Raw genomic sequence first — 50,677 nt, 5'->3', positions numbered from 1 at the left:
ACTTCCTCACGAAGCTCCGCGACCTCTCGCTCGAGCCGCTTGCAGTTCGGGCAGTCCGTCTCGGGTCCGCGGGCGTCCATGCACCCAAGCTAGACCCACTCAAACAAGGGCGCAATAGCGCGAGGGCGGTAAACAAGTACTGCCCACCTAAAGAAGCAAATCGAGGCATTTCGCCCGAAGGCTACCACCGTCAAGGAAGGCACTCAGATCATGATCGGCGCCCCCGCGAAGGTCCCCGAGGGATTGGTCGGGGCCCTCCGAGAAACGCTCAAGCGGAACGGCGAAGTGACATCCGCCCGCTTGGGGCAGGTCTACATCGCCGCCAAAGGAGAAGTCCCGCACATGGCGCTGGTTGTGCAGACTTCTGGTATTTCCGACACAGTGAAGCAGGCCATGATCAAGGATTTGTCAACTGCCTGCCGTGGCAAGCTCGCTGAGGGGGAGCACATCGACATTCTCGTAGATGAGCCAGGCCAGATTTCGGAAGGCGTCATCAGCGAAGTCGAGCCGTTCCACACCAAAAAATAATGCGAACAAGGCGTCGTACCTAACGCCTGACCCGCCGCGGGTTCAAGCCGTCATGACCATTCGACCATCACACTGCGATCGAGGCCGCGCCCCGGTCAGGCGTAGGTGGACTTCGACGTTCTGAAACCGCAGGCCGGGCGCCATGCCCACCTCCGGAGGAGATGGGCATGCGAGTTACATTCGGGCATCGCGTGCCGCGCGCTTCGCGCGTGGGCATTGCAACTGTCAATCGGTTATCGACTCGGCGCCTCGCGGAGCCTCATCGCAAAGTCAACCGCTTCGTCCAGAGCCTCGGCGTGCTCTGACATGCAGCCGATAATCTGTTGATTGCCGGTGGGCCGTTTGACACACGGCTCGTTCGCCAGCTTGCTCCGCAGGTAATCATCGACCGACAACCCCGCTGCCGACGCAGCCGCGGTCAGCAGCGTCGCCGTTTCGTCGTTGAGCGTGATTTGGGTCATACCCGCATTCTACCTCGCGCTAAATGCCATGAGAAATCTCCTTGGCGACCTTCGCGCTCTTGGCGTCTTGGCGGTTAAAAGAACCACAGCTCAACCCTCCCCCGCCGGCACGAACGCCAGCGACGCCGAGTTCACGCAGTACCGCTTGCCCGTCGGCGGCGGGCCGTCCGGAAACACGTGGCCCAGGTGGGCGCCGCACTTCTCGCACACGATCTCTTCGCGGACTATGCCGTGGCTCGTGTCTTGTTTGACGCCGACGGCGGTTTCTTTGAGGGCGTCGTAGAAGCTCGGCCAGCCGGTCCCCGACTCGAATTTCGTGCCCGAGTCGAACAGCGGCTCCGCGCAGACCACGCAGTGGTACGCGCCGGGCGCCTTGTGGTTCCAGTACTCGCCGGTGAACGGCGGCTCGGTGCCGCACTGCTGGGTAACGCGGTACTGCTCGTCGGACAGCCGGGCGCGGAGGTCGTCGGGGTCGGCCATGGAAGAAGGCTCGCGGGGGACGATGGGTACAGAGCGGGTCGACGCTTAGTATAGGGGGCTGCGCCGCCGCCGGCAGCGCACGCCCCAGCCGCTACCCCGCTTGCACCCGACATGCCCGCCGACGCCGAGTTCGCCTACTGTGTCTGCCAGCCCGGCGCCGAGCCGGCGCTGAAGCAGGAGGTCGCCGCGCGGGCGCCCGCTTGGCGGTTCGCGTTTTCGCGGCCCGGGTTCGTGACGTTCAAGCTGCCCGAGCCGACCCCGCCGGATCGCTTCGACCCGATGCGGCTCACGTTCGCGCGGGCGATCGGCCTGTCGTTCGGCCGGCTCGACGCGGACGAAGCGGACGGGGCCGCCTTCGCCGCGCGGGTGTGGGCGATGCCCGCCGTCGCGGAGCTCATCGCCGCCGGGCCGGTGCGTCTGCAGGTGTGGCGGCGCGAGAGCCAGTTGCCGGGCGACGACGGGCACGAGCCGGGCCCCACCGCCGAGTCGCTCGCCGCGATGGAGGCGCTCCGCGCGGCCGCGCCAGAGGGGGCGGTGACAAGCGATTCCCGCATGTCGCTCGACGTGGCGCTGGTGGAGCCGAACCAGTGGTGGGCCGGCGCGCACGCCATCCGCAGCCGCACCGACCGCTGGGCCGGCGGAACGCCACGCGTCGAGGCGCCCGAGCACGCCGTGTCGCGGGCGTACCTGAAGCTCAAGGAGGGCCTGCTCTGGTCCGGGCTGCCCGCCGCGCCGGGCGACTACTGGCTCGAGCTCGGCTGCGCGCCGGGCGGCGCGAGCCAGGCGCTGCTCGACGCGGGCATGCGGGTCGTGGGCGTCGACCCGGCGGAGGTCGATCCGATCGTCACGGCGCACCCCGACTTCGAGCACCTGAGGGCGCGGGCCAACGAGATCGGCGTCGACGAGGTGACCGACATCGCCTGGATCACGTCGGACATCAACGCCGCGCCCGACTACACGCTCGACGCGGTGGAGCGTCTGGTCACGCACCCGTCGACGCACGTGCGCGGGCTGTTATTGACGCTCAAGCTGCTCGGGCCGAACCTGGCGCGGCCGGAGGTCGTCGCGGCGACGATCGGGCGGGTCCGGTCGTGGGGCTACGGCGAAGTGCGGACGCGCCAGCTCGCCCACAACCGGCGCGAGTACTGCTTGGCCGCGGTGCGGAGCCGGGGTCAACGCCGCCTGGCGCGCGGCCGAAAACGCCAGGCGGACCCGCGGAAGGGCACGCGGCGGTGACCGGCGGGAACGGCGCGCCTTCCTCTTCTGACTAGTGAACGAGCGATCGATGAAGAAAGTCCGAACCGGCGGCGGTTGGCCCGCGGTTTTCTACACGCTCCGCAAGTCCCGCGAGGCGGGCGGGCTGCTGCGGTTTTGGAAGGCGATGCGGTCGCGCAACGCTTGCAAGACCTGCGCGCTCGGCATGGGCGGACAGAAGGGGGGGATGGTCAACGAGGCGGGCCACTTCCCGGAGGTCTGCAAGAAGTCGATGCAGGCGATGGCAGCCGACATGCAGCCGGGGATACCGGCCGCGTTCTGGGACCGCTACGGCGAGCGCGAGCTGCGCGCGATGTCGCCCCGCCAGCTCGAGCACTGCGGGCGGCTGGTGGAGCCGGTGCGGTACACGCGCGGCGAGGGCCGCTACCGGCCGATCGGTTGGGACGCGGCGCTCGACCGGGTCGCCGACCAACTGGCCGCTCAGCAGCCGGAGCAAACCTTCTGGTACTTCAGCGGCCGCAGCAGCAACGAGGCGGGCTTTCTGCTGCAGCTCTTCGCGCGGCTGTACGGCACGAACAACGTCAACAACTGCAGCTACTACTGCCACCAAGCGTCGGGCGTTGGGCTCACGAGCGTGACCGGCAGCGGCACCGCGACGGTCCAATTGGAGGACCTCGATGAGGCCGACCTGGTGTTCGTGATCGGCGGCAACCCGGCGTCGAACCACCCGCGGCTGATGACCACGCTCAAGGCGGTCCGGCGCCGCGGCGGGGAGGTCGTCGTCATCAACCCGTTGGTTGAAACGGGCCTGGTGAACTTCAGCGTGCCGAGCGACCCGTGGAGCCTGCTGTTCGGCACAAAGATCGCCAGCCACTACGTTCAGCCCCACATCGGCGGCGACCTGGCGCTGCTGATCGCGCTGCAGAAGCGGGTCGTCGAGCTCGGCGCTCACGACGAGGCGTATCTCGATGAGCACTGTGCCGGCTGGGACGAACTTCGAGATTCGCTCGCGACGGCCGACTGGGACGAGCTGGTCGAGAAGTCGGGCGTGGAGCGGTTGGCTATCGACCGGATCGCGGAGGTTTACTCCGAGTCGAAGGCGACCGTCTTCTCGTGGACGATGGGCATCACGCACCACGCGCACGGCGTGGAGAACGTGCAGGCGATCGCCAACCTCGCGCTGCTGCGCGGCATGGTCGGCCGGCCCGGCGCGGGGCTGATGCCGATCCGCGGCCATTCGAACGTGCAGGGGATCGGCTCGGTCGGCGTGACGCCGCAGCTCAAGCAAGCGATCTTCGACGGGCTGCAGAACCACTTCGGCGTGAAGCTGCCGACCGCCACGGGCCGCGACACGATGGGCTGCATGGAAGGTGCGGCCGCGGGTGAACTGACAACGGCCGTCTGCCTAGGGGGGAACTTGTATGGCTCCAACCCCGACTCGAAGTACGCCGCTGCGGCGCTCGGCTCGCTCCAGCAGATCACCTACCTGAGCACCACGCTCAACACGGGCCACGCGCACGGCCTCGCCGCGGAGACCATCATCCTTCCCGTCCTCGCCCGCGACGAGGAACCGCAAGCGACCACGCAGGAGTCGATGTTCAATTACGTGCGGCTGTCGGACGGTGGCCCGCGGCGGCACGAGGGGCCGCGCAGCGAGGTCGAGGTCATCGCCGACCTGGCGACGCGCGTCGCCGAGCGGCTGGCCGACCCGGGCGGCGACCGCCCGGACCTCCGAGCGATCGACTGGCCCTCGATGCGCGACACGGGCCTGATCCGAGACGCGATCAGCAAGGTCGTGCCGGGCTGGGAGAAGGTCGGCAAGATCGATCAGACGAAGCAGGAGTTCCAGATCGAGGGCCGCACGTTCCACACGCCGCGGTTCGCCACCGACGACGGCCGCGCCCGGCTACACACGCACCAGCCGCCGGAGCTGCGGGGCCTGGGCGAGGGCGAGCTGCGTGTGATGACGATCCGCAGCGAGGGGCAGTTCAACACGGTGGTGTACGAGGACCACGACCTGTACCGCGGCGTCGAGGGCCGCTACGTGATCCTCGTCCACCCGGAGGACCTCCGCCGCCTGGGCGTGGCGGACGGCGACCCGCTCCGCATCACGGGCCCCGCCGGCGAGATGCGCCACGTGCGGGCCGTGGCGTTCGACGCGATCCGCCCCGGCAACGCGGCGATGTACTACCCGGAGGCCAACGTGCTGGTCGGCCGCGGCGTCGACCCGAAGAGCAAAACGCCCGCGTTCAAGGGGCTGGTGATTACGCTAGAGCGGGAGGCCGCGTGAGCGGCCAAGGGTCTCACGCTAAGTCGCGAAGGCGCAAAGATGAGTAGCCGACTCGGGGAGGCTGCGGCGGCGATCTACCTCTGCGTGGCGCTAAGCGGCCTCGCTGTCGGGGAAGACCGGCACGTCGTTGAGGAGCTCACCTTCCGCGTCGCGCCCGAGGCGCGCGACGCGTTCCTTCAGAACGACGCGGCGATTTGGACCCCGGTGCTCGCGCAGCAGCCCGGCTACCTCGGCAAAGAAACCTGGCTTGCCAGCGATCCACGCGACGAGGTCAAGCTCGTCATCCGGTGGCGCCGCCGCGCCGACTGGAACGCCGTGCCGGAGGTGTTGCTCGCCGAGACCGACCGGCGCTTCCGCTTGGCGATGGGCGACGCCGACTACGAAATGACCCGGGGCCGCGCGTTCCTTCGCGTCGGAGCCGGCGGGGATACGGACGGCGTGCCGGTCGAGTCGCTGCTCACGCGCGACGCCCTGTTGCGGTGCGCCGTCGTGGCGGTGGAGAGCGATCCGGTCTATCACGGGAAGAAGAGTTACCTCGCCGTGCCACTCCGCGACGCCGTCGCCGCGCTCGTCGAGAAGAACGGCGACCCGGCGCAGCTGGACGTCGTTTTCGACTGCGTCGATGGGTACAACGCGCGGATGCCGCTCGGCCAGTTCTTGGCCGGCGGCGCGTGGCTCGCGTTCCGCGACGCCGACGCCTCACCGGGTGAAGCGTGGGTGAAGACCGCGCGCGGGCCCGCCCCCGAGAAGATGGGCCGCGCCTACGTGGTGTGGCCCGACGCCAAAGCGCCGGGCGAGCTCACTTGGCCGTACGCGGTAGAGCGGATCCGGATTGAGCCGCGGGATCGCGGGCGGCCGTGATCCGCTCGGCGACCGGGTTGATCCGGTTCTCGACGACCCACGCGACGGCCGGAACGCAGACCGCGTCGCCGAAGCCGAACAGCGCCTTGTTGAGCGGCACGGCCACGCGGTAGCCGTCGGCGCCCATCAGGCGGGCGCACTCGTCGGCGTTGAGCAGGCGGACCCGGTACTCGCCGCGGCCTGCTTCGAAGAGGATCTGCCGGCCGCTTCCCCCTTTGGGCGTGCGGAGGCAGCCGGCCAGGCCGTCGGTCCGCAGCTCGGCCATGGAGCGCTTGCCGGTGGGCGTCTGCCGCACGCGGCGGAAGACCGTGCCGTGCGACAGCCGCTTGCCAGTGATCATCCGATCGGCTTCCGCGCGGTGGCGGTCGCTCATCTGGTTCAGCAGGTACTCGGCCCGCTCGCGGCTCCACCACTGGGGATCGTCCGGCGGCGGGCGGTCGAGGATCGATTCGAGCGGCACGCTCCCGTAGGGCGGCGGCTCCGGCAGTTCGGCCACTGCCCAGTTCAGGTCGGCGCTGGCGTGGATCGCATCGACGAGCTTCGGCGGCCGAACGGTGGTGGGACAAAGGCCTTCGAGCCTCGCCGGGGCTGAGGCGCCAGCGTGCGCTTCGGCTACCCCAACGACGAACAGCCGAGGCCGACTCTGCGGCGTGAAGTGGGCCGCGTCGAGCACCAGCGCGTCGGCCGCGTAGCCGAGCGAGTTGAGCGCCTCGACGAGCGCGCGGAAGTCGGCGCCGCCGTGCGAGGAGAGCAGGCCGGTGACGTTCTCGATCAGCACGAGCGGCGGCCGCTGGCCGCCTTGCGCGCGGAGCAGCTCGATCCACCCCCAGAAGGCGGAGGACTGCCCCTCGTAGAGGCCGCGACGCCCTCCGGCGAGCGACAGGTCGGTGCAAGGGAACGACGCGTGCGCCAGCAGCGTCGCCGGGGTGTCGGCCGCCGAGAGCTTGTGCACGTCTTCGAGCACGTAGTGCGGCGAGGGGCCGAAGTGCCCCTCGTGCATGCGGAGCTTGGCGGCGTCGAGGTCGTTGGCGAACGCGACCTCCCAGCCGGCCGCCTCGAGCCCGATCCGCGCGAGCCCGACCCCGGCGAAGTACTCGGCCGCCGTCCACCCGCGACGCGGGGCGGGGCAGGGGGTGCGGTCGAAGAGGAGGTTTTGGGGGTCCATCCGAAGCGCAAGGATCCGTCTTATCTTTAGGGTTGCGGAACTAACTAAAGGTGTATTCCAAGGAACTCCTCGCAGTAGCGATTCAATCTGCGACAGTGCGCTGCCAAAGACCGCCTGAGGTGTGGTTTGTCGTAGACCTCTAAGCACGTAGTCAGGCAAGGCTGCGGTCTGGCTAATCTGGCGCGGGAATCGAAGTCGGGCCTGCTTGCGACTTTCGAGCTCCTCAACCGGGCTAGGCCGCGGGCATTGGGCCCGCGGCGACGAGACACTTGCGGGCCGGGTCGACGAGAAGATTGAGTCCTTCCAACGAGCGGGCCCCTAGCAGCAGCAAGTCGCCGGGTTCGGCGAAGACGACTTCGTCGACGGTAAAAGTGCCTCCGGCGTGAACGATGGCGAACCCGACCGACCGCGTGACCGTCTGGCCGTTGGCCATCATGAACGCCATGTCTTTCTTCTCGCGCGACACTCCGATCTGCTCGAGCAGTTTGCTCGGTGCCCAGGTGTACTCGCTACCCGTATCGACCATCATCTTGTCGAGGCGGAACGACTGCCCACGGTCTACGACATTGGCGATCGTGCATTCGGTGCTGAACGTGCCCATCAATCGATCCCCGCGAATCGGAACGGGGCCCGCTACATCGGCCCCACTGCCTTCGTCTATCCTACTCATCCGTCACACACCCCAGCGACGCGCTCTTCACGTTCTTGATGTACTTGTACAGCGTGCCGCGGGTCGCCTTGTACGGGGGGGCGGTCCATGCCTTCTTGCGTTCGGTGAGGGCCTCGGCGTCGACCTCGACGGTGATCGTGTTCGCTTCGGCGTCGAGCACGATGCGGTCGCCGTTCTGCACCAGGGCGATCGGCCCGCCGACTTGGGCCTCCGGCGTGACGTGGCCGACGATGAAGCCGTGCGAGCCGCCGGAGAAGCGGCCGTCGGTTATCAGCGCGACGTCCTTCCCAAGGCCCGCGCCCATGATCGCGCTGGTAGGGGTGAGCATTTCGGGCATGCCGGGGCCGCCTTGGGGGCCCTCGTAGCGGATGATGACGACATCGCCCTTGTTGATCTTCTTCTCCTCGAGGGCGGTGAGCATCTCCTCCTCCGAGTCGAAGCAGTTGGCCACGCCCTCGAACCGCAGGCCCTCTTTGCCGGTGATCTTGGCCACCGCGCCGTCGGGGCAGAAGTTGCCGCGCATGATGCGGAGGTGGCCCGTCGCCTTGAGCGGCTTGTCCACCGGGTGGACGATGTCTTGCCCCTCGGACAGGCCGGGCAGCGGCTCGAGGTTTTCGGCGAGCGTCTTGCCGGTGACCGTCATGCAGTCCCCCTCGATCAGGCCCTCCTCAAGAAGCATCTTCAGCACGGCCGGCGTGCCGCCCACCTTGTGAAGATCCTCCTGCACGTACTTGCCGGAGGGCTTCAGGTCCGCAAGGTAGGGGACGCGGTCGCTGGTCTTTTGGAAGTCGTCGATCGTGAGGTCCACGTCGACGCTGCGGGCCATCGCCAGCAAGTGGAGCACCGCGTTGGTGCTGCCGCCGACGGCCATGATCAGCACCATCGCGTTCTCGAACGCCTGGCGGGTCATGATGTCACGCGGCTTCAGGTCGAGCTCGAGCAGCTTGTGGATCGCCTGCCCCGCGCCCAGGCACTCCTGGATCTTGGCCGGGTCCTCGGCCGGGATGCTGCTGGAGTACGGCAGCGACATGCCCATCGCCTCGATAGCCGAGGCCATCGTGTTGGCCGTGTACATGCCGCCGCACGCGCCGGCGCCCGGGCAGCTGTTCTTGACGATTTCCTTGCGTTGTTCCTCGGTGATCCGGCCGGCGAGGAACTCTCCGTAGCACTGGAAGGCCGAGATGATGTCGCGCTTTTCGGCGTCGCCGGTTGAGCCCTTTGCCTTGGTGAAGCCCGGTTTAATCGTGCCGCCATAGATCATGATCGCTGGCCGGTTAAGGCGTCCCATCGCGATCAGGCACCCCGGCATGTTCTTATCGCAGCCCGGCAGCGCGACCAGGGCGTCGTACCACTGCGCGTGCATGACCGTCTCGATGCTGTCGGCGATCAAATCGCGCGACTGGAGCGAGTACGACATGCCGCTGGTGCCCATCGAGATGCCGTCCGACACGCCGATCGTGTTGAACCGCATGCCCACGCAGCCGGCCGCCCGCATCCCTTCTTTGACCTTCGCCGCAAGGTCCAACAGGTGCATGTTGCACGTGTTGCCCTCGTACCAGACGCTGGCGATGCCGACCTGCGGCCGCTGCATGTCCTCCTCGGACAGGCCGGTCCCGTAGAGCATCGCCTGGCTCGCGCCCTGCGATTTCGGCTGCGTTATGTGGCGGGAGTACTTGTTGAGCATAGGAGAGAAGGCTGTCGGTTCTCGGCTGTCGGCGGTTGGCGATCGACCCGGCGGTCGAACGACCGGAAGCAGTTTAGCTGGGCGGGGTTCGCGCCGGAGGGGGGCGGCGGCAGACTGCGGCGGACCCGGAAGGAGTCGAGCCGCGACCGTCGGGGAGCGACCAACGAGGCTTGCGAGCCGTCCGGACGCTCCCCGACGGCCGCGGCTCGGTCACACCGACGCACTCGATCGCCGCTTCTAGCATGCGCACGCCCGAATTCTTCTACTTCGACCTGGGCAAAGTCCTGCTCGATTTCGACCACGCCCGCATGCTGCGCCAGATGGCCGAGGCGGCTGGCGTGCCGGTCGAGGTGGTTCGGCTGGCGTTGATGCCCAGCGGCGATCCGGCCGCCGGCGACCCGCAATACCTGCTCGAGGCGGGCCACCTCAGCGAGGACGAGTACTACGCCGGGCTTTGCGATCGGCTCGGCGGCGAGCCGGTGCGGGCGGACATCGACCTGGCCGCGAGCGACATCTTTTCGCCGATGGACGACTCGCTGCGGCTGCTGGAGCGGCTCCGCGCCGCCGGGCGGCGGCTGGGGCTGCTGTCGAACACCAACCCGATCCACTGGAGGTACTTCACCGACGGCCGGTACCCGTGGCTCAACGAGTCGTTCGAGGTGCTCCTCGGCAGCTTCCAGGTGGGGGCGATGAAGCCCGACCCGGCGGTCTACGCGGCCGCCGTCGACCGGTCCGGCACGCCCGCCGAGCGGGTGTTCTTCGTCGACGACAAGCCCGAGAACGTCGAGGGAGCGCTGGCCTGCGGGCTCGACGCGGTGCTGTTCCGCGGCGCAGCGGATCTGGAGCGAGAGCTCGCGGCCCGCGGCGCCTTCTGACGAGGGCGGCCATCCGGCCCCCTCCCGGGGGCGGCAACTGGCCTTGCCGCGGCCCTCGGGGCGCTGCTAGTAACCGCCGCCATGCGGCGCTGCGCTCTCCGACGGCGCCGGCCCCGGAGCACACGCGCCGTGAAGCCGAACCGAATCTCAGTCGTCCTGAGCACGTACAACCAGCCGGAGTGGCTCGACAAGACGCTCGCCGGCTACGCGGTGCAAGACGCGCCGCCGGATGAGGTGCTCATCGCCGACGACGGCTCGGCCGACGCCACCGGCGAGGTCATCGAGCGCCACGCCGCGACGGCGCCGTTCCCCCTGCGACGCTTGTGGCAGGAGGACCGTGGCTTCCGCAAGTGCCGGGCGTTGAACGAGGCGATCCTCGCGGCCACCGGCGACTACCTGATCTTTTCCGACGGCGACTGCGTGCCGCGGCGCGACTTCGTGTCGGTGCACCGCCGCCTCGCGGCCGAGGGATGCTTCCTCTCGGGAGGGTATTACAAGCTGCAGCGGGACCTCAGCGAACTGATCTCCGACGACGACATCCGCAGCGGCCGCGCTTTCGATTACAGGTGGCTGCGGTCCGAGGGGCTGCGGCCCGACCGACACGCCCTCCGCTTGTGGGCCGGCCCGCTTGTGGCTCTCTGCTCCGACCTGATCACCACGACCCGCCCCACGTGGAACGGCAATAACGCCTCGGCGTTCCGCACAGCCTTGATCGCGGCGGGTGGCTTCGACGAGCGGATGCGCTACGGGGGCCTCGACCGAGAGTTGGGCGAGCGGCTGGTCAACGCGGGGCTCCGCGGCGTGCAGATCCGCAACCGAGCGGTTTGTCTGCACCTGGACCACCCGCGAGGCTACGCGAACGAGCAAGACTGGAAGAACAATCACGCGATCCGCGCCGAAACGCGCCTGCTTCGCCGGCGCCGCACCGACCACGGCATCCCCGCCGCCGCCTGAGCCCCGGAGGATCGCTTGAGCCTCACCATGCGCTTGCTGATTCCCGCCTGCGGGCGGGGGTCGCTGATGAAGCGGCTGTTGGACTCGCTCGCCGAAGCGGCGCTGCCGGATCCGTTGCGCCGCATCGTTGTGGTCGAGAACGGCGAGCCGTGTGGCGTTCGATCCCTCTGCCAAGCCGCTAAGAGCGTGGGCCTGCCGGTGGAGTACCGCTGGTCGCCGGAGCCGTCCAAGAGCAAGGCACTCAATCTTGGGTTCGCCGACGCGGCCGACGACGAGCTCGTCGTGATGTCCGACGACGACGTCCGCTTCGAGCCGCAAACGCTTGCCGCGTATGAGAAGGCCGCGCTCGCGCGGCCCGACGGCTGGTATTTCGGCGGGCCGTTCCACGCCGATTACGAAGAGAGGCCGCCGGCTTGGGTCGAGCCTTACCTGCCCCCTTCCGCCCGCGGGTGGAACCCGGACCCGTCCGAGTTCGACCCGGGCCGGAGTCGTTTTTTCGGCTGCAACTGGGCCGTGTTCGCCCGCGACTTGCGCGCAGTCGGCGGATTCGACGCCCGTTACGGGCCCGGCACGACGGGCATCGCGACGGGCGAAGAAACGGTTCTCCAGGCGCAGCTCCACGCTCGTGGGCTGAAATCCCAGCTCGTCCGCGACGCGGTCGTGTGGCACTTCGTGCCCGCCGAGCGCTGCGACGCCCGCTGGGCGGTGAACCGCGCCCACCGCCACGGCGCCGAGCGGGGCCTCAAGACCCACCACCGCGGCGGGGCGCGTGTCATCGCGAACCACGCGTTGAACGCGGCTCGGTTCACGGTGGGCCGTGTCGGCTGCTCGCTGGCTGGTCCGGCCGACGGCTCGGCGTCGCTCTTCTTCGCGTACGAGCGGGCACGCGCCGAAGGTTACTTCGCTGGTTACCGGGCGGCCAACGCGGGCCGCACCGCCGATCGTGTCGCCACAACTTAGCGGGCCGCCTTGAAGACCGACCGCAACCAAAACGACGACAAGCCCCGCCGAAGAATCGGGTTGGGGCCGCTGCACGACAAGGCGGTGCGGGCCGTCCGCAAGCGGCGCTGGGCCTGGGCCCTTTCGAGCGGGGCGCCGCTTCGTTGGCACTGCGGGCGGCCAAATTTCGGCGACGACATCAATCCAAGTTTCTTCCAGCGTGTGAGCGGATCAGGCGTGCGACTGGCGCGGCCAGACGAGCCGCACCTGCTTGGCGTGGGCAGCATCTGCGAGCAAGCGACGCGGCTCTCGACGCTCGCCGGGTCGGGGCTGATCAGGCCCATGGCGGCTGGCGCGAGCCTGGATGTGGCCGGCGCGGTGGCTGTTCGCGGCGAACTGACCGCCGCCTGCCTGCCGAGTCACCTGCGCCGAAAAGACGCGTTGCCGCTCGGCGACCCACTCTGCCTCATCGGCCTGCTCCAGGAGAGATCCTCCTCTCCGCGTTTCGACATCGGGATTATCCCGCACGTGTGCGCGCTCAACGAGTTCCGCGTCGCTGCGCCGGAAGGACGCCGCTTGATCGACGTGCGCAAGGGGCCCTGGGCGGTGGTGAGGGAGATCGCCAATTGCCGAATGGTCATGAGCCAATCGCTGCACGGCTTGATCGTCGCCGATTCGCTCGGGATACCCAACGTTTGGATCGCCCCGGACAGCCGGATGATCGGCGGCGACTTCAAGTTCCGGGACTACTACAGCACGACCGAACGCCCCAAACAGCCGACGCACTGGCGACCCGCGGGATCGAGCCGCACGGCTTCCACGGACGCTTTTGTGTCCCGGTACCGGCACGACGCAGCAGCCTATCTGGCGACGCTGCGAGAAGCCGTGCGTGCGTTCGCATCCGAACGATCGACGCACCGGATGGCCGCGTAGGGCCGGGCGCTCCGCCCGTTGTCTTCCAGGCCGCCGGATCCGCACGACTGGCGCCACCAGTTCTTCCTGCCTGCGGTGGAACGCCGCCGTCTGCGGGCTAGTCTTTCAGTGGAACCCACCGGTGGGGGGGCGCCCCCAGGTGGTTCCGCTGCGAAGAGACCGACACCCGACCTGTTACACAGAGCAGCCAGACACGAATCGCACCAGCCGGGGTCCTGCGGCGGCCAGCCTGCCGCCGTCAGAGCCCCCATTCGCCAACTTGCAGCAGCCAGCCAGCGAGAAGCACCGCCCATTCGTGTCATGACCGATTCGCCCGTCCTTATTGTCGACGACGACCCAACGCTGCTAGCCAGCTTGCAGCGGTGTTTGTCCAGCGAGTTCGCCGTCCGGACGGCCGCATCGGGCTTCGAGGCGCTCGGAACGATTGCTGACGGCGGGCGATTCAGCGTCGTCCTAACCGATATGCGAATGCCGGGAATCGGCGGACTCGACTTTATCAGCCGCGCCCGCCAACTGGACGACCGGCTGCAATTCGTCGTGCTAACCGGCAGCCAAGACGCGGCGAGGCTCCGCTCCGTCGGGCCCGACGACGCGATCCACAGCGTGCTGACAAAGCCGACCAACCCCGCCCGCATCGTCGAGGCGATCCGCTCGGCTCAGAGCCGGCGGCTACAGCCCGTCGACGGGCTCCCCGCACAGCCGCAGTTGCCCTAGCGGCTTAGCAGCTCGTGTGGCGGACCCGGCGGCGGGCATTCTCGCCGGCGAGCGCGTACAATCAGCGCATGCCACGCTCAGAGACCGCAGTCTTCCTGCTTTTGGCGGCCACCCTCGCGCACACCTCGAGCGCCGACGCGGCGGTCGCCGTGCTGTCCAACCGCAGCGGCGCCCCGGTCAGCATCACCGTGGTGAGCGACAGCGGCCAACGCACGTCTCACACGATCGAGCGCGGCGACTCGCTGCCCTTGTTCTCGAATTCCCCGCTCACGGTCGCCTACCAGGGAGGGGCCGGGCCGGTGAGCGAACGCCTGGTGGCCGACACGCTCTACTGGTTCGCCGGTTTCGAGCAAGCCGGACGCGAGGGGCTCGACCTCCGGCGGATCGGGCTCACCGGCGAGCGGCCGGCCGGGCCCGACGACGCCGATTGGCGGCGCGGCGCGGGCAATCAGTCGCAAACGGTTCCGGTCCTGCTCTGCGTCGACGAAGAGGAGCCGGTCCGAGAGGCCGTCTGGCGCGAGCGCCTCGCCAAGCGGCTCCGGCTCGCGTCGGACATCCTCGAAGCGCACTCGGGCGTGCGTTTCGTTCCGGCCGGCGCCGCGCAGTGGGAGTCGGACGACGCGCTGACCGAGTTCGAACGATCGCTCACCGAGTTCGAAGCCGCCGTGGAGCCTCCGCCGGCGACCCTAGCGATCGGCTTCACCAGCCAATACCGCTTGAAGACCGGCCGGCAGCGGTTGGGCGGAACGCGCGGGCCATTGCGCGATCACATCTTGCTGCGTGAATGGAACCCGACCGTGGGCGAAGCCGAGCGGCTCGAGCTGCTCGTTCACGAGTTGGGGCACTACCTCGGCGCCGCCCACAGCGTCGAACCCGACAGCGTCATGCGGCCCGTGCTCGGCAACCGTCCCGTGCGGCTGAAAGACTGGAAGATCCGCTTCGACCCGGTGAACACGCTCGCGATCGCGATGGTGGGCGAAGAGGTTCGCAAGCGGGGCGTCCACGAGATGCGGGCCGTGAGCGCCGCACGCAAGGCCCGCCTGGGCCAAGTCTACGCGACGCTCAACGGCCTGGCGCCCGAGGACCCCGCGGCCGCGCGGATGCTGGCGATCGTCGGCGGCAAGCAGCCGCCGCCGGAGCAGGCGGCCGACGTTGTCTCTCCCGCAGAGCGGCTGGCGGCGGCCGCGGCAAACGTCGTCCACGCCGTGACCCGCGCCGCAGCGGCAAACAAGAAGCAGAGCCCAGAGGCCCGGCTGAGCGGCGACGACCTGACGGACCAATTGATCCGCTCGGCCGCCGCTTCGACGAACGACCCACGCGCGTTCATCGTCGGGATCGGCGTCGCCCTGGACGACGCCGGCGGCCTGCACGCGATCCCTCGCACGAAGAAGCTGGTCGAGAAGATCGAGTCCGCACAGGACCGCAAGATGCGACTGAACGTGCTCGGCGACGCCCGGGTCCGCGGGCGGTCCGACACGCTGAAGCACTTCGTCATCTCCGCGGCGCTGGCCGGGCTCGTCGGCGAGGCCGAAACCCACGCCTGGGGCGTCGGCAAGGAGCTCGCCGACGCGGCCCGTCGCGGCGGCAGTGGCTTCAGCTTCGCCGACCTAGCGGCCGACCGCGCGGGGGTGCGGTTCGCTCGGGCGGTAATCGGGGGACAGGCGCCGCTGACGGCGCTGGCGGCGGGTTTCCGCGTGCAGAATTACGTTCCGCCGCTGGACGGGTTCGACGAGGGGATCCCGATCGACCAGCTGATCGATCAGTACGGCGGTGTCGGCGACCCGCGTTTCTCGGCCCGGGTCGACGCGATCGACGACCGCATCGATTCGCTCCCGCCGTACGCGATGCTCCGGCTCGCTATCCCGACCGGCGCCCAATGAGCGTCCGCGGTTCCACCGGGGGCGGCCCGGGTGTGGATTGACCGGGCCGCTCGGGTCGGCCTACCGTTTCGGCTAGCCCCTTTCCAAAGCAAGCATCCCCCAACCTGTCGGGAGGCTCCCCGGTGAGCGAGTTGTGCGATTTCGGCCTGATCGGCCTCGCGGTGATGGGCGAGAACCTGGCGCTCAACGTGGAGAGCCGCGGGTACCGCGTGGCGGTATACAACCGCACGACCAGCGTGATGGAGGAGTTCATCGCCGGCCGCGCGAAGGGCAAGGCCTTCGTCGGCTGCAAGTCGATCGAGGAGCTGGTCAAGAGCCTGAAGCGGCCGCGCAAGGTGATGATGCTCGTCAAGGCGGGCCCGGCGGTCGACGCGGTCATCGACTCGCTCAAGCCCCACCTGGAGCCGGGCGACATCATCATCGACGGCGGCAACACCTACTACGCCGACACCGAGCGCCGCACCAAGGAGGTCGAAGGGGCCGGCTTCCTTTACTCCGGCACCGGCGTGTCCGGCGGCGAGGAGGGCGCGCTGAAGGGCCCAAGCCTGATGCCCGGCGGCTCGCCCGACAGCTGGCCGCACCTGAAGCCGATCTTCCAATCGATCGCCGCCAAGGTGGGCCCTAACAGCGACATCCCTTGCTGCGAGTGGGTCGGCCCGCGCGGCGCGGGGCACTACGTGAAGATGGTGCACAACGGCATCGAGTACGGCGACATGCAGCTGATCTGCGAGGCCTACTCAATGCTCAAGGAAGGGCTCGGCCTCTCCAACGAAGAGCTCTACGACGTGTTCGAAGAGTGGGACTCGGGCGACCTAGACAGCTACCTGATCGAGATCACCAAGGACATTTTCAGCGTCAAAGATCCCGACAGCGGCCAGTACATGGTCGACCTCGTGCTCGACCGGGCCGGCGCGAAGGGCACCGGCAAGTGGATGAGCCAGCTCGCGCTGGACCTCGGCGTGCCCAGCACCCTGGTCACCGAGGCGGTCTACGCCCGCGGCCTCTCCGCCCGCAAGGACGAGCGCGTGCGCGCCAGCAAGGTCCTCAAGGGCCCCGAGCCAAGGTATTCGGGCGACAAGAAGGAGTTCATCGACCAGGTCCGCCAGGCGCTGTACGCGTCGAAGATCGTCAGCTACGCGCAGGGCTTCGTGCAGTTGCAGGCGGCCGCCGCGGAGCACGACTGGCCGCTGAACTACGGCGACTGCGCGCTGCTGTGGCGGGGCGGCTGCATCATCCGCGCGGTGTTCCTCGACCGCATCAAGGAAGCGTTCGACGCCGACCCGAAGCTCGAGAACCTGCTGCTCGCCCCCTACTTCACCGAGCAGGTCGACAACGCCCAGGCCGCCTGGCGGCACGTGGTCGCCAACGCGGCCACGCTGGGGATCCCTGTGCCCGCGTTCTACACGGCCCTCGCGTACTACGACGGCTACCGCCGAGAGCGCCTGCCCGCCAACCTGCTGCAAGCGCAACGCGATTACTTCGGCGCGCACACCTACGAGCGGGTCGACAAGCCGCGCGGAGAGATGTTCCACACGGAGTGGCTGGATTTGCGGAAGCCGCCGAAGTAGCGAGTGGATTCACCGCGGAGTCGCGGAGGACACGAAGTAGTTTCGGTCGAACCGGGGCCCTGCCCGAGCGCCGTGTTGGACGTTTGCCGCTGCGAGCGGCGCGCCGCCGTCCGCTGATCAACGGAGCGCGGTACCCATGAGCTCGATGACGACTATGAGAAACAACCGGATCTGTTTTGTTGTGCTCGCGCTTTGCGCGAGCCTCGTCGGTGGCGTGCCCGGCGCGGCCAGCGAGGCCCCCTACGCGGTCGAAGTCGACGGCGTCATCTACGGCGCGGTCGCCGATGAGCGTGGCCCGATTGGCGGCGGCCAGGGGTACGACGCGATTGTCACCTCGGGCGACCACACCGCCCGAACGCTCGACGAGCTGATCGACGTGCTCGCCGCGGCCGAGCCGGGCGACGTCGTGTTCGTCCCCGGCGACGCCCTCATCGACCTCACCGCGCGGATCTATATCGAAAAACTCGTGCTCGAGGTCCCGGCGGGCGTTACGCTCGCGAGCGACCGCGGCGCGGCCGTCGACGGCGGCGGCGTTTCCGAGGGCGCGCTGTTCACGAGCGACGCGCTCGACACGCCGATCATGATCCGGGCGCTCGGGCCTGGGGTGCGGATCACGGGGCTGCGGCTCCGCGGGCCGAACACGAAGCGGTACCTCGAGCACCACAAGCGGTCGCGCGACCTGCTCGGTAAGGACTACCGCGAGTACTACTACAAGTTCCCCACTTCGGATGGCATCGGCACGAGCCACGACCGCCTGGAGGTCGACAACTGCGAGATCAGCGGCTTCGCGCACGCGGGCGTGCAGCTCTCGTCGGGCGAGGGGCACCACGTGCACCACTGCTTCATCCACCACTGCCAGTACCAGGGGCTCGGCTACGGCGTTTGCCACAACCGTGCGATGAGCCACATCGAGCGGTGCTTGTTCGACTTCAACCGCCACTCGATCGCCGGCACGGGCCGCCCGCCGAGCGGCTACCTGGCGGAGCACAACGTGGAGCTGGGCGAGTCGCTCAGCCACTGCTTCGACATGCACGGCGGCCGCGACCGGGGCGACGGCACCAACACCGCCGGCACGCTGATCGAGATCCGCAACAACACGTTCCGCCCCTCCACCACGCCGATCAAGGTCCGCGGCGTGCCCGAGGAAGAATGCGTCGTCAGCCAAAACTGGTTCCTCCACGCCGACTCGCCCGCCGAGGCGGTCGTCGCCGAAGAGAAAACCGAGGTCGACAACAACGCGTACGGTTCCGACGCCCGGATCGTTGCGGCGGATGGCGGCTAGCGTCCGCGGCATCCCCGCGGCAAGATACCCGCTCCAGGCGCCCGGCGTCCCCACCGCGAACTCCGCGCCTCCGCGGCGACCCTCCATGCCAACGACGATCGTCATCTTCGGCGCCTCTGGCGACTTGACCAGCCGGAAGCTGATCCCCGCGCTGTACAACCTGAAGCGCAAGGGGCGGCTCCCCGAAGAGACCCGCATCGTCGGCTTCAGCCGCACGAAGTTCTCGCACGACCAGTGGCGCGCCGACCTCCGCGAGACGACCGTCAAGTTCACGAAGGACCACTTTAAGCCCGACGTGTGGGACGACTTCGCCGACCGGGTCTACTACCACGCGGGAGACATCGGCAACGCCGAAGACTTCCGGTCGCTCGGCAAGTTCCTCGCCGAGCTCGAGGGGGGGGCCGACGCTTCGCGGGTCTACTACCTGTCGACCGCGCCGCGGTTCTACGAGCCGGCGATCGAGCAGCTCGGCGACGCGGGCCTCGCGTGCGAGGAGGGCGACTGCGAGCGACGGGTCGTCATCGAGAAGCCCTTCGGCGTCGACCTCGCGTCCGCGAAGAAGCTGAACCTACACGTGCACAAGGCCTTCCAGGAGCACCAAGTCTACCGGATCGATCACTACCTCGGCAAAGAGACGGTCCAGAACCTGTTCGTGCTGCGGTTCGCGAACGCGATCTTCGAGCCGATCTGGACCCGCCAGTACATCGACCACGTGCAGATCACCGTGGCAGAGGAAGTCGACGTCGGCTCCCGCGCCGGCTACTACGACTCGGCGGGCGTGGTCCGGGACATGATCCAGAACCACCTGCTGCAGCTCCTCATGGTTACCGCCATGGAGCCGCCGGCCCGCTACGCGGCCGACCCGGTGCGGGACGAGAAGGTCAAGGTCCTCCTCGCGGTGCGGCCCAAGTCCCCCGAGGCGATCGTCCGCGACACGGTCCGCGGCCAGTACCGGGGCTACCTGCAGGCGGATGGCGTGCCCCCCGACAGCCGCACCGCGACGTTCGCCGCGATCAAGCTCGGCATCGACAACTGGCGTTGGCAGGGCGTGCCCTTCTACCTGCGCAGCGGCAAGGCGATGAGCTGCCGCACCACGCAGATCGTCATCCAGTTCCGCCAGCCGCCGCACATGCTCTTCAAGAGCGGCCCCCGCACGGTGCGCGACGCCAACCGACTGGTCATCCAGGTGCAGCCGGCCGAGGGCATCCAACTCCACTTCCAGACCAAGGTGCCCGACGCCGGCATGACGATGCGGCAGACCGACCTCGACTTCAACTACCAGAAGAATTTCGGCGGCAGCATCCCCGAGGCCTACGAGCGCCTGCTGCTGGACGCCATCGAGGGCGACGCCAGCCTCTTCGCCCGCGCCGACGAGGTCGAAGCCGCTTGGAGCATCTGCGACCCGATCCTGCACGCGTGGCGCGAGCAAGACCAGCCGACGCTGCACGCGTACGAGCCGGGCTACTGGGGCCCCACCGAGAGCAACGAGTGGATGCACCAGCAGGGCCGGGAGTGGTTCGACACGTGCCCCGTGTTGCACTGAACCGATGACTGCCGGCCGTTGGCCTCAGCACGCCGCACCGATAGCCGATAGCCGATAGCCGATAGCCGCCAGCCAATAGCCGACAGCCCTTGTTTACCGGCCTTGTCCAATCCCTCGCCGAAGTCGTCGCTGTCGAGCCGGAAGGCCCGGGGGTGCGGCTGATCGTCCGCGACGCGGCGTTGTCCGGCGAAGCGGGGCTCGGTGACAGCGTCTGCATCAACGGCTGCTGCCTGACGGTCGTTTCGATCGACGGCGACACGCTCTCCTTCCAGGCCGGCAGCGAGACCCTCTCGCGCACGAACCTCGGCGAGTTAGCCGCCGGATCGAAGGTCAACCTCGAACCTTCGCTAAAGGCCGGCGACCAACTCGGCGGGCACTACGTAACCGGCCACGTCGACTGCCAGGGGATCGTCGACGCGATCGAGCCCGAGGGCGACTGGGCGAAGTACTGGTTCGCCGTCCCCGCCGCCCAGGCGAAGCAGATGGCGAGCAAGGGCTCGGTCGCCGTCGACGGCGTGAGCCTCACGCTGGTCGATGTCGAGGACACGGCCAAGGGTGGCCGCTTCAGTGTCGCCCTGATTCCGCACACGCTCGGTGCGACGACCCTGGGCGCCCGCAAGGTAGGCGACCGGGTCAACATAGAGACCGACGTGCTCGCAAAGTACGTCGAGCGGCAGCTAGCCGGCCTGAAAGACGCCGTCCAAAAAGACTGAGCGCCCCCGGCAGGATTCGAACCTGCGACACACGGTTTAGGAAACCGATGCTCTATCCCCTGAGCTACGAGGGCCGACTTGGCCGCAAGATAGCGTCGCCCCGGGGGCGCAGCAATTAGGCGCCACGCGCCCGGGGCCGCACCGCCGGCTGAAGTCTCTGTGGGCGGGGTGGGAATCGGAGGGGGGAGCGTGGGTGTGGTCCGAGTGCGTGCAGCCTGGTCTTGTAGCGCGCAGCGTGACCGGTCGGCGGCCGCCGGTTGTCTCCGTGCGACGGGAGAAGTCGGGCGGCCCTAATTATGGCACGGCGGCTGCTCCCGCTGTGCGGGTTTCGAATATTCTCAACGCGTGGCCCGCCGTGCTGACCTGGCTCACCAAGTGGTGGCGTGAATTCGCCTCCGGATTCTGGCTGATGCCTGCCGCTTTGCTCTTGGCTGGCATCCTCCTTTCGGTAGTCGCGTCGGAGCTGGATCGCGAATTCGACGACTACATGCCGGAGAGGCTTCGGACCTCCGCCGCGACCGGCCGCGCGACGCTCGGCGCGCTGGCGGGTGCGATGATCACCGTCACCGGCGTGGTTTTCTCGACCACCACGGTCGCTCTGTCGATCACGTCGACCCAGCTCGGGCCGCGACTGCTGCGCAACTTTCTCGAGCAGCAGGTCACTCAAGTGACGCTAGGCGTTTGCCTCGGCACCAGTGCGTACTGCCTGATCCTGCTGCGGCGGGTCGATCGTTTCGAGGACGAGATGCTGGTCCCGCACGGGGCGATACTGCTCGCGAGCGTGCTCGGGGTCGTCACGCTGATGATGATCGTTTACTTCATCCACCGCGTCACGCACTCGCTGCAGGCGAACAACGTCGCGTCGGACGTTGCCGACGACCTCGACGCGGCGGTGCAGCGGCTGTTCCCCACGGCGCCAGGCGAGAGCGGGTCGGACGCCGCCGCCGCCGCCGACGCACCCGCCGAAGGGGGGTGGCGAGAGGCGTGGATCCAGTTCGACGAAGACGACGTCCAGTTGGTCCGTGCGATCGAGGAGGGATACGTGCAAGCGATCGACGAGTCGGCACTCTTCGCGGCGGCCCGCGGGGCCGACGTCGCGCTCCGCGTCCGCTCCCGACCGGGCGACTTCCTACGCAAAGACGACCCACTGGTCGACGCGCGGCCGGCCGGTCGCCTGGAAGGCGCCGCGCTACAGCGCGTGCAAAAGGCGTTTCTGGTGGGTAACCTGAGAACTCCGCAACAAGACGTCGAGTGCGCGGTGAACGAGCTCGTCGAGATCGCCGTGAGAGCCCTCTCGCCGGGGGTCAACGATCCGTTCACCGCGATCGTTTGCGTCGACCGCCTCAGCGGAGCGCTCTGCCGGCTTGCGCTGCGGCGGCCTCCCTCGGGACTCCGCACCGACGACAGCGGCCGGCTGCGTCTTGTCGCTCGTCCACGCTGCTTCGCCGACGCGCTCAACGCCGCTATGGATCCCCTGCGGCAACACGCACGGGGCAATCTCGCGGTGACGGCTCGGGTGATGCACGCCCTCAGGGCGATCGCGACGCGGTGCCGCCGCCGGTCCGACCGGTTGTTGGTCAAGCGGCAGGCAGACAGGATACTGAGCGCGGCCGACAAGTCGGGCCTCGCCGAAGAAGATGTCCGCGAAATCGAGGCGATCCACGCCGACGTCGTGCGTGCGCTGGCGGTTGACCAGCCCTGGCTAGACGGCCACCCGCCCCGCACCAACGCCACGTCGACTCGGAACAGCATCAGATCGACACCGGATGTGTGACACCAGCAAAACGCACGACGAGCCGACCGTCGACACCGCGGGCCGCTTCATCCCCGGGCTGCTCCCCGCGGTGATGGCGTCGTGTCGCGACGCCATCATCGCTTGCTCGATCGACGGCCGGATCGAAGCCTGGAACCTCGGCGCCGCCGAGACGTACGGCTACCGCGACAGCGAGGCCATCGGCCGCAGCATCGAGACCCTCATCCCGAAGGAGCGCCTGGACGAGCTCAAGCGCCTGCAGCGAGCCGCGCGCGAGGGGCGCACCGTGGGCCACTACGACACGGTCCGTCTCCGCCGCTCGGGCTCGGCGTTCCCGGCCGCCGTGTGCGGCTTCCCCCTGCGCGCGGAGGACGGGCAGCTCGTCGGCTTCGCGACGATCGAGCGTGACATCTCCGACCGGGTGCGTATCAACGACGCGCTCCGCACCGCTCTGCGCCGCGCCGAAGAGGCGAGCGAAGCGAAGAGCCGCTTCCTGGCGAACGCGAGCCACGAGCTGCGGACGCCGATGAACGCGATCGTCGGCATGACGGCGCTCGCCCTCGAGGAGGACCTTTCGCCGGAGCTGCGCGACTACCTCGAGACGATCCAGAGCTCGGCCGATTCGATGCTGCACCTGGTGAACGACGTGCTCGACCTCTCGAAGTTCGAGTCGGAGTCGTTCGAGCTCGAAGAGGCCGTGTTCGACCCGCGCGAGCTCGTCGAGGGGGCGGTCCGGGTGCTGAGCTCCGCCGCGCACGCGAAGGGGCTCGAGTTGGTTTGCCACGTCGCGCCGCAGACGCCCCCCGCGGTGGTCGGGGATTCGGTGCGGCTCCGCCAGGCGCTTACCAACCTGATCAGCAACGCCGTTAAGTTCACCGCGGCCGGCCAGGTCGTGGTCGACGTGACGCCGCTGTCGGTCGAGGCGCACCGCTGCAAGCTCCGCTTCGAGGTGTCGGACACGGGGATCGGCATCTCTAGCGAGGACCAGCAGCGCGTCTTCGCGCCGTTCACCCAGGTCGATGGCGCCACGTCGCGGCGCTACACCGGGACGGGACTCGGGCTGACCATCACGCAGCACCTGATCGATAGTTTCGGGGGGCAGCTAAGCCTCAAGAGCGAGCCGGGCGAGGGCAGCACGTTCGCGTTCGACCTGACGTTCCCGTTAGCGGACGAGTCGCACGACGAGGTTGAGCGGGCCACCACCCGCCGGCTGCGCGGCCTGTCGGTCCTCGTGATCGACGACAACCACGCGAGCCGCAACGCGCTGGTCGAGCAGCTGATCGACTGGGGCATGGACGCGACCGCCGTGGAGTCTGGCAGCGAAGGGTTGCGGCGCCTGGCCGAAGCCGAGGCCGAAGGGCGGCCGTTCAACCTGGCGGTCGTCGACGCCCTGATGCCCGGCGTGGATGGTTTCAGCGTTGCGGAGCAGATCGTCTCGGCCGACCACATCAAGGCCAAGCCGATCCTGATGGCCTCCACGACCGACCGACTCGAGTTCAGCCGCCGCTGCGCCGAGGCGGGCGCCGCCGCGTTCGTGCAGAAGCCAATCAGCCAGTCGCAATTGCTGTCCGCCGTGGCTCAAGCCTCAGGCGCCGCCAGCTTAGACAAGGCCGACAGGGCGGGGCTGTTCGCCCGCCCCCGGGTCGAGCCGATGCGCGTGCTGCTGGTGGAAGACACCCCCGCCAACCGCAAGGTGGTGCAGCGTGTGCTGGACAAGCGGGGGCACACCGTGGAGGTCGCCGTCAACGGGCGAGAGGCGGTCGACGCGTTCCGGCAGTCCGAGTACGACGTCGTCCTGATGGACGTGCAGATGCCGATCATGGACGGCCTCCAAGCGACCGAAGCGATCCGCGAGATCGAGCGCGGTCGGAGCAGAGAGCCGACGCCGCTGATCGCGATGACGGCCCACTCGATGCGGGGCGACCGCGAGCGGTGCCTCCGGGCCGGGATGAACGCCTACCTGGGGAAGCCTCTCGACTTGGAACGGTTGATCGAAGCGGTTGAGGCGCACGCCGGCGGGTTCGTGGAGCGTGACATCGGCGAACTGGGCGGCGCCCCCACCGCGAAAGGCGGCCTGCATGAAGGCGCGCCGGCCGACTCCGTCGGCGAGGGCCTCGACGCGACAGGCGACGCGGCCGACCTGACAGCGGCGCTGCGTCGCCTGCGTGGCGATCGGGGGCTGCTCGTTGACATGATCGCATTCTTTCTCGACGACGCGCCGGTCTTGCTCCGGACAATCGACGAGTCGATCGAGGCCGACGAACTCGAAACACTGCAGCGCGCCGCGCACAGCATGAAGGGGCTCACGGCCACCTTCGACGCACACGCCGCGCAGGCCGCCGCGAGAGACCTGGAGCACGCCGCCCGCGACGGCGAACTGGAAGCGGTCCCGAAGTTCCGGGAGCGACTCTCTGCAGAGGTCGATCGCTTAAGAACCGAACTCGAGCGGTTCCGCGACTCGTCGACAACCGCGTAGCCCCGTTTGGTTCGCGTCGCTGTCCGAGGCGGCGTTCGCCGCGCCGGCGCCTTTTGCGGCACAGCGGTCGCCGCTGGAACGCCGGCTGTCATCAGCCGACTTTGATGTCGGGGCCGATCACGATCCCGTTCGATCGGATCTTGTTCCTGAGGCTGCCGCGCGTGATTCCCAAGATCCGCGACGCCTCGCTCTGGTTGCCGCCCGCGTGAGTCAGCACCTGGGAGAGGAGCTCCTTTTCCATCTCCGCTAGGGTTTCCGCATAGAGGTCTTTCGTGCCCGCTTCGAGCTTCTCCGATATGAAGCGGTGCAGAGAAAACGCGCCGTGGTGGCCATCGGTGGCAGGTTGATCTGGGTAGTCGGCCGACGGGCCGTCGGCGAACCCGTTCGAGTCACTCTCCGTGGCGGCTGGCGCCGGCTTGGCGCGTTTCTCCTTGATAGCTGGCGAGCGGATCTCGTCCGGCAGGGCCGACGCCATCAGCACCGGCCCCGAGCAGTGCAGCATCGCCTGCTTGAGGATGCTCTGCATCTCTCTCACATTGCCGGGCCATTCGTACTCCAACAGCCGCTCCATCGCGTCGGGCGCCACGCCCTGGACGTCGCGGTGGAGGTCTTTGTTGAGTCCGGCCAAGAAGTGCTGCAGCAACACCACCCGGTCCGCGCCGCGATCCCGCAGCGGCGGTAGGGTGATCGAGTAGCCGTTCAGGCGGTAGAAGAGGTCGGAGCGGAAGTCGCCGTCCTCGCACATCTGCTCCAGGTCGCGGTTGGTGGCCGAGATGATCCGCACGTTCGCGGTGATCGTCTTGTTGCCGCCCACCCGCTCGAAGGTCTGCTGCTGAAGCAGCCGCAGCACCTTGCTCTGGACCAGTGGCGACATGTCGCCGACCTCGTCGAGGAAAATGGTGCCGCCGTCGCACTGCTCGAATTTGCCGATCCTTTGGTCGTGGGCGCCGGTGAACGAGCCCTTTTCGTGGCCAAACAACTCGCTCTCGAGGAGCGTCTCCGAAAGGGCCGCGCAGTTCACGGCCAGGAAGGGGCCGTTGCTGCGGCTGCCGTGCTGGAAGATCGCCCGTGCGACCAACTCCTTGCCCGTGCCGCTCTCGCCCCGGATCAGAACCGGCACGTCTTGAGGGGCGACACGCCCGATCGACTTGAAGACCTCCTGCATCGAGGGGCAGCGTCCGACGAACGCGTCGCCGCGGTCCTCCGGCTTGGTGAGGTGGTCCATGCCGACCGGCACGCTCGCGAGCCGGCGCGACTCGATCGCGTGGCTGACGAGCCGCTCCAGGTCGTCGACGTTGATCGGCTTAGTCAGGTAGTCGAAGGCGCCGAGCTTCATCGCCTCGATGGCCGTCTCGCTGCTGCCGGCGGCCGTGGCGATGATGACCGGCAGCCGCGGGTCGCGGTCCTGGATAAGCTTGAAGGCGTCGAGACCCGACATGTCCGGCAGCATCACGTCCAGCAGAACCACGTCTGGCTTGGCCGATTCGACCGCCTCGACGCCCGAGCCCGCCGTCAGTGCAGAGACAACCTCCACGCCCGCGTCTTCCAGCGCGCGGGTCACGAGGTGGTGGACGCTTCGGTCGTCGTCGATTGAAAGGAGCCTTGCCATCTGGTTGGGCCACGCTAGGGATTCGCATCGGCCGCCGGGCTCGAGAGAAGTTCGAGGCCGACGGGTCGGTTGCTGGATTGTCGGGTCGCAGGGGTTGGAACCTGCCGGGCTATTCAGCAATCACTGTTCCAGTCCAATAGAGGGTCGCCTCCCTATCGCACGAGCTATCGGGACGCTCCAAACCGATCGGAATTATTAGCAGGTGGCTCTCCGGCGACCAGCCTGGAGGCCGGACGACCACGAACACTTCGGTTTCCTTACCCGATGTCCAAAGCACAAGTCCTCGTAATCGGCGGCGGTTTTGCCGGGTTAGCGGCGGTCAAGCGCCTCTCAGGGCGCGGTGTCGATGTCACTCTCATTGACAAAGCCAACCACCACCTCTTCCAGCCGCTCCTTTACCAGGTGGCTACCGGCGGCCTGTCGCCGGCCAACATCGCCGCGCCGCTGCGCAGCGTGTTCCGCAGTAAGCAGGACGTGACGGTCATCAAGGACGATATTCAATCGATCGACTTGGCCGATCGGGTCGCTCACGGCCGGCGCGGGCAGTACCGCTACGACACGCTGATCCTCGCCGCGGGCGGCGAGATCTCGTACTTCGGCCACGACGAGTGGCGACAAGCAGCGCCCGGACTCAAGTCGATCGCCGACGCCACGGCGATCCGCGAGCGGGTGCTCTCCGCGTTGGAACTGGCCGAGTCGACCCGCGGCGAGCGGCTCCCCACGTTTGTCTTAGCTGGCGGGGGCCCCACCGGCGTCGAGATGGCCGGGGCGATCGCCGAGCTGACGAGGCAAACCCTTAAGGGCGAGTTCCGTCACATTGACCCCGCGGAATGCAAGATCCTCATCGCGGACCCCGGCGACCGGCTGCTAGCCGGATATCCCGAGAAGCTGTCAGATCGGGCGGCGGACCAGCTCCGGTCGATGGGTTGCGAAGTCTGCCTCGGCGCTGCGCTGCTGGACGTCGGCGAAGACTTCGCCGTCATCGGGGACGACGAGCACCAGCGCCGCATCCCTAACGCCGTCACCGTTTGGGCCGCCGGGGTTTCGGCGGTGAAGCTGACCCGCACCCTCGCCGGCCAGTTCGGCGCCGAGCTGCAACACGGCGGGCGGCTCCCTGTCGAGAAGGACCTCCGCCTGCCTGGCGTTGCGGACGCGTTCGCGGTGGGCGACCTCGCATCGTTCTACGACCAGGACGGCGACCCCCTGCCAGGCGTCGCGCCGGTGGCGATCCAGCAGGGCCGCCACGCGGCCATGAACGCCCTCCGCTTGGCCAAGGGCAAGCCGACGAAGCCCTTCAAATACCGCGACTACGGTTCGATGGCGGTGATCGGCCGCGGGGCGGCGGTCGCGGACGTTGGCGGCTGGCAGCTCGGGGGCTATCCGGCGTGGCTGGCTTGGCTGTTCATCCACCTCATCCAACTCGTAGGCTTCCAGAATCGGCTGCTCGTCGCGACGCAGTGGGCTTGGAACTATTTCACCCGAAACAGGGAAGCTCGCCTCATCACGGCGCGTCGCGATTCATAGGGACACACGCCGCGAGGCGGCTCCGGCGTCGCGCGCACTTTCCTCGCGGCGCCCGAGCGACGTCGCCCCAGCAGAGCTGCGGCTCAAAGCCCGTCGTGCGGGTGGCCGCGCCGCTCGCTTGCCGAAGCGATTCCCGCCGCGGCAAGCGACGCGTAGCTGAGCAGGAGTCCGCTGAGGGAAACCACAACGCCCACGCCGACGGCCGCCGCCTCGAACGTCGGGGGCGGCAGGATGCCGGCCCACACGACCAAGCCGACCAGCACGCCGAGCATCCCGAGAAGGGTCAGCAACAAACTCGCGGCGAGCGCCGCAACAGAGCCAACAAGGAAATGACGCGGTCGGCGAGGCCTACGATCCAACTCGTAAACGGGGCCGCTCGCGATCCGCCACGTGTCGCTTGGCGCGTCCGAGGCGTCCTCCGAATAGGCTCCTGCGATATCAACCCGCCCGATCGGTTGGGCCGTCGGGTCACCCCAGAAGTCTCGCAAACGGTTGTTCGGCGTCATGGCGTCGGTACTCAGTTGACAACGCAGGGTCCGCTCACTCCTTAGCAGGCCACGTGCCAATCTCGCGAAGTCTTGTAGGCCCGTTTGTGAGCCCGTTTCGAACGCGGATTCAACACCGGTAACTGGGAAATCGAAGCCGCTCGACGCGCCCACGCACAAAGCGCGGGGCGGGCGCGCGGTGGTCACGACGCGACCAGCCTGACCCTTGCCTGGGCAAGCGGCGCCGATGGATCCTGGTAGGAGGCGTCCCTGAGAGGGCGGAGGCCAATGGCCTCTCAATTGCATCGCGGCGTGCAGCAGATCCTCTCGATTCCCGGTCACGCACTCAGCATGGACGTCGCAACCGAACACCCGTCCGACGGCCGCCCGGTGCTGCTCATCATCATCGACGGCCTGTCGGCCCGTGTCGCTGGACCGGCGATCGATCGCGGCGAGCTTCCCTTTTTGCAACGGATCGACCGAAAGGGGGGGCGACGCCAATGCATCTCGATCTTCCCCTCGATAACTCCCGCCGCGACAGCTTCGCTCGCGACCGGCGTGGCGCCGGCCGGCCACGGCATCCAAGGCGCCTTCTGGTACGACCGGGGCCGCGATGCCTTCCTCTACTTTGGCGACTCGCCCCGGGTTGTGCTGAGGGAGGGCGTCAACGCTTATTTCGATGACTACTTGAGGACGCTCAACGACGAGCTGCTGGTCGCCGACACCCTGTTCGAGCGGGCTCAAGCCGCCGGCCTCACCGCGGCGAATCTCAACTACATGTGGCGGCGCGGCATGACGGAGCACCCGGTCGATCAGCCCCTGCTGTTCACGCTGATCCCGGGCGTCGCGTTGGCGGAAAGCGTGAAGGGGCCGGATTGGCTGTTCCTCGGCGACTTCGTCAAGCCCGACCTGCCCGGGATCGAGCGGCTGGATCAGCCGGGCGGCGCGTCGCACCGCTTCGGGTTTAACGACGCGGCGACGCTCGCGCAACTCGGGCTCCTGCAGCAGTCCGGCGTCCGCCCCGACCTGACCGTCGCCTACTTCCCCGACAACGACTTCCTCAGCCACTCCAAAGGGCCAGAAGGGGCCTTCGACGACCTGCGAGCGCTCGACCGGCAGCTATTCGATTTCTTCGAGCTCCGCGGCGGAGTCGACGCGCTGCTAGAGACGACCGAAGTGATCGTCGTCGGCGATCACGGGCACGACCGGCTGCTGGACGACCCCCACTCCGCCTTCGTCCGCCTCGACGACCTGCTCGCGGACTGGCGTCAGGCGCTGCCCGGCGGCGAGACGGGCGACGACGACCAGCTCGCTATCTGCACCAACATGCGTGCGGCGCAGATCGTCCCCCTCGGGCCGGTTGATTTGGAGAAAATCGAGAGCCGTCTGCTCTCGCACGACGGCGTCGACTTGGTGGTCCGTGCCGCCGAGGGTCACGGGCTCACGGTCGCCACCCGCAGCCGGGGGAGACTCACTTTCAGCCGCGCCTCGGACGGCGACGCCGCCGAGGGTCGAGTCGTCCGCGACGCTAACGGCGTCCGGTGGTCCGTCGACGGAGACCTTTCTGCTCTGAACGCCACGATCGACTCGGAGAACGTGCTGCGCTTCGGCGACTACCCGGACGCGCTCGGCCGGCTGGCCGATGGCTCGCCGAGCTTAGGCGACGCGATGTGGTTGTCGGCGGCGCCGGGATACGAGTTTACGACCAGCGAGATCCCCACGCATTCCGCCGGCTCGCACGGGTCTCTGCACCGAAGCGACTCGGAGACGTTGCTCGTGGCGACCGGCGGGCTGGACGGCTTCGACGACGACTCGCCCGCGTCGATCACCGACATCGCGTCGATGTGCCTGAAGATGATGGGCGTCTCGCCCTCCGAACCTGTCGCCGAGCGCCGCACCGTCGGATAAGTTCCACCCCGCCCGGTCACCCTCCCACACCGATCGCTCGCCCCGCGGCGGGCGCCTTTCGCATGAGCACGACTCCGCTGCACGACGCCCACCCCCTCCAGCACTCGGCCTCCGTCGAGCGCGAGGCCGAGCCGACACACTTCTTGCTGGTCGGTTACGCCCTCTGGATCTTCGGCTTCCTGGGCGCCCACCGCTTCTACTACGGCCGCCCCATCACCGGCACGATCTGGCTGCTGACGCTGGGGCTGTTGTTCGTGGGCTGGTTCATCGACCTCTTTCTGATGCCCAGCTTGCAGGCGAGCGTACAGCGCCGTTCCGTCCCGGGCCCGGTCAACCACACCATCGCGTGGTTGCTGCTCACCTTCCTCGGATGGCTCGGCGCCCACCGTTTCTACCAGCGGAAGTGGGTGACCGGCGCGTTGTACGCGGTCTCCGGGGGCATCTTCGGGCTCGGGATCATTTACGACTTCTGGACCCTCAACGAGCAGATCGACGAGATCAACCTTTCGTCGTACTAGCGACGAACTTCTCGAGCATGCGGGCGTTCCGACGATTGGCCTTGAAGAACAGGTCGAACGCGTCGCCGGCCAGCGGGATCGCCCCCACCGTCGCGTCGATCGCAACGTTGCCGAGCATCCGCGCAATCAGCCAACGGCTTCCGCCTAGCTTCCATGCGGTCGCCACCGGGGCGAGGGCGATGAGCGTCGTGGCGGCGTCGCCGACGCCGGGAACCAAGCCGATGATCGAATCCCAGCCGAACCGGATATTCGTCCCCGGGATGCGGAAGACATCGTCGAGAAGGTAGGCCAAGCGGCGGGCCGATTCGGTCTCGAGCTTCCCGCTACGCGTCCGCGGTCCGCGATTCATGAGCGACCAGAGACGGCTTGTAGAGGAAGCTTCCATGGGGGGTCAGCATAGGGGGGTTGGTGTCTGAACGAGCCGCGGACGAGGATCAACAGGCCCTCGCACACAGGAGCATTTACGGCGCCAGACGCGAAATTGATCGCCGCTAGATGATCCGCCGATTAATTTTTGGCTACCGTCGAGGCTGGTAGATCGGGAGTCATCGCTTCAGACATCAACGCGGTCCGCTAGACGCTCGATGTCGCTGGGCGCGAGGCCGCAGCTTCCGTGGGTTCCTCCTCAACGCCCGTCTGGGCGATCGCCTCCAGCGGCGGGGAGGCGCCGCCGCTAAGTTTCGCCACCGCCGCAGCCGCCGGGCGGCTGCCCAGCGAAACGCTGTGGGCCACCAACTCGGCGGCTATGCGTTTCGCTCTGGATCGATAGTGCCCCCCCGCTCGGTCGGCGAGGCGGGCGACCGACTGGTCCGACAGGCCGGCGCCGATACACGCGATCGCTCGGTCGCTCACGGACCCGACCCAGGTCGCGATTCGGCCCGCGCCGCTGACGCGCCGCAGCTCAGATTCCTCGAAAATGTAGCCGTCCGCTCGACCCGCGACCCCAATCCCCACCAGGGGCCAGACCACCAGCGCGACGGCAACCGCCATCCGGTCTTCTCCGTTCCCGCTGCTCGACCGCGCCTGGCTCGCGATCGCGAGGGCGGACTCCAGACGGCGGGCGAGCTCGGAGGAGGCCTTCCGGTTCACCGAGTCGATCCAGTCGTCTTCTCGCAGGAACTCGCGGGCGAGGGTCTCAATCACGTGCGAGCAGTCGGCTTGGCCTTCGGGCCCCTGCCGCGAGCCCCTGGCGATGGCCAGCAGCTGGGCGCGGGGCGGACCATCAATTCGATCGGCCACCGAAAGGCTCAACGAGGTATCGAGCACCAGGAGGTTGCGCGCAAGCGAACCTACGAAATGCGTCGCGATCCCAAAGCCTGCCTCCCCTGGGTCGCTCGCGGCGGCGCTGTCGAGATGTTGCATAGGCTAACGTGGGATCGCCTTCCAGTCGGACGTGACTCGGGTGATTGCCGGGCTCGGAGTGAGGGGGGGCGGCGAGTACCGATCTCCGGGGCTCGCGACCTCACTCCGTCGGCTCGACCTCGGACCGAACACCCGTGTCGTCGCTGGCCGCCTGGAACATGGTTTCTGCCTTCTTCAGCTGCTCCTCGTCGTCTTTCCCTTCGCGGGGCCGGAGCACAACGAGGATCGCGCCCTCGTCCAGAAGCGGCTTGAATCGCTCGACAAGGGCGTGCGCCTCGTCGGTGCTGTAGGTGCCCGAGCCGAGCAAAAACCCGATCCCGGCTCCGGCGGCCGCGCCGATCGCTACGCCGGCAGCGGCAGCTAAGCCGCCGGTTGCCAGCCCGAGCCCCCCCAGCACGCCCGCCCCGAGCGCGGCGCCGGCGCCGCTGGTTACGGCGGGTGCCGTGTTGAGCTGAGGCGCGCCACTGGGCATCAGCCTTGAGCGGAACTCCTCGCTACGCTTCTCGTCTGTGCAGAGCACGAAGAGCTGGGCTGCCTCGAAACCGTGGTTGATCAGCATCTTCACCGCGGTGCGAGCCTCTTCGGCGCGGTGGTACACCGCCACCATGTCCGGCTCCCGCGATGGGTCTTCGTTCGGCGCCCTCAGAAGGGTCGATGCCGGTTGCCCAGGCGCGTCTTGCGGGCCCTTGCGTTGTGTCTTGTTGTCTTCGCTCATCTCGGTTTTCATGCCTCTCGACTCGCGTGTGACGCCTCACCGTCCGTGGGACTCCGTCGCCGCTGCGGCGTGAGGCTAACGTCCCCCTACCGGACGCAAAGCTCATGCCGCCTGCCTGTTGGCGCACCACCGTGGACCAGCAAGCCCCAGTCGCCAGGGGCGCTGGACGCAACCGACCCAACCTGGCTGATTTATGACCGTCCGCCCCGGGCGTCCACCAGAGGATCTTCGCGCGTTCGCGCTGACGCAGACAAAAAAACCCCGGCCGCTGCGATTAGCGGACGGGGTCATTTTCGTGGCGTTGCATCCTTCTCGGCCAAGCAGCCTCGGTGCGGCCGCAGCGACACGGTTGGACGCCGACGAGGGCCGCGTCAGACTTTCTTCCGGAAGTTCGGCACGATAAGGCTGACAACAAACAGCACCAAGAACACAACAAACAAGATCCAGGCGATGTTCGTCGCGGCGCCAGCCACGCCCGAGAAGCCAAGGACCGCGGCGATCAGCGCTATCACGAGGAACGTTATGGCCCAACCTAACATGGTAGTCTCCAGTGTATGGGGGAGGTTAAAGTGGTCGGCCCCGCGAGGGGGCAGCGGTTAAATGGGGGCTGTCGGCTTCGTCCCTGATGCGGCAGTCGCTTAGCCCAAGCAGAGTGAACTTAGCGGGTAAAGATCACGTAAATCGCGTGGATGATGCCCGGGATGAACCCGAGCAGGGTGAGCAGTATGTTGATCCAGAAATGCATGCCCAGCCCGACCTCAAAGAACACTCCCACCGGGGGCAACAGGATGGCCAGGAGCACCTTGATCGGATCGCTAAGCTCGACTCCGGCTTTGGCAGACATGGCGGATTCACTCCTTGATTAACTTGTCTTGAATCCCAGGGCTCGAGGCCGCAGGGCGATGGTTGCTCGACACACTCAGGGGTCGCCAACTGGCCGAGTAGACGGCTATCGGCGTCCTCAGTTGTTCTCGCCGACGTTTACATCCACGCGGGGCGTCTCGACGCTCACGCTCGCGCCGGCGGCGTCCGCGTCGCGGTCGACATTGACGTCGCCCAGCGGCGTATCGATGTCCACTACCGGCTTCTCGAGCTGCGATGTGGTGTTGGCGTCCGCCGCGGGATCGACCGCCTCTTGCTCGGCCGGGGCGGCGGCGCCTTCCTGCGGCTGAGTGGGATCGGGCTGCGTAGCGTCGGGCTGCGTGGCCTCGTCGGCGGGCTGGTAAGCCGGGTCGGACTGCATGTCCGTCGCCGGCGCCGTATCGTCTATGGCGCCCTCGCCGGCCTCGTCCTCCATGACCGGCTTTCTAGTTTCGTACTCGCCAGCTTCCTGACACCCAACCGCACCGATGCCGATCGCAACGACGGCGGCGGAAGGAATTAGCAGCTGTGAGATCTTCGCCAACTTGTAATTGCGCATCGCGCGGCTCCCCGGATTTGGTGCTCTGTTTTGGTTAAACCGTCGCGAGAAGGCCCTGTTCGGGCCGGCTCGCTAACGGGTTGTCGGCCCAGGTTGCAAGGGGCGTGCCACGACGAAAACCGTGGCGCCTCCGGTAGAAGCTGGTCGTTCGCCGCGCAACCTGAGTGCGGTCGAGCCTGATCCGCGCAGGGACACGCCGCGGCCCGTCCCGCAAGAAGCGGTTACCCGCTCACGCGATGCGTGCACTCGAGAGTTGGCGTGGCGGGCGGGACGCCACGCCGCGAAGCGGTCAAAGAAGAGTCAGTCCAGCGCAGCGCCTTGTGTGTAGGCGGCGAGCTCTTCTGGGGTGTTGGCCTGAGAAGGCCCGCCGGCCGTCCCTTCCCAGGGGATCGAGAGCACCCGGGGGGAATCGGCTAGCTGCTGCAGCGATTCGACACCGCCCAGAGCGGCCACAATCACGCGGTCTAGCCACCGCGTGTGGGCCACCGACGGGAACGGCTGCCAAACCCCGTCGGCGAAGTAGCCGACGGCGTCGACGTCCGGATCGGCGTCGATCGCGTCGAACAGGGGCGCGAGCCACTGGCGCTCGGGGCGCACCAAGTCGCACGAAGCCAACACCAGCTCCCCGGGGCCGTACTGGGTAAGCCGGTCTCGCAGCGCCGCGATCAGCCCGCCAACGGGCCCTGGGCTTTCTGGAGCGTCGGGGATGTATCGGCAGGCGTCGAGCGTTTCGCACGGCGGCGGTGAGCCAACGAGCACCGGCTCGTGCCCCGGGGCGAGCCGGCGGCCGACGTGCAGCGCCCACGGCTCGCCATCGACATCGACCTCGGCCTTGTTGCGTCCGAAGCGGCGGCTCTCGCCACCGACCAGCACGTACACGGGTGTCACGGTCGCTCCCCTGGGTGCCTGAAGACTGGTGCTCCGGTCGCGATTGTAGCGTTTCACGCTGGCGGGTGGAGCGTCGCGGGGTCGCTCATCGCCTTCACCGCGTGGGGCAGCACGTCCGACAGCAGGCGCACCATGTCGGCGGCCCCACCGGGTGAGCCGGGGAGGTTAATGACCAGCGTCTGACGCGCGACACCGGCAATCGCCCTGGAGAGAAACGCGTGGGGCTTTCCAGGCAAGCATCGCGCCCTGGCGAGCTCGAGCAGGCCGGGGTGCAGCCGCTGGACGACAGCGGCCGTTGCTTCGGGGGTGACATCGCGCGGGCCGACGCCTGTGCCGCCCGAGGTGAAAATGATCTGCGGCGGATCGGACAATTCGATCCATTCGCGTAGCCGCGACTCGATCGCGGCGCGCTCATCGGGCACGATCGCGGCGAGTCGCACGGACGCCCCCAACCACAGCGAAACCGCTTCGGTCAATGCCGGCGTGGCGCGGTCTTCTTGCTCGCCAGCGCTGCGGCTGTCGCTGACGACGAGCAAGGCTACGGAGATGTCATGCTGGGCCACGGTCGGCGGGGGGGTCTTCCCGCCTCGCTTGTCGATGACCCGGACGTCGGTGATCTGGATTCCGGGGTTGAGGGCTTTGCCCATGTCGAACACGTTGAGCGCCGCCCCGGTCGCCGCAGCCAGGGCCTCCATCTCGACGCCCGTCGGTCCGGCTGAGCTGACCGACGCGGTGATGAGGACGGTCTGGCCCTCGAGCCGCGCGTCGACTTCGACGTGGTGCAGCGTGAGCGGGTGGCAGAGGAGCACCAGGTCGCTCGTCCGCTTGGCCGCCGCGATCCCGCCCAGCCGGGCGACCTGCAACAGGTCCCCCTTCTTTAGGGAGTTTTGGAGGATCGCTTCCGCGACTTCCCGGCCGACGAGCACCTTCGCCTGGGCGACGGCTCGGCGCTCGGTGACCGGTTTGGCGCCCACGTCGACCATCCGGGCCGCGCCCTCGCTATCGACGTGCGACAGCTGCGGATCGTTGGTTCGATCGGGGCTCACGCGTCGGTCGCCTCGCCGCGGTCAGAAAAGAATCGGTCAGATACGCCAGGAGTAGAACGGATACGGCCCGGGGCCGGAGCTTTCGGGCGGGGCTTGGATAAAGCCATCGGTCGTTGCGGCGCCGCACACATCGCCCGACCCGCGCGAGGCCGCGATTGTAGCGGCTCCCGGCGAGGTCAGGCGAACGGGCCGCCACCAAGTCAGCGGCAAGGCCTTGTCGCCCCAGTTGCTCACCGTCACGGTCGGCGCAGCCGGGTCGCACTCCGCCACCCCGGCCCGCCGCCGCAGCGCGGGGGTGAGCAGGCGTCTGCCGGTGCAGAGCACCGAGAGCGGGTTGCCGGGCAGCCCCAGGATCGGCTTTCCGTGCGCAATCGCCGCGAAGGTCGGTTGGCCCGGCCGCGCTGCGATGCGGTGGAATGCCTCCTCGGCGCCAACGCGGGCAGCCGCTTCGGGAACGAAGTCGTACGCTCCTTTGGAGACCCCGCCGGTGAGGACGACGGCGTCGGCGCCTTCGATCGCCTCGCGGAGCCTGTTCGTCAGATCGTCCAGCTTGTCCGCGGCGTGATGCAGTTGCACCGCGTGGACCCAAGGTACGGGCGACAGCAGGGCTTGGAGAGCTGGGCCGTTGGAGTCTCGCACCCGCCAAGGGGGCAATCCATCGGCGGTTGGCGGGGCGTCGCTCGTCAGCTCGTTGCCTGTCGTCATTACGGCGACGGTCAATCGCCGGTGGACCGCAACGTCCGCCGGCCCGACGGTCGCCAAAGCGGTCATCACGGCGGCGCCGAGTTCGACGCCCGCCGGCGTCAGCTGCGCGCCGGCCCGGCCGTTCTCGCCCCGGCAGCGGATGTCCGCCCCCGCCGGAGGTGAGTGGTGGCCCACGCCGAGCGCAACCCGACCGTCGACGACGCTCGCGTGCTCCAAACGCAGCACCGTGTCGGCGCCTTCGGGAATCGGGCAGCCCGTGTAGATCCGACGCGCCACGCCACGCGGGAGCGGCGCGGGCGGCTGACCGATGAGGCACTCGCCATCGATCGGCAACGGCCCCGTGGCGAGGTCGGCCGAAGCGGCGACAAAACCGTCCATCGCGCTGACATCGCAGGCCGGGCTGTCGCGATCGAGCACGACCGGCTCGGCCAGCACCCGCCCCGCGATCGGACCGCGAAGCGGCACACGCTCGGCCGCCACCGGCTCGATTTGCCTCAATAGCGACCGCAGCGCTTCGTCAGGCGGGCAGCTCATCGTGCGGTGGGATCGAGGGGTGGAGTCGTCGTCGGACTGATCGGAGGGGCCACGAACTTGGGCGCAGGTCGGCTGCGCTGGATAGGCGATCCGCCGCCTCTGCCGTTGGATCAGATGCGGCGCCGCGCCTGCTGCGCGCCGCGCGACCAACTCGGAGGCCGGGCGGCCACTGCCGGAGGGCGCCGCTGGAGGCCTTGCTGCGGTATGGTAGCTGCTCTCGGGGCGACGAAGAAAGCCGCAGCGGCCGGCCGCATAGAAAGGGAGAAAGCATCGCGTGTATCTGCAGTTGATCAGCATCCATGGACTGGTCCGCGGCTCGAACGTCGAAATGGGTCGCGACGCGGACACCGGCGGGCAGATCCGTTACGTGCTCGAGCTGGCCAAGAGCCTGGCCCGCCGTCCGGAGATCGACGCCGTCGACCTCTTCACCCGCCGGCTGAAGGACAAGCGAATCTCGGCCGACTACAGCGAACCGGTCGAGGAACTCGCCCCCGGCTGCCGCATCGTCCGCCTGCCGTGCGGCGGGGGCCGGTACATGGCGAAGGAGAAGCTGTGGCCGCACCTGGACGAGTACTCCGACGCGATGATCACTTTCACACGCAGCGAGGGGCGCACGCCGACCCTCGTGCACGCCCACTACGCCGACGCGGGTTACGTCGGCAAGGAGGTCGCGTCCGCGTTCGGTGCGCCGTTCGTCTTCACGGGCCATTCCCTCGGCAAGAGCAAGCTCGAGTACCTGCTTTCCGAGGGGTGGACCGTCGACCAAGCGAACAAGACGCTCAACATCGACCAGCGGATCTCCGTCGAGCAAGACTGCTTGGGCGTGGCGGACATGATCGTCACGAGCACCAACCACGAGCGCCGCACGCAGTGGGGGCTGTACCCCAGCCAATCCGACGCCAACTTCCAGGTCATCCCGCCCGGCACCGACCTCGACCGCTTCTTCCCCTACTACGACTACGACCTGCCCGGCGCCGAGATCGACGAGCACTACAAGCAGGCGCGGGTGCGGATGCACAACGAGCTGGCGCGGTTCCTCTTCAACGAAGAGAGGCCGATCATCCTGGCGCTCTGCCGCCCCGACCGTCGGAAGAACATCGGCGCGTTGGTCGAGGCCTACGGCCGCAGCAACGAGCTGCAGGCGATCGCGAACCTCGTCATCTTGGCCGGCATCCGCGACGACATCGAAGAGATGCCCGACAACGAGCAGCGGGTCCTCACCGACATGCTGCTGGCGATGGACCGCTACAACCTTTACGGCAAGCTCGCGATCCCGAAGAACCACGACTCCGAGTTCGACGTGCCGGAGCTGTACCGCCTGGCGGCCGCGTCGCGTGGGGTGTTCGTCAACACGGCTTTCACCGAGCTGTTCGGCCTGACGGCGATCGAGTCGTCGGCGGTCGGGCTCCCGTTCGTCGTGACCGATAACGGCGGACCCCAAGACATCGCCGCCAACTGCGACAGCGGGCTGCTGGTCGACGTCACGAACCGCGACGCGCTGACCTCCGCGCTGCTGAAGGTGCTGACCGATCGCAAAGAGTGGGAGCGGATGTCGAGCAACGGCGTGAACCGCGTCCGCGAGCACTACAGCTGGGACACCCACGCCGAGCGCTACGTCGAGTCGATCCAGCCGATCTTGCAGGACTGGCCCTCGCCCGACGACGAAGACGCCGCACGCCCCCCCGCGGTGGGTCAACGGCTGTCTCGCGTGAAGCACCTGCTGATCACCGACATCGACAACACCCTGCTCGGCCACGACGATTCGATGCGGGAGCTCTTGGACCTGATCGCAAGCAAGCGCGACGACATCGCGTTCGGAATCGCTTCGGGCAGGTCGATCGAGCTGGTGCGCGAAGCCCTGCAGTACGCGGCCATCGACCAGCTCGACGTGGCGATCTGCTCGGTGGGCGCCGAGATCTACTACGGCCCGGACATGGCCCCCGCGCGCGGCTGGGCCGCCCGGCTCCGCTCCCGTTGGCAACCAGACCGCATCCGCGAAGCCCTCGGCTCGCTGGGCTTCCTCACGCTGCAGGACCGCGACTTCGCCCAGCGAGAGTTCAAGATCAGCTACGACATCGACGCCGACTTCGACAAAACGACCGCCCTGCGCGAGGTGCGCGCCGCCCTCGCCACGACCAAGAGCGCGTACTCGCTGGTGATGTCCCACGGCGCGTTCCTGGACGTTCTGCCGCACCGCGCTTCGAAGGGGAAGGCCGTCCGCTACCTGTCGGACAAGTGGCGCCTGCCGATCGAACAGATCGCCACCGCCGGAGACTCCGGCAACGACCGCGACATGCTGCAAGGGCAGACGGCCGGCATCGTCGTCGGCAACCACGACGCGGAACTCGCCTCGCTACGCTCGGCCAAGGCGGCCCGCGTCTACTTCGCCGAGGCCCACTACGCCGGCGGCATCATCGAAGGCCTCCGCCACTACGGCTTCATCTGAGCCAGCGGTGGGGCAGCGCGCGGGGGGCCGCCGGCCAGCCCAGTCCGCGCGGGCCCTCGCCGCGGCGCCCGCCCTTCAGACCGAACCCGCCCCTCAAACCGCCTGCGTGCGGCCGGTCGCGAGGATCATCAGCTGGTACGGCGCGAGGTCGAGCTGCCGGTTCGCCATGATCACGTCGCCGGCGAACATGTCGACGAGCGTCTTGCGCAGCCCGAGGCTCCGCAGCCGCTTCGCCTCGACCGACTGCGGGTGCTCCGAGAAGTTGCCGATGACCAGCGCCGAGTGCTCGCCCTGATTGCGGAAGAACGAGAACACGTGCTCGTTGCCGAGGTTGACCAGCGAGGTCTCGGCGCGATCGAACGCGAGGTCCTGGGTCCGCACCTGCACGAGCCGCAGGATCCCTTGGTAAACGCGTCCGATCGGCGACTCGTCGTTGTAGCGATCTTGGGTGCGGCGCCAATCGAACGGCGGCCGGTGCACCCAACGGGAGTCGCCGAATTTGTTGGTGTCGCTCTCGTAGGTGTAGTCGTTGAACATGGCGATCTCATCGCCCAGGTAGATCAACGGCAGCCCGCCGATGGTGATGATCACCCCGTGCAGCAAGAGGATCCGGCGGACCGCCAGCTCGACCTCGTCCGGGTCCTCGATCTCGATCGCGTGCTCCAGGCCCGCGAGCGAGGCGGTCATGCCAGACACGCGCGCGTCGCCCGTCTTCGGGTCCTCTTGGAACACGAGGCCGCGGCTGAAGCTCCCCTCGTGGCGCCCGGTGTAGAAGTGGGTGAGGAAACGCCGGTGCGAGCGGGGGTCGAAGCCCGCGGCGGTGACGTCCTCGTCACTGAACGCCCAACCGATATCGTCGTGGCAGCGGATGTAGTTGACCCAAGCGCAGTCGTCGTCGATGTCGAACCGCTTCTCGAGGGCCAGCCGCAGCGAGGTCGTCTTGCGCGTCGCGAGTGCGTCCCAAAGCAGCGCCATCAGCTGCGGGTTGTACGACAGCTGGCACTCGTCCGCCCCGATGTACTTCCGCACCTCGTCGGGGTGGACGATGGCCTCGGACTTCAGGGCCACGGTCGGCGCAGCGATCTTCGCCGCCGCGCTCAGCGCCCGCAGCACCGAGTGCGCGTGGGGCAGGTTTTGGCAATTGGTGCCGAGCTCCTTCCAGAGGAACGCCACCGCGTCCATCCGGATCACCTCCACGCCGAGGTTCGCGAGGAACAGCATCTCCTCGGTCATCTGCCGGAGCACCGCCGGGTTCGAGTAGTTGAGGTCCCACTGGTACGTGTGGAACGTCGTCCAAACCCAGCGCCGGATCCGCGGGCGGAAGCTGAACGCGCCCTCGTGGTCGTCCGGGAAGATGTCCTGCAGGTGCGCCTCGTAGGCGTCGGGCAGGGTCCGGTCGGGGTACATCCGGTAGTAAGCCTGACGCTCCTCGGACCCCTCTAGCGCCTCCTTGGCCCAGGGGTGCTCGTCGGACGTGTGGTTGAGCACAAAGTCCAGCGCGAGCGAGATCCCGTGGCTGCGTAGCAGCGAGGCCAGGTGCTCCAGCTCCTGGATCGTGCCGAGCGACGGGTCGACGTCGCGGTAGTCGCTCACCGCGTAGCCGCCGTCGTCTTCGCCGACGGGCGTGCGGAAGACCGGCATCAGGTGGAGGTACGTGACGCCCAGCTCCTTGAGGTAGGGCAGCTTGTCCTCCAGCGCCGCGAAGCCCCCCGCGAACAGGTCCACGTAGCACGTCGCCCCCACCATCCGGTGCGACCGGAACCACGTTGGGTCCTCCTCGCGCAGCGCGTCGAGCCCCTTGAGGGTTTGCGGGCGGCTGACCCACATCTCGGCGATCGTCTGGACGATCGTCTCGACGTGGTAGAAGAAGTCGTACTCGCCGCCGTACATGCCGTACAACGGCTCGAACAACGACGCGAAGTGCCGGTCGAGCCGCCGCGTGAAAGACTCCCACGCGACCGAATCGATCCGCGAGGCGAACCGCTCCTCGAGCCGAGGCCGCAGCCGGCCCAGAGTCACGCGAGCTCGATCGGCTGTCTGAGGGCGGATGGTGCTCAAAAGACGGGTCTTAGCGGTTGCAGGGGGGCGCGTCTCGGTGGGGCTGTGCCAGTCTAGTGCGCAGCGGCCGCGTGGCGGGTTCGCCCCGGCGCCCGCCACTGGCTCACAAGCGGCTCAGGCCGCAGATGCCACCGAGCCCCGCACCGAAAGGGGCGAGGGAGCGCTCGGTCCAGACCCCCCGGGCGGGTTGGACGATTCGCCCGAGATTGTCGGCTCAGTGGACCGGATGGGCAACCGCCGATTCGCCGCAGCGGCCCGGCGGCTACTCGAACGGGAACCGGTCGTCGATTTCCGCCGCGTCGAGCTCGACCAGCAAGTCGGCTATTCGCTGGCAGACCGCTTCGGCGTACTGCTCGCCTTTCTCCGCGGTGGCGGCCCGCGGATCGCCCGCGCCTGAGTCCTTCGTGTAGCGGTCCCAAACCCGCGGCGCCCTAGCCCACCCCTCGCGCATCGCGGCCAGCCTGGGCCGGGCTGTGGCTTGATCGCTGGCGCGGTCCATGTCGACCAACTCCGGCCTCAGGCTCAGCACGAGGCTCGTCTCCATCTCGTTGGCGTGGTCGCCCCCGCCGGCGAACAGCCCCTCGGCCACCCCACGAGCGACATCGAACCAATTGACCTGCAGCACGAACACGCGGCGCTCCGCGTGCGACTCCTTGAGCCACGTGTAGAAGTCGTTTCCGCCATGGCCGTTGAGGATCACGGCCTTGCGGATCCCCGAGTTGTCGAGCGTCTGGGCGATGTCGTCGAGCACCGCGAACAGGGTCGAAGGATTCAGATTGATCGCCAGGGGATACGCCTGCTGGGTCGTTTGCACGCCGAAGGGAAGCGTGGGCAGCAGGGTCACGGCCGCCCCGCGGCGGTGGGCGATCTCGCAAGCCCGATCGCCGATAGCGTCGGTTTCGATCACGTCGGTCGCGTACGGCAGGTGCAAGCCGTGCGGCTCGGTAGCGGCCATCGGGATGACCGCCACGCGGGGCGGCGACTCTTGCAGCTGCGGCAGGGCGGCCTCGGCGAGCCGCCAAGGCTTCTCGGTAGGCATGCTGATCGTGGGGGGCGGAGGGAGTGCGTCAGGTGATGGATCCGGGGCCGTGCGGTCCGCTGCCGGGGCGCCACCGGCCGGGCGGGGTCATCGCGGCCATTGGCAAGTCGGCTCGTGTCGTGGTTGACAGCGACCCTTGCACGGGGGAGGCCCGGAAGTTCGCCACGGCCCACGACCTGCGCCGCGCGTTCGGCCAGCGGTGGGCCCACAAGGTCCCGGCAGCGACGCTCGTGGAGCTGATGCGCCACGAGAGCATCGAGACCACCAAGAAGTTCTACGTGGGCGAGAACGCCGACGCGACGGCGGCCGTGCTGTGGGCCGTCACCGGCCGCGAGCCGCTGGGTAACGCTCTGGGTAACACCCAAGAAACCGAGGCCCCGAAAGGCCTGAAAATCTAGTGGACAGGGCCGGGATCGAACCGGCGACACCGGCATTTTCAGTGCCGTGCTCTACCAACTGAGCTACCTGTCCTCGGGAGCCGCGAGTCTCGCATCTTAGCTCTCAAGATCGGGTTGTAAACGGGGCGGCTGTAGGCGCTTGGGCGGACGGCGGCTTCGGCCGCTCGGCGTCGGGCCGGATGGTCCTGTCGCGCCGTCTGTTACGTTTGTGTTAGCGGCCGTTGACCCGCGCCACCACGCCGACTACCACTGCTGGTGGTCGCGGGGCGGCGATTCGCTCGCCGCTGTCTCGCCGCGACGCCGGAACTCTAGAAGCGATCTCACCCGAGCCATGCCCGAAAGCTACCGCCGGAACTCTGCCGTTTGGTCCCTCGCCCTGGCGACCCTCCTGCCGCTGGTCGCAGGCCCCGCACCGGCCCACGCGCACGAGGGGGAGCACGACCACCCGACCGTCTACGCCCCTGCCGAGCACTACCGCCCCACGCCGCTGCCGGACCGCTTGGTTCTGACTTGGAGCGACGACCCGGCCAGTTCGGTCGATATCACCTACCGGACCCACCCCGCGACCGAGGCCACCATCTGCCAGTGGATCGAGGCCGCCGACGTGTTCGGCGACCACCGCAACGGCGACATCCCCGAGTCGGAAGAGATCGAAGGGACGAGCGAGCTGTTCGAGTCGGACCTCGGCGAGTGCCGGATGCACTCCGCCAAGCTGCGGGGCCTTGAGCCCGAGACCAGGTACGCCTACCGGGTCGGCGACGGCGTCAACTGGACCGAATGGCACCACTTCACGACCGCGAGCGACGAGGCCAAGCCGTTCGAGTTCGTCTACTTCGGCGACGCGCAAAACGCCGTTCGCGCCCTCTGGTCGCGCGTCCGCCGCGAGGCCCACGCCGAGGCCCCGCGGGCCGCTTTCGCCCTGCACGCGGGCGACCTGATCAACAACGCGAACACCGACGCCGAGTGGGGCGAGTGGCACGAGGCCGCCGGCTGGCTCAACGGCGCCATCCCGACGGTCGCGGTGCCGGGCAACCACGAGTACTTCCGGCGCGGGCTAGAGCCGACGGTCTCGGACCACTGGCGGCCTCAGTTCTCTTTCCCGATGAACGGCGCCGCGGGCCTGGAGGAGACCTGCTACTGGTTCGAGTACCAGGGCGTGCGGTTCGTCGCGCTCGATTCGAACAAGCGGCAGGCCGAGCAGGCCGAGTGGCTCGACCGGCTCCTCAGCGACCTGCCGCCCGCCCCCTGGACGATCCTGACGTTCCACCACCCGATCTTCTCCGCCGCGAAGAACCGCGACAACGCGACCCTGCGGGCGATCTGGAAGCCGATCTTCGACAAGCACAAGGTCGACCTCGCGCTGACCGGCCACGACCACGCCTACGCCCGCAGCGGCTTGGGCGGGCCGGCCGACGCGGAGAACGTGGCCGCGGGCGAGCGCCGCCAGGAGGGCCAGACGGTCTACGTGGTGAGCGTCAGCGGCCCGAAGAACTACCAGCTGGGCGAGTCGTGGGACGTCAGCCGCAGCGGGTCCGGCATCCAGCTCTACCAGACGATCCGCATCGACGGCGACCAGCTGAGCTACCGCGCGTATCGAGCCTCCGGCGACCTGTACGACGCCTTCACGATCGAGAAGGACGACGACGGCACGCCCGAACTGATCGAAGAGACGCCCCCGACCGAAGAGATCCGTCGCTGAGCGCGCTAGTCGGCGAGGACGAACTGCCCGCCGATGTCGTAGAAAGGCCCGCACGGCTGGCACCGCTTCACCTGACAGATCACTTTGATCTGTCTGGTAGAAACGTGCGTGGTGTTCCAGCAAAGGGCCAGGTACTCCGCGTTCGTGGCCCGCGTGTGCAGCAGCCGCGCGCCGCTCTCCGAGAGGTCCCTCAGCGCGAGCTTGAAGGGCTCGCCGTTCCGCACGCCCAGCCGGCTGACGGGCGCGGCGGTCACGGTCGTGTAGCAGGTGACGCGGTCCTGTCCGCGCAGCACGGAGTCTGACTCGGACGGCGAGAGCTTCTCGCCGTGGGCGACGTCGTTCTCGGCCAACCGGCGTATGAAATCGCGGACCGCTCTGGGCGGATCGGGGAGCTCTCCCGTAATGACGAACGCGTCGTCTAGCCGGTCTCCCAACAGGCTGGTCAGCTCGACGAGTGACGTCTCGATCTGCTGCAGCAGGTTGACCTTCATCAGCGCCGAGCGGCCCGGCCGCCGTGCGCTCGACGCCGGCCGGGCGGAGCGGCGTTGGTCGATTATGGAACGCACCTTCAACGCGAGCACATCGTACCGCACCGGCTTGTTGACCACTTCCTTCACGCCCCGTGCGATCAGGTCGCGAACGACCCTCGACTCGCACAGAGCGGTGCAAACGACGACCGCCGGCGCGTTGCTCATCCGGAGGATGTCGTCGCACAACGCGTACCCGTGCCGCACCGGCATGCGGAGGTCGGTGACCACCGCGTCGTAGGCGTTCGCCTCGACCAGACGCAGCCCCTGGTCGCCGTCGCACGCCGAGTCGCACTGGAAGCCTTCCGAGTCCAATGCGCGACACGCGAGCTCACGGACTTGGGGCTCGTCGTCAACGAACAGCACTCTCGGTTTCGCTTGGGCTGTCATCTCATCGCCCTCGATGGCGCCGCTGCGGAGAAACAACGCGCCCGCCGACGCCAAACCGACAGGGCTCGGTCACGGCAGCCGCCGTCGGGGCGGATGGGTCGGCCGGTCGATCTCACCGCGACAGTGCTCATCCACGTTGCCGCTCACTGAAGGATTGCGCTACCCGAATCGAACGGCACGGTCGCCGCCCAAACCGAGCAAATCTAGTCCGGTCCGGCCCCCGCAGCTCCCAGCTCAGCGGTGACCCGAACCCTGTAGCCCCATACCGAACCTGACAGACGGCGCATCCGATAACTCCGGATCCTGAGTTGGGTTGCCGCAGCGCCCCTAAGTCGCGTAGTTCCGTGCGCCGCCGCCGCACTGGCCGTTTCGCGACCTATCTTTTCGGCAATCCGAGCCTGCGACCCGGCCGACGCGCCAAGCCACTTCCTGGGGCGGCGGTCGGAGACTCTGGATCGGATCGGCTTCGCCGCCTTCCCGAGCGCGCCGCGATGAACGGAGCGAGAACCGAAACCCCACCTTCGCACTAACGATGTTAGTCATTGCCTCGAGTACCGTGCTGCTGCTGGTAAACCTCACGTTCGCAGCGACCGCGCTGGGCGTCGGATTCGCGGCGGGCGTGTGGGTCGGCGGCGGCCGCGCGAAGGGATCGGCGGACTCGGCCGAGTCCGACGAGGGGCTCGACGACGCGCGACGGATCGATCTAGAGCGGACCCTGTTGGCCAGCGATCGCTTGCGCGACCTGGCTTCGGCCGTAGCAACCGACGTGTGCGAGCACAGCGCGAGCATCGAGCAGATCGAGTCGCGCTTGTCCGGGGGCAAGGACCGCGACGCGATCACCGCCGCCTCGATCGCCGAGGCGCTGCACGCAATCGAGGCCGCTAACTCTCAATTGCAGGAAAAGCTCGCCAAGGCCGAGCAGCAGATCCAAGCCCAGGCCGACATCATCCAGACCCACGAGTCGGAGGCCCGAACCGACTCGTTGACCGGCATCGCCAACCGGCGGGCCTTCGACGCCGAGATCAGCCGGCGGCTGTGCGAGTGGGAGCGGCACGCGACGCCGTTCGCGCTGCTGATGCTCGACATCGACCACTTCAAGAGCTTCAACGACAGCCATGGCCACCAAGCCGGGGACGAGGTCCTCCGGCGGGTCGGCGCCTGTATCGCCGAGTGCGTGCGCGAGATGGACCTGCCGTGCCGGTACGGCGGTGAAGAATTCGCCGTCGTGATGCCCGCCACCGAAGCGCATGACGGGCACGCCCTAGCCGAGCGGGTACGCACAGCGATCGAGTCGCTTTCGGTCCCCTTCGAAGGGAAGCAGCTTCGGGTCACGGGCAGCCTCGGGTTGGCGGGCATCCGCCCCGGTGACGGCCGCGACGCCATCCTCAAACGAGCCGACGACGCGTTGTACGCGTCGAAAAAGGCCGGGCGGAACAACGCTCACCGGCACACCGGCGAAACCTGCGTGCCTATCACCCCGGGCCACGCTCCCGCGGCGGAGGCCGAGCCGTCCGACGCCGCGGCGGGCAGCGAGGGCGTCGATACGCTGCCCAACCGCACGCGGTTCCTCGAGATGCTCCGCGGCGAGGTCCGCCGCTCGCAGCAAGCGAACACGCCGTTGTCGCTGTTGACCGCGAACTTCGAGGCCTACGACGGGCTCGCCGCCGACTTCGGCGAGGCCGTCGCTCGCATCACGCTGGAATCGCTGGCCGGCTTCCTCAAGAGCGCCTTGCGGCCCAGCGACCTGCTGGCCCGCTTGGAGGGGGGGAGGCTCGTCGTTTTGATGCCGGGGCTCAACGCCAGGAAGGCAGAGAAGTTCGGCGAGGGTCTCAACGCCGCGCTGGCCGAATGCACCGTGCCGCTGGGGGATACGGAGTTGGTCCTTTCCACGGCCATGGCGGTCACCGAAATGTCGCCCAGCGACACCGCGACGTCGCTGATGCAGCGGGCCGAGGCGTCAGCCGCCAGCGAGGCCGTCGCCGCGCCGCTTGCTTGACGGCGAACACCGGCTCGGGTGATCGTTCCGATCGCCCAACGGCGCCCCCATCGAGTGGGGCTGACCGCCGCCAAAAGAGCCGCCAGCGAGGGCTCCGGTACTGGAGTTCCCCCCGGCCTCCGGCCGATACCCACGGAGCTGGTTCGGCCCACTCCGGAGCGCATCCGGAGCGCCGCGCCAGACGCCGAACCGGCTGGAAGGCGGCCCCCGAAAAAATTTTGGGGATCCCCCTTTGACAGCTCAGCCGGCCACGCGTATTCTCCTGTGCTCGCGACCGACGGAGTGAATCGAAGAGTCAACGGCACGGCGGCCTAAAAAACGCCCTCTGCGTGACAGTTTCGGACGCTCGGTCTGGAATGCGAGACCCCGGCAGGTTGTGGCCGGCTCCTGTCGGCGATCGCCTCGGGTCCTCGGACCCGGTAAGCGAAAGTCGGCGGGGTATCTTTGACAATTTGGCAAGAGCAAGAGTGGCATCTGAATTGGGGGCGGCTCGTCGGGCGGATTCCGCACGGTGAGTTGACTCCCAGTCGAGCACCTTCGCTTCGTGAGCCGCACGCCGTTGGTTGGTGGGTCGTCTAGCCCGCCGGCTGGTGTCGGGTGGATCGCGAAGCATTGATGCGTTACTCAGCCGCAGGCCTTCGCCGGCCTGCGGCGTCAATAGCTTGTTTTTGGATCGGCCGGTTCGACGCCCGACGCAGTCGGGTAGCTGGAGCGTTCGATTAATGTGGTCAAGCTATTAAGGGCGTATGGGGGATGTCTTGGCATCAGGTAGCGATGATGGGCGTGGAAGTCTGCGAAAAGCTCGGGGGAGTTGACAAACAAGCGATGATCCCGGGGTGCCCTAGCAAACGCGGAGAACTGAAACATCTCAGTACCCGCAGGAAGAGAAAGAAAAATCGATTCCCTCAGTAGCGGCGAGCGAAAGGGGAATAGCCCAAACCGTCGAGGTTTCCTCGGCGGGGTTGTAGGGCCCTTCACATGAGAGTCAGAAAGCCATCGGGAAGCAGAAGCCCTTGGAAAGGGGCGCCGCAGAGGGTGACAGCCCCGTACGCGAATCTCGATGGCCTCTCGAAGGGTTCCTGAGTAAGTCGGGTCACGTGAAACCCCGACCGAATCCACGGGGACCATCCCGTAAGGCTAAATACGACCTGATGACCGATAGTGAACTCAGTATGGCGACTGAAAGATGAGAAGAACCCCTGTTAGGGGAGGTACGTGAACCTGAAACCATACGCCTACAAGCGGTCGGAGCACTATTGAATGTGTGACGGCGTGCCTTTTGCATAATGATCCGGCGAGTTGCCGTCCGTGGCTTGGTTAAGGCCCTCAGGGCCGAAGCCTCAGGGAAACCGAGTCTTAACTGGGCGAATTGTCATCGGCGGCAGACGCGAAACCTGGTGAACTACCCATGAGCAGGTTGAAGCGCGGGTTGTACCGCGTGGAGGACCGAACCCACTTGGGTTGAAAACCGAGGGGATGACTTGTGGGGAGGAGTGAAAGTCTAATCAAACCAGGAGATATCTCGTTCTCTCCGAAATAGCTTTAGGGCTAGCGTCGAGCCACTACTTACCGGGGGTAGAGAGACTGATTTGGTTTGGGGCCCTTCGCGGGGTACCCTGCTGAACCAAACTCCGAATACCGGTGAGACTATCTCGGCAGTCAGTCCGCGGGGGATAAGCTCCGCGGTCGAGAGGGAAACAACCCAGACTACCTGTTAAGGTCCCGAAGTCGTGCTAAGTCACTAAGGAAGTTGAATTGCTGTGACAACCAGGATGTTGGCTTAGAAGCAGCCATCATTTAAAAAGTGCGTAACAGCTTACTGGTCGAGCAGTTCTGCGCCAATAATGAACGGGAGTAAGCACGACACCGAAGCAGTAGATTTATGGTAGGAGAGCGCCGCTGGGCAGATACAAGCCGTACCGAAAGGAGCGGTGTCGGGCCCAGCGGGTGATTATGCCGGAATGAGTAACGATAAGGCAGGTGAGAATCCTGCCCGCCGAAAGCCTAAGGTTTCCTGGGGTAGGTAATTCCGCCCAGGGTTAGCCGGTTCCTAAGTCGAGGCCGAAAGGCGTAGACGATGGACAGCGGGTTAATATTCCCGCGCCGGTTGTGTGGACCGAAGAGGGGACGGCGCTCGGATCGCGAGGGGACGGTTAGAAATGTCCCTGGCCGCAAGGCTAACCCCGCTTACGATGGGTATGTCGCGTGAGGAGCGTCCAAGAAAAGCCTCGTAGGGTTGAAGCACACCGACCGTACTAAAACTGACACAGGTAGGCGAGACGAGTAGTCTAAGGCGCTCGGGAGAACACTGGTTAAGGAACTCTGCAAAATGATCCCGTAAGTTCGCGATAAGGGATGCCCACGCGAGTGGGCCACAGTAAATCGGTTCCTCCGACTGTTTATCAAAAACACAGGTCTCTGCTAAC

The 50,677-nt window shown here is 67.7% G+C and carries 42 protein-coding genes, 2 tRNA genes and 1 rRNA gene; 24 read left to right on the top strand and 21 right to left on the bottom strand.

The genetic code is table 11. From position 1 onward, the window contains the following. Nucleotides 1–159: 159 nt before the first annotated feature. Entirely contained in the window at nt 160–528 is a 369-nt protein-coding gene (locus tag RIC11_RS07980; RefSeq protein ID WP_350210076.1) for an enhanced serine sensitivity protein SseB C-terminal domain-containing protein, read from the top strand. A 233-nt stretch (nt 529–761) separates the two neighbouring features. Here RIC11_RS07980 and RIC11_RS07975 read toward each other — a convergent pair whose 3' ends face one another. Both RIC11_RS07975 and msrB read right to left on the bottom strand, forming a co-directional pair. Next, entirely contained in the window at nt 762–989 is a 228-nt protein-coding gene (locus RIC11_RS07975; RefSeq protein ID WP_350210074.1) for a hypothetical protein, read from the bottom strand. Between the two features lie 90 nt (nt 990–1,079). Then, complete coding sequence (gene msrB / locus RIC11_RS07970) at nt 1,080–1,469, bottom strand: peptide-methionine (R)-S-oxide reductase MsrB (RefSeq protein ID WP_350210072.1); 390 nt, start codon at nt 1,467–1,469, stop codon at nt 1,080–1,082. 111 nt (nt 1,470–1,580) lie between these two features. On the opposite strand from msrB, the gene RIC11_RS07965 reads away from it, so the two are divergent. From RIC11_RS07965 to RIC11_RS07955, 3 genes are read left to right on the top strand one after another with little or no spacing between them, the layout of a single operon-like run. After that, complete coding sequence (locus tag RIC11_RS07965; protein WP_350210070.1) at nt 1,581–2,705, top strand: SAM-dependent methyltransferase; 1,125 nt, start codon at nt 1,581–1,583, stop codon at nt 2,703–2,705. 49 nt (nt 2,706–2,754) lie between these two features. Further along, the gene (locus RIC11_RS07960) at nt 2,755–4,974 is read left to right on the top strand and encodes an FdhF/YdeP family oxidoreductase (protein WP_350210068.1); all 2,220 of its coding nucleotides are present in this window, start codon (nt 2,755–2,757) and stop codon (nt 4,972–4,974) included. 39 nt (nt 4,975–5,013) lie between these two features. Continuing rightward, nucleotides 5,014–5,835, top strand: coding sequence for a TIGR03792 family protein (locus RIC11_RS07955; RefSeq protein WP_350210066.1), 822 nt, complete (start codon nt 5,014–5,016; stop codon nt 5,833–5,835). Here the strand turns inward: RIC11_RS07955 and RIC11_RS07950 are convergent. The 3 genes from RIC11_RS07950 to ilvD form a co-directional block, all read right to left on the bottom strand. Next, nucleotides 5,774–7,000 carry a DNA cytosine methyltransferase gene (locus RIC11_RS07950; RefSeq protein WP_350210064.1) on the bottom strand — a complete coding sequence of 409 codons (1,227 nt, stop codon included), beginning with the start codon at nt 6,998–7,000 and terminating at the stop codon, nt 5,774–5,776. The genes RIC11_RS07955 and RIC11_RS07950 overlap by 62 nt on opposite strands. A 232-nt stretch (nt 7,001–7,232) precedes the next feature. Then, entirely contained in the window at nt 7,233–7,601 is a 369-nt protein-coding gene (locus RIC11_RS07945) for a retroviral-like aspartic protease family protein (RefSeq protein ID WP_350210063.1), read from the bottom strand. 61 nt (nt 7,602–7,662) lie between these two features. After that, nucleotides 7,663–9,354, bottom strand: a complete 1,692-nt coding sequence (ilvD, locus tag RIC11_RS07940) for a dihydroxy-acid dehydratase (RefSeq protein WP_350210061.1) — start codon at nt 9,352–9,354, stop codon at nt 7,663–7,665. Nucleotides 9,355–9,524: 170 nt separating this feature from the next. On the opposite strand from ilvD, the gene RIC11_RS07935 reads away from it, so the two are divergent. From RIC11_RS07935 to RIC11_RS07890, 10 genes are all read left to right on the top strand, one after another. Next, nucleotides 9,525–10,229 carry an HAD family hydrolase gene (locus RIC11_RS07935; protein WP_350210060.1) on the top strand — a complete coding sequence of 235 codons (705 nt, stop codon included), beginning with the start codon at nt 9,525–9,527 and terminating at the stop codon, nt 10,227–10,229. A 129-nt stretch (nt 10,230–10,358) separates the two neighbouring features. Next, a complete protein-coding gene (locus RIC11_RS07930) occupies nt 10,359–11,183 on the top strand; it encodes a glycosyltransferase (protein WP_350210058.1) in 825 nt (274 codons plus the stop codon). Between the two features lie 15 nt (nt 11,184–11,198). Further along, nucleotides 11,199–12,143, top strand: a complete 945-nt coding sequence (locus tag RIC11_RS07925) for a glycosyltransferase family 2 protein (RefSeq protein ID WP_350210056.1) — start codon at nt 11,199–11,201, stop codon at nt 12,141–12,143. A 9-nt stretch (nt 12,144–12,152) separates the two neighbouring features. Then, entirely contained in the window at nt 12,153–13,055 is a 903-nt protein-coding gene (locus RIC11_RS07920) for a polysaccharide pyruvyl transferase family protein (RefSeq protein ID WP_350210055.1), read from the top strand. Between the two features lie 300 nt (nt 13,056–13,355). After that, nucleotides 13,356–13,769: a response regulator gene (locus RIC11_RS07915; RefSeq protein WP_350210053.1), complete on the top strand. Its 414-nt coding sequence runs from the start codon at nt 13,356–13,358 to the stop codon at nt 13,767–13,769. A 68-nt stretch (nt 13,770–13,837) separates the two neighbouring features. Further along, nucleotides 13,838–15,649: a matrixin family metalloprotease gene (locus RIC11_RS07910; RefSeq protein ID WP_350210052.1), complete on the top strand. Its 1,812-nt coding sequence runs from the start codon at nt 13,838–13,840 to the stop codon at nt 15,647–15,649. Nucleotides 15,650–15,771: 122 nt separating this feature from the next. Next, entirely contained in the window at nt 15,772–17,217 is a 1,446-nt protein-coding gene (gnd, locus tag RIC11_RS07905) for a decarboxylating NADP(+)-dependent phosphogluconate dehydrogenase (protein WP_350210050.1), read from the top strand. 145 nt (nt 17,218–17,362) lie between these two features. Further along, entirely contained in the window at nt 17,363–18,499 is a 1,137-nt protein-coding gene (locus tag RIC11_RS07900; protein WP_350210048.1) for a right-handed parallel beta-helix repeat-containing protein, read from the top strand. A gap of 85 nt (nt 18,500–18,584) precedes the next feature. Then, nucleotides 18,585–20,042 (top strand): glucose-6-phosphate dehydrogenase, encoded by a 1,458-nt coding sequence (gene zwf, locus RIC11_RS07895; RefSeq protein WP_350210046.1) that lies wholly within the window; start codon nt 18,585–18,587, stop codon nt 20,040–20,042. An 89-nt stretch (nt 20,043–20,131) separates the two neighbouring features. Continuing rightward, on the top strand, nt 20,132–20,755 hold the full coding sequence (locus RIC11_RS07890) for a riboflavin synthase (RefSeq protein ID WP_350210045.1): 624 nt from the start codon (nt 20,132–20,134) through the stop codon (nt 20,753–20,755). A 1-nt stretch (nt 20,756) separates the two neighbouring features. On the opposite strand, the gene RIC11_RS07885 is transcribed toward RIC11_RS07890, so the two are convergent. Next, nucleotides 20,757–20,829, bottom strand: a tRNA-Arg gene (locus RIC11_RS07885). A gap of 281 nt (nt 20,830–21,110) precedes the next feature. On the opposite strand from RIC11_RS07885, the gene RIC11_RS07880 reads away from it, so the two are divergent. Together RIC11_RS07880 and RIC11_RS07875 are read left to right on the top strand one after the other, a co-directional pair. Further along, the gene (locus RIC11_RS07880) at nt 21,111–22,529 is read left to right on the top strand and encodes a DUF2254 domain-containing protein (RefSeq protein WP_350210043.1); all 1,419 of its coding nucleotides are present in this window, start codon (nt 21,111–21,113) and stop codon (nt 22,527–22,529) included. After that, nucleotides 22,522–24,984 (top strand): PAS domain-containing hybrid sensor histidine kinase/response regulator, encoded by a 2,463-nt coding sequence (locus RIC11_RS07875; protein ID WP_350210041.1) that lies wholly within the window; start codon nt 22,522–22,524, stop codon nt 24,982–24,984. Before RIC11_RS07880 ends, RIC11_RS07875 begins: the two co-directional genes overlap by 8 nt. 91 nt (nt 24,985–25,075) lie before the next feature. On the opposite strand, the gene RIC11_RS07870 is transcribed toward RIC11_RS07875, so the two are convergent. Beyond that, nucleotides 25,076–26,593: a sigma-54-dependent transcriptional regulator gene (locus RIC11_RS07870; RefSeq protein ID WP_350210039.1), complete on the bottom strand. Its 1,518-nt coding sequence runs from the start codon at nt 26,591–26,593 to the stop codon at nt 25,076–25,078. Between the two features lie 264 nt (nt 26,594–26,857). On the opposite strand from RIC11_RS07870, the gene RIC11_RS07865 reads away from it, so the two are divergent. Beyond that, nucleotides 26,858–28,117: an NAD(P)/FAD-dependent oxidoreductase gene (locus RIC11_RS07865; protein WP_350210037.1), complete on the top strand. Its 1,260-nt coding sequence runs from the start codon at nt 26,858–26,860 to the stop codon at nt 28,115–28,117. 83 nt (nt 28,118–28,200) lie between these two features. On the opposite strand, the gene RIC11_RS07860 is transcribed toward RIC11_RS07865, so the two are convergent. Continuing rightward, nucleotides 28,201–28,407 (bottom strand): hypothetical protein, encoded by a 207-nt coding sequence (locus tag RIC11_RS07860; RefSeq protein WP_350210035.1) that lies wholly within the window; start codon nt 28,405–28,407, stop codon nt 28,201–28,203. Nucleotides 28,408–28,890: 483 nt separating this feature from the next. Here RIC11_RS07860 and RIC11_RS07855 point away from each other — a divergent pair, with 483 nt between their 5' ends. Both RIC11_RS07855 and RIC11_RS07850 read left to right on the top strand, forming a co-directional pair. Further along, nucleotides 28,891–30,510, top strand: coding sequence for an alkaline phosphatase family protein (locus tag RIC11_RS07855; protein ID WP_350210033.1), 1,620 nt, complete (start codon nt 28,891–28,893; stop codon nt 30,508–30,510). A 62-nt stretch (nt 30,511–30,572) separates the two neighbouring features. Beyond that, nucleotides 30,573–31,028, top strand: a complete 456-nt coding sequence (locus tag RIC11_RS07850) for an NINE protein (RefSeq protein WP_350210031.1) — start codon at nt 30,573–30,575, stop codon at nt 31,026–31,028. Here the strand turns inward: RIC11_RS07850 and RIC11_RS07845 are convergent. From RIC11_RS07845 to RIC11_RS07805, 9 genes are all read right to left on the bottom strand, one after another. Continuing rightward, nucleotides 31,009–31,377 carry a DUF4112 domain-containing protein gene (locus RIC11_RS07845; RefSeq protein ID WP_350210030.1) on the bottom strand — a complete coding sequence of 123 codons (369 nt, stop codon included), beginning with the start codon at nt 31,375–31,377 and terminating at the stop codon, nt 31,009–31,011. The two genes, RIC11_RS07850 and RIC11_RS07845, sit on opposite strands and share 20 nt — an antisense overlap. 224 nt (nt 31,378–31,601) lie before the next feature. Next, on the bottom strand, nt 31,602–32,267 hold the full coding sequence (locus tag RIC11_RS07840; RefSeq protein ID WP_350210028.1) for a hypothetical protein: 666 nt from the start codon (nt 32,265–32,267) through the stop codon (nt 31,602–31,604). Between the two features lie 223 nt (nt 32,268–32,490). Beyond that, on the bottom strand, nt 32,491–33,117 hold the full coding sequence (locus RIC11_RS07835) for a general stress protein (RefSeq protein ID WP_350210026.1): 627 nt from the start codon (nt 33,115–33,117) through the stop codon (nt 32,491–32,493). A gap of 359 nt (nt 33,118–33,476) precedes the next feature. Beyond that, nucleotides 33,477–33,644, bottom strand: a complete 168-nt coding sequence (locus tag RIC11_RS07830; protein ID WP_350210024.1) for a DUF1328 domain-containing protein — start codon at nt 33,642–33,644, stop codon at nt 33,477–33,479. A gap of 119 nt (nt 33,645–33,763) precedes the next feature. Continuing rightward, entirely contained in the window at nt 33,764–33,949 is a 186-nt protein-coding gene (locus RIC11_RS07825) for a YqaE/Pmp3 family membrane protein (protein WP_350210022.1), read from the bottom strand. Nucleotides 33,950–34,066: 117 nt separating this feature from the next. After that, entirely contained in the window at nt 34,067–34,525 is a 459-nt protein-coding gene (locus RIC11_RS07820) for a hypothetical protein (RefSeq protein ID WP_350210021.1), read from the bottom strand. A gap of 300 nt (nt 34,526–34,825) precedes the next feature. Further along, nucleotides 34,826–35,413, bottom strand: a complete 588-nt coding sequence (gene mobA / locus RIC11_RS07815; protein WP_350210019.1) for a molybdenum cofactor guanylyltransferase — start codon at nt 35,411–35,413, stop codon at nt 34,826–34,828. Between the two features lie 53 nt (nt 35,414–35,466). Next, nucleotides 35,467–36,459 carry a bifunctional molybdenum cofactor biosynthesis protein MoaC/MoaB gene (gene moaCB, locus RIC11_RS07810; RefSeq protein ID WP_350210017.1) on the bottom strand — a complete coding sequence of 331 codons (993 nt, stop codon included), beginning with the start codon at nt 36,457–36,459 and terminating at the stop codon, nt 35,467–35,469. A 36-nt stretch (nt 36,460–36,495) separates the two neighbouring features. Then, entirely contained in the window at nt 36,496–37,698 is a 1,203-nt protein-coding gene (locus RIC11_RS07805) for a molybdopterin molybdotransferase MoeA (protein WP_350210016.1), read from the bottom strand. A 274-nt stretch (nt 37,699–37,972) separates the two neighbouring features. Between RIC11_RS07805 and RIC11_RS07800 the strand changes: the two genes are divergently transcribed. Further along, a complete protein-coding gene (locus RIC11_RS07800; RefSeq protein ID WP_350210014.1) occupies nt 37,973–40,144 on the top strand; it encodes an HAD-IIB family hydrolase in 2,172 nt (723 codons plus the stop codon). A gap of 93 nt (nt 40,145–40,237) precedes the next feature. Here the strand turns inward: RIC11_RS07800 and RIC11_RS07795 are convergent, their stop codons facing one another. Both RIC11_RS07795 and RIC11_RS07790 read right to left on the bottom strand, forming a co-directional pair. Further along, the gene (locus RIC11_RS07795) at nt 40,238–42,163 is read right to left on the bottom strand and encodes an alpha-amylase family protein (protein WP_350210012.1); all 1,926 of its coding nucleotides are present in this window, start codon (nt 42,161–42,163) and stop codon (nt 40,238–40,240) included. Between the two features lie 301 nt (nt 42,164–42,464). Further along, a complete protein-coding gene (locus tag RIC11_RS07790; RefSeq protein WP_350210010.1) occupies nt 42,465–43,241 on the bottom strand; it encodes a creatininase family protein in 777 nt (258 codons plus the stop codon). A gap of 119 nt (nt 43,242–43,360) precedes the next feature. Here RIC11_RS07790 and RIC11_RS07785 point away from each other — a divergent pair, with 119 nt between their 5' ends. Continuing rightward, entirely contained in the window at nt 43,361–43,639 is a 279-nt protein-coding gene (locus tag RIC11_RS07785; RefSeq protein WP_350210008.1) for a site-specific integrase, read from the top strand. On the opposite strand, the gene RIC11_RS07780 is transcribed toward RIC11_RS07785, so the two are convergent. After that, nucleotides 43,640–43,712, bottom strand: a tRNA-Phe gene (locus RIC11_RS07780). A gap of 258 nt (nt 43,713–43,970) precedes the next feature. Between RIC11_RS07780 and RIC11_RS07775 the strand changes: the two genes are divergently transcribed. Then, the gene (locus RIC11_RS07775) at nt 43,971–45,338 is read left to right on the top strand and encodes a fibronectin type III domain-containing protein (protein WP_350210006.1); all 1,368 of its coding nucleotides are present in this window, start codon (nt 43,971–43,973) and stop codon (nt 45,336–45,338) included. A 5-nt stretch (nt 45,339–45,343) separates the two neighbouring features. Here the strand turns inward: RIC11_RS07775 and RIC11_RS07770 are convergent, their stop codons facing one another. Further along, nucleotides 45,344–46,255: a response regulator gene (locus RIC11_RS07770; RefSeq protein WP_350210004.1), complete on the bottom strand. Its 912-nt coding sequence runs from the start codon at nt 46,253–46,255 to the stop codon at nt 45,344–45,346. A 532-nt stretch (nt 46,256–46,787) separates the two neighbouring features. On the opposite strand from RIC11_RS07770, the gene RIC11_RS07765 reads away from it, so the two are divergent. After that, nucleotides 46,788–48,251, top strand: coding sequence for a diguanylate cyclase domain-containing protein (locus RIC11_RS07765; protein WP_350210002.1), 1,464 nt, complete (start codon nt 46,788–46,790; stop codon nt 48,249–48,251). Nucleotides 48,252–48,977: 726 nt separating this feature from the next. Next, nucleotides 48,978–50,677: ribosomal RNA gene (locus RIC11_RS07760) — 23S ribosomal RNA — on the top strand; the annotation flags it as partial.

The organism is Botrimarina sp. (assembly GCF_040219535.1).
In the GTDB taxonomy this organism is placed as follows: Bacteria; Planctomycetota; Planctomycetia; order Pirellulales; family Lacipirellulaceae; genus Botrimarina.
The sequence above is the reverse complement of the archived record's forward strand: the minus strand, read 5'-3'. Positions and strand labels throughout refer to the sequence as shown.

What these genes read in the sequence shown, in the direction of transcription:
- RIC11_RS07975 (WP_350210074.1), bottom strand. Translation starts at nt 989, where the DNA reads ATGACCCAAATCACGCTCAACGACGAAACGGCGACGCTGCTGACCGCG.
- msrB (WP_350210072.1), bottom strand. Translation starts at nt 1,469, where the DNA reads ATGGCCGACCCCGACGACCTCCGCGCCCGGCTGTCCGACGAGCAGTAC.
- RIC11_RS07965 (WP_350210070.1), top strand. Translation starts at nt 1,581, where the DNA reads ATGCCCGCCGACGCCGAGTTCGCCTACTGTGTCTGCCAGCCCGGCGCC.
- RIC11_RS07960 (WP_350210068.1), top strand. Translation starts at nt 2,755, where the DNA reads ATGAAGAAAGTCCGAACCGGCGGCGGTTGGCCCGCGGTTTTCTACACG.
- RIC11_RS07955 (WP_350210066.1), top strand. Translation starts at nt 5,014, where the DNA reads ATGAGTAGCCGACTCGGGGAGGCTGCGGCGGCGATCTACCTCTGCGTG.
- RIC11_RS07950 (WP_350210064.1), bottom strand. Translation starts at nt 7,000, where the DNA reads ATGGACCCCCAAAACCTCCTCTTCGACCGCACCCCCTGCCCCGCCCCG.
- RIC11_RS07945 (WP_350210063.1), bottom strand. Translation starts at nt 7,601, where the DNA reads ATGGGCACGTTCAGCACCGAATGCACGATCGCCAATGTCGTAGACCGT.
- ilvD (WP_350210061.1), bottom strand. Translation starts at nt 9,354, where the DNA reads ATGCTCAACAAGTACTCCCGCCACATAACGCAGCCGAAATCGCAGGGC.
- RIC11_RS07915 (WP_350210053.1), top strand. Translation starts at nt 13,356, where the DNA reads ATGACCGATTCGCCCGTCCTTATTGTCGACGACGACCCAACGCTGCTA.
- RIC11_RS07910 (WP_350210052.1), top strand. Translation starts at nt 13,838, where the DNA reads ATGCCACGCTCAGAGACCGCAGTCTTCCTGCTTTTGGCGGCCACCCTC.
- RIC11_RS07900 (WP_350210048.1), top strand. Translation starts at nt 17,363, where the DNA reads ATGACGACTATGAGAAACAACCGGATCTGTTTTGTTGTGCTCGCGCTT.
- zwf (WP_350210046.1), top strand. Translation starts at nt 18,585, where the DNA reads ATGCCAACGACGATCGTCATCTTCGGCGCCTCTGGCGACTTGACCAGC.
- RIC11_RS07875 (WP_350210041.1), top strand. Translation starts at nt 22,522, where the DNA reads ATGTGTGACACCAGCAAAACGCACGACGAGCCGACCGTCGACACCGCG.
- RIC11_RS07870 (WP_350210039.1), bottom strand. Translation starts at nt 26,593, where the DNA reads ATGGCAAGGCTCCTTTCAATCGACGACGACCGAAGCGTCCACCACCTC.
- RIC11_RS07865 (WP_350210037.1), top strand. Translation starts at nt 26,858, where the DNA reads ATGTCCAAAGCACAAGTCCTCGTAATCGGCGGCGGTTTTGCCGGGTTA.
- RIC11_RS07855 (WP_350210033.1), top strand. Translation starts at nt 28,891, where the DNA reads ATGGCCTCTCAATTGCATCGCGGCGTGCAGCAGATCCTCTCGATTCCC.
- RIC11_RS07850 (WP_350210031.1), top strand. Translation starts at nt 30,573, where the DNA reads ATGAGCACGACTCCGCTGCACGACGCCCACCCCCTCCAGCACTCGGCC.
- RIC11_RS07845 (WP_350210030.1), bottom strand. Translation starts at nt 31,377, where the DNA reads ATGAATCGCGGACCGCGGACGCGTAGCGGGAAGCTCGAGACCGAATCG.
- RIC11_RS07835 (WP_350210026.1), bottom strand. Translation starts at nt 33,117, where the DNA reads ATGAAAACCGAGATGAGCGAAGACAACAAGACACAACGCAAGGGCCCG.
- RIC11_RS07830 (WP_350210024.1), bottom strand. Translation starts at nt 33,644, where the DNA reads ATGTTAGGTTGGGCCATAACGTTCCTCGTGATAGCGCTGATCGCCGCG.
- RIC11_RS07825 (WP_350210022.1), bottom strand. Translation starts at nt 33,949, where the DNA reads ATGTCTGCCAAAGCCGGAGTCGAGCTTAGCGATCCGATCAAGGTGCTC.
- RIC11_RS07820 (WP_350210021.1), bottom strand. Translation starts at nt 34,525, where the DNA reads ATGCGCAATTACAAGTTGGCGAAGATCTCACAGCTGCTAATTCCTTCC.
- RIC11_RS07805 (WP_350210016.1), bottom strand. Translation starts at nt 37,698, where the DNA reads ATGAGCTGCCCGCCTGACGAAGCGCTGCGGTCGCTATTGAGGCAAATC.
- RIC11_RS07790 (WP_350210010.1), bottom strand. Translation starts at nt 43,241, where the DNA reads ATGCCTACCGAGAAGCCTTGGCGGCTCGCCGAGGCCGCCCTGCCGCAG.
- RIC11_RS07775 (WP_350210006.1), top strand. Translation starts at nt 43,971, where the DNA reads ATGCCCGAAAGCTACCGCCGGAACTCTGCCGTTTGGTCCCTCGCCCTG.
- RIC11_RS07770 (WP_350210004.1), bottom strand. Translation starts at nt 46,255, where the DNA reads ATGACAGCCCAAGCGAAACCGAGAGTGCTGTTCGTTGACGACGAGCCC.
- RIC11_RS07765 (WP_350210002.1), top strand. Translation starts at nt 46,788, where the DNA reads ATGTTAGTCATTGCCTCGAGTACCGTGCTGCTGCTGGTAAACCTCACG.